The organism is Streptomyces sp. NRRL F-5650 (assembly GCF_000721365.1).
In the GTDB taxonomy this organism is placed as follows: domain Bacteria; phylum Actinomycetota; class Actinomycetes; order Streptomycetales; family Streptomycetaceae; genus Streptomyces; species Streptomyces ardesiacus.
The window spans coordinates 56,888-112,675 of record NZ_JOGV01000015.1; the positions used below are offsets into that span (position 1 = coordinate 56,888).

The following is a 55,788-nucleotide window of genomic DNA, read 5'->3' on the forward strand; positions in this document are numbered from 1 at the left end:
GGTCGTCGAGATCAAGTCCTTCCCCATGCTGGACGGCTCCGCCGACCCGGCGAAGGTCGGTGCCGCCGCGCGGCAGGCCGCGGTGTACGTGCTGGCCCTGGAGCAGGTCGCCGCCCGGCTCGGCCCCGCCCCGCGCGTGCGCCACCGCGTGCTGCTGGTCTGCCCCAAGGACTTCTCCAACCTGCCCACGGCGTCCGCCGTCGACGTGCGCAGGCAGCGCGCCGTCACCGACCGCCAGCTCGCCCGGCTGACCCGTGTCGAAGAGATCGCCGACGCGCTGCCCCAGGGCGTCTGCTTCTCCCCCGAGCGGCCGGCCGAGGAGCTGGCGGCCTCGGTCGAGGCGGTCCCGGCGGCGTACGCGCCGGAGTGCCTGTCCGCGTGCGAGCTGGCCTTCCACTGCCGGGCCCGGTCCCGTGAGGCCGGTGCGGTGACCAGTCTGGGCCGCCCGGTCCGGGCCGAGCTGGGCGGTCTTTCGACGGTCGAGGACGTGCTGGCCGCGGCCCGCGGGGAGGCGGGCGACCCGGACGACCCGGCGGTGGCCGCGCTGCGCAGGGCGGCCCGGCTGCGCGCGGAGGCGCTGGCGACGGCCGGCGCGGACACGGGCGGCGCGGACACGGGCGGCGCGGCGGGTGGGCACGGCGGTGCCGGGACCGGGGACGGGGGCGGGACCGGAAGCGCTGTTCGGGCCGGAAGCGGAGTCCGGGACGGAAGCGCTGTCCGGGACGGGATCGGCTCCGGCGAGGTGGCCGCGTGTCGCTGATCACCACGCTCGCCCGGCTGGAGGCCGTGCACACCGGCCGGGCCCAGCCCGCCGCCACCGTCCGGCACCGGCACCTGTCCGGCCGCCCCCTGGTCTTCGTACCCCTGATCACCGCCGGTGAGGCCGGGGCCCCGCTCGGCGCGCTGGTCGGCACCGACCGGGACGCGCCGCACCTGCTGGTCGTGCCGCAGCCCCGCGACCGCGACCTGCGCTTCGCGTTCCTGGCCGACCTGGCGGACATCGTGCTGCCGCATCTCGAGGCGTACGCGCAGCGGGTGGAGGCCGCCGAGCGCACCGAGACCGACCCGGAGACGGGCAAACGGGTCAAGGTGGAGGTCGACCTGTGCGCGGACGCCGCGCAGTTGGTCGTGCCGAGCCGCGCGGGCATCGACTTCGTGCGGCTGCTCGGCCGGTCCATGCGCTTTCGGCGTACGGCGGAGCAGGATCCGGAGACCCCGCACCCCGCGCCGCCCCGGGTGCCGCTGCTCGGCCGGTGGCTGACGCACTACGGCGAGCGGGCCCGAGTGCCCGGCTCCTCCCTGCTCCTGGCCATGACCGACCTGCTGGGCCGCCACTGGGCGACCGGGCAGTCCACCCTGGAGGACCAGCACCTGGGCGCCCTGCTCGCGTGGATCGCGCAGGACCCGGAGCACCCCGGCCGGACCGGCGCGGAGGCCGCCCGCCGTGCCGAGCTGGCCCGCGACGCCGACGGCCAGTTGCTGTGCCCGCCCGCGGGCCCGGCGACCGATCCGGCCTTCGACAACAAGCTGCTCGCCCCCGCCATCGAGCGCTACGACCGCGCCCGCACCGCCCTGGCCGCCGCCGAGGACGGTCTGGAGGCCGACGACCGGCTCGGCGCGCTCACGGCCGCCGAACGGGAGATCCGCGAGCTGGTCGAGAGCCGTACCCGTCCCACCTGGGACGCGGTGTGGCGGGGCCTGGACCTGCTGCGGGAGCTGCCCGAGGGGGCGCACGTCGAGGAGCGCTGGACCCGCGACCGCTGGTCGTTCACCTCGCACCGCGACCGCATCCTGGCCGGCGAGCCGCCTCAGCCGCGCCGCGACGACGCCGTGACGGCGGCCAACAAGCTGGCGACGCGCGAGCGCGAGCAGGCCCGCCTGGAGGCCCAGGAGGCGCTGGACGACCCGCTGGTGATGGCGGGGCGGCGGCTGGCCGGGGAGGCGTTCGCGGGCGAGGTCGTCGACGTGGTGATGGCGTACAGCGAGAGCAGGCGGCCCAGCCCGCGCCCGCTGGTCACGGTCCGCACGGACGACCGCCCGCACCTGGGCGAGCGGGTGAAGGTGTACCGCTCGCTGGGCGGCAGGCCCCAGACCGCCGAGTACGTCGGTCCGGCACCGTCGGACGGCGGGCCCGATGACGGGGCGCTGGTCCTGCGGATCACGGACAGGATGGGCCGCGGCAAGGAGCCCGAGGCGGGTTCGGTGCCGGAGAAGGGCGACCTGGTCTGCTTCACCCTCTTCGAGCACGAGCAGCGGGGCGGCGCGAAGCTCCCCGACCCGGAGCAGACCCCGTGGACGCACGGCGGCCCGCCCGGCGAGGCGGCCGCGGTGCCGGAGGCCGCCGACGCCCAGACCGAGGAGGACGTCCTGTGACCGCCGAGACCCTCGCCGCCCCCGCCGCGTTCGACCCGGGTGCGGAGGCGGCCCGCGCCACCGCGGCGATCCTCCACGACACCCTGCACGGCACGGAGCGCGGCGTCGTCGTGGACTCCCCGCCCGGCGCCGGGAAGTCCACGCTGGTGGTGCGGGCCGCGCTGGAGCTGGCCGAGGCGGGCCGCCCCCTGATGGTGGTGGCACAGACCAACGCCCAGGTGGACGACCTGGTGCTGCGCCTGGCCGAGAAGAACCCGGACCTCCCGGTGGGCCGCCTGCACAGCAGCGACGCCGACCCGTACGACAAGGCGCTCGACGCACTGGACAACGTCCGCAAGTCGGCGAAGGCCGGTGACCTCGCCGGGCAGGCGGTCGTCCTGTCGACGGCGGCGAAGTGGGCGCACGTCAAGGTGGACGAGCCGTGGCGGCACGCGATCGTCGACGAGGCGTACCAGATGCGCTCGGACTCCCTGCTCGCGGTCGCCGGGCTCTTCGAGCGGGCGTTGTTCGTGGGCGACCCGGGCCAGTTGGACCCGTTCGCGACGGTGGGCAGCGAGCAGTGGGCGGGCCTGGCCTACGACCCGTCGTCCTCGGCGGTCACGACCCTCCTCGCCCACAACCCGCAGCTCCCCCAGCACCGCCTGCCGGTCTCCTGGCGCCTGCCCGCGTCGGCGGCACGTCTGGTCTCCGACGCCTTCTACCCGTACACGCCGTTCCGCAGCGGCACGGACCACGGCGACCGGAGCCTGGCCTTCGCGGTGCCGTCGGACGGTTCGGGCCCCGACCGGGTGATCGACGAGGCGGCCGTCTCCGGCTGGGGCCTGCTGGAGCTGCCGGCCCGGCACACCCCGCGCACCGATCCGGAGGCGGTGCGGGCGGTGGCCGCGGTGGTCCGGCGGCTCCTCGACCGGGAGGGCGGGGCGAGATCGGAGCGCTCCCCCGACCCCACGCCCCTGACCGGGGCCCGCATCGCCGTGGGCACCGCGCACCGCGACCAGGCGGCCGCGGTCCGCGCGGCGCTGGCCGACCTCGGCGTGCACGACGTGACGGTCGACACCGCCAACCGTCTCCAGGGCCGCGAGTACGACGTCACGGTCGTCCTGCACCCCCTCTCCGGCCGCCCCGACGCCACCGCCTTCCACCTGGAGACCGGCCGCCTGTGCGTCCTCGCCTCCCGGCACCGGCACGCGTGCATCGTGGTCTGCCGCGAGGGCGTCGACGGCCTGCTGGACGACTATCCGTCCACGGAACCGGTCCAACTGGGAACCCTGGTGAAGTTCCCGGACGGCTGGGAGGCCAACCACGCGGTACTGGCACACCTCGCGGAGCACCGGGTGACGTGGCGGCCCTGACCACACAGACCCCAGGGCCCCTGACCAGCGTCTAAGCGTCGGTTGGTTCAGTAAGTTCGGTTAGCTCAGACAGGGATGCCGGACAGCTTGGACAGCCTCAGAAGCTCTGGGTTGCTGCGTCGGTGCAGGGACGACAGGACCCGGAAGACCTCCCGCGCCATGGGGTGGATGCGGGCCATCTGAGGGGCGGCCTCCCACGCATCCGACAGGGACTCCAGAGCCCCGTCACGGTCCCCCACGTCCAGCCGAGCCCTGGCCAGGTTCATGCGGGACGGAGCGACACGGGTAGCGGGCAATCCCTCCAGGGCCGCGTCAAGGTCTTCTGCCACCCTCAGAGCCTCACGGGGCCGCCCCAGGTCCAGCCGAGTAGCCAGAACGTGTGTGGTCGTGTTCTGCGGGCCGAAGATCATGCTGTGACGGTTCCAATCCCTCTGGAACCACTCGGAGGCTTCCCAGGCCGACTTGATGTGTCGTTCCGTCTCCTTCTTTCCTTCCTTCTTGTCTTTGAAGCGTCCGGCCAAGGTCATTCCCCGCAGGTTCAGCAGTCCGACCGCAAAGGCCCTCTCCTGCCCTGACAGGCTGGCCTGTGCCTGGCTGATGGCCCGGTCTACGACCATCAGGCCGCCTTCGAAGTCCCCACCGTTCAGGTAGGCCCCTGCCCTGTCCCTGGCAGCGATGGCCATGCCCAGGGGGTTGGTCTTCTGCTCGACGGCCCACCTCTGGCGAGTCACGGCCAGTTCCGCCATGTCCATCCACCTGTGCCGGGCGGCCAGCCAATAGACGCTGCTGTAGACCTCTGACAGGGCCATCCAGCCATCCGCTGTGTTGGCAGCGTGAGCGTACGTCGTGGCGTCCCGCAGAAGGCCGGGCAGCATCGCAAGGAGCCGATCCACCTCCGCCTTGTCCCGGAACTTGCCAGCAGTCTCCACAGAGGCCCTGAGAGCGTCTTCCTGGACCTCTTGGCGTCCTGGTAGGTCGTAGTCACGGACGGCTGAACGGAGAGCCGACAGGTGCTCTTCTCCGTCCTGGGCCACGGACGCTTTACCCAGCACCTCCGCCATGCTCAGCCCCATGGGCTTGCCCAGGTCGGCAGCAACGGCCGGGGTCAGGGTTCGGTCCCCTACTTCGATCTTGGAGAGCAGGGAAACGCTGATGTTGGCCAGCCTCGCGAGCTGGCTCTGAGTGAGTCCACGTTCCTTCCGGAGCGCAGCAAGGTTCGCGCCCGGTGCCAGTTCGGTGGTCTTGCCCATGTGATCAGCCCTACCCAGGAAGACGGTCGCTGGTGCCATCGTCGCAAGCCTTACGGGTAACCGCAGTGGGTTCCTTCACCCGCCACCGCCGGGAGTGTGTGGAGCACTGTGCAACTCGTGTGCAAGTTCCCTCCCTCTTCCCGCCGTTGACTGGATGCAGTCACCAGCGAAAGGCGGAGGGCATGAGCCAGGGAACCGTGTGTGAGCCCGGTACAGCCGTGTTCGACAACGCCAGTCGAATGGTCGGCGTGGTCCAGGAACGCCGGGGCTCCGTGCTGATCCTGATTCGCCCCTCCGGTCTCCGCTGGCAGACCCGCGCCATCTCCGTACGACTCGTCAACGACAGGGAACGCATCCAGCTTGCTGCGTTAGCTCGACACCACCAGCAGGCACGGACGTTGGCGAAGTTGAGACAGCGCGTGACCCACTGAACCCCCGCCCTGATCACCCAGGCATGTACGGGTGGCCGGGGCGGGTTCCATCACCCGAGCACGACCACGTGAAGGGAACCACTGATGGCAACAGCGGTACAGGTCCGAGACCCCCGGTCCTGCGTCCCCACCCAGGTGTGGGACCGGGAAGTCCGACTCGTCATGCGGGACCACGCCATGGGGCGTGATCTGGCAGAGCGCATCCTCGGTCAGGCCGTCGCCTACCTGGTGACCTCCGCCGAGCGCCCCGAGGTCCGCATGGGGCCCTCTCAGGCCGTGGACCTGGGTGTCCACTCGTTCGTGCTCGACTCGATCAACTACACGGCGTTCTGCGACCAGCACGCGGGCCGCTACATCCACCACGTCCCGCACCTGCCGGGAGAGGGAGCTGAGGAGCCCCCCGCCCTGCGGGACACGGTCAAGGCCATCCAGGCTTCCGGCTTCGAGATCGACCCGGAGCTGTGGGTCATGAGGGACTCGGCCGACTGCTCCCAGTGCCACGCTGGGTGCACCGACAGCCCCAACAGCGGGAAGAAGTAGTACAGCGCTGACAGTGGCGACTCCCTCTGGTGACGGGGGGAGTCGTCCCCATGAGGAGAGGTTCCGTATGGAGGTCGTTGATGCCTGGGAGCGATACGCCCAGGGGCGGACACCACGGCGAGAGGTGAACTCCGCTGGTGCTCGTACGTGGTTGAACTGGACCCAGTACCCCGACCACGGCCCCGATGAATCGATCCTCGGAGACCTCCAGGGCCGTACCGTTCTGGAACTGGGCTGCGGTACGGGCTGCAACCTGGCCCACCTGTCCACCCTTGGGGCGACCTGCACCGGGGTCGATATCGCTCCGAGCCAGCACGAGAAGGCCGTAGCCCGATGGGGGCACCTGCCCGGCCTCACCTTCCACACGGCAGAGGTGACCGACTACCTGAGCCGCACAGAGGGCCCCTTCGATGTGGTCCTGTCCATCTTCGGGCCTGTCTGGTTCACAGGCCCTGAACAGCTTCTCCCCCTGGTCCGTAAGAAGCTTTCCCCTGGTGGAGTGCTGGCCTTCTCCCACAAGCCCCCAACGGCCGGCAGTCAGCCCGTGGGTCAGCCAAGAGAGGCCAAGGCAGTGACCAGGTGGGACTACACCCCAGAGGAGTGGGCGGCCCTTCTGGCCTCTTCGGGGTACTCGGATATCAAAGCCGAGGTCATCTCTCCCCCGGAAGGGAAGGACGTAGGAACCCTCTTGGTAAGGGCCTGTGCGTGAGGGCTCTGCCTCGAAAGGATTCCCTCTACTTTCTCGATAGGGGGTTTCTTTATGACCGCTTATGAATTGGGACCTGAAGCGGGCGAGGAAGGACGGCTTCCCAACGAGCTCGTGCACGGTAAGTGGTGAGACGTCGAGGGTGGTGGTGGGGCTCGGTGTTCACTTCTGTCGTGTCGATGTCAGGTCCGCGGTCTGCTGGTGGGACAGCAGGCCGGCGACGGCCTGGACCGTGTCGCTCATGTGCTCGCGGCGGCCGAGGTGGCGGGCCAGGGCTCGCCAGTTCTTCAGGCGGGCGATGCCGTGCTCGACCCGGATCCGGCGTGAGGAGTGTGCCTTGCGCCGTCGTTCGTGCCTCTCCTCATACCAGTCTGGGGCGTTCCTCTTGAACTTGCGGTGTGGTGGTGTCACCACCCTGCCGCCGGTCTGCGCGCCCAGGCCCTGGTAGCCGGCGTCGGCGAGGACCTCGATCGCAGGCCCCTCGGCCAGGAGCTCGACCAGCCCCAACTGGCGGGCGTGGGTGATGTCGGCGCAGTTCGCGGGCCGTGCCGGGCTGCACCACAGCACACGCCCCTCGCCGTCCGTGACCACCATGGACTTGACGGCGTTCTGCTTGTTCTTGCCCGAGATGAACTTGTCGCGGTCCTTGCGTCCTGCGGCTGGCCGACGAACCCGGATCTCGGTGCCGTCAATGACGCCGGTCGACCCGCTCGCGCCGAGGTGGTCGACGACGTCGGCCAGAGACCGCAGCCGCACGTCGGGGCTGACGGTGCAGCCTCGCTCAGCGAGCAGGGGCCGTACCTCGCCGATGGCCCTGGTGATGGTGGAGCGGTCCACACCGAACCAGCAGGCCAGCACGTCGTGGGTGACCCCGTGCCGAAGATGGACGAGCGTGGCCAGGAGCCGGTCGACGAACACCAGCCGGTGCTTCGCGCCTGCGCCCATGGTCCGTTTCCGCGGCCGGGAGGTGAGCCGTGCCTGGTGACGTTGATGCCACAACGGACCGATTTCAGATACGAGTTCAGCAACCACATCAGCCGACAGGCCCGTGATCCTCCGGTCGCTGATGATCGCTGCACGAGACGCGTTCCCCACCACATGACCATGATCGACGATCAGGTGCCCGACGTCTCACCACTTACCGTGCACGAGCTCGTTGGTGATGCGGTCCAGGGACGTGACCATGAGGGCGTCCCAGTCGTGCCAGTGGGGGGCTTTCATCCACCGGCCCTGGCTTGGCCTGTCGTCCAGGTTCACCGCACCTGAGACGGTGCTGTCCTCCACTTCACCGGCCACGATCAGACGGTGTTCCTCGGTGGCTGCGTCCAGCTCCTCACCCTGAGGACCAGGGCTGAGCTGTCTTCGGTGTCTCGGCTGATGCGCCGCACCTTCAGGACTCGCATACCGGGTAGGACTCGTGTGCTCACTCGTTCAAGCCTCTCACTAGAGGCCCCGGGCCCACTCTGTGTGGTGATCCTGTTTTCCCAGGGCTGGGAGGCCAACCACGCGGTACTGGCACACCTCGCGGAGCACCGGGTGACGTGGCGGCCCTGAGCCGGGGGCTCCGGGTCGCACGTGGCGCCGTGGTCGAGCCGCGGGGAGAACATGACGGCACGGATTGCGCACGGGACGGCGCTGCGTGCGCATGACCGGGTCGGCGGTGGGTGGCAGATTCCTCGGCGCCAGCCACCGGCAGCCGGTGCGACCGGCCCGAGCCACGAGGAGAACAGCATGAACGTGTCCAGACGCATCCGTTACGTCGGGTGCACGGTCGCCGCGGTCACCACCGCCGTGGTCATGACCGCCTCGCCCGCGTCGGCCAGCGGCGACTACAGCGGCAGGGCCTACGTCTACGGGGGTGGGGCGTTCTCCGACGACTGGGGCGACGAGGGCGTCCTGTCCACGTCCCGCCACACGTCGTCGAACGCGACCTGCCTGTGGCAGAAGATCCTGTGGGCGGACGGGCGGCTGCCGTGGAACGGCATCGACGGCGTCTTCGGCAGCGACACCCGTAGCGCGACCGTACTCTGGCAGCAGGACTGGGGGGTCGCGGACGACGGTGCGGTGGGCAAGAACACCTTCGGCGCGACGGACAGGTGGCTGAGCGACCTCAACGGCAACGGTGCCGTGGACACGTACATAGGCACGCACGGCTCGTTCAAAATCGGCCGCAACAGCGACGGCAACTACATCTTCTACGACCGCCAGGGGGACCTGAGGGTCGCCGGCTACAACTACCTGACCTGCGGCTGATCCTCGCCGACCGGCCATGGTCCGCAGGGTGCGGGGCGTGCTCCCCGCACCCTGCGCAGCCGGTCCTCGCGGTAGGCCGCCGGGCTGACGCCGTACGCTCGGCGGAACGCGCGGCCGAAGTCCGAGGGCCGGGAGAAACCCCAGCGGCCCGCGATGGCGTGGACGGGGCGGGAGGCCAGTCCGGGGTCGCCGAGGTCCTCGCGGACTCTGCGCAGCCGCTGACCGCGGACGTACGACGCGACGGTCGTGCCGCTGTCCTCGAAGAGACGGTGCAGCGTGCGCGGCGAGATGTGGTTCGCGGCGGCTATGACACTCGGTGAGAGATCGGCGTCCCCGAGCCGACGGCGTATGAAGTCGCTTACCTGCAGCAGGAGTAGGCGGCGCCGGTGCTCAGTGGGGGTACGGTCCCGCAGGTCCAGGTGGTGCGCCAGGCAGCCGGTGAGCAGGTCGGTGAACACACCGCCCAGACGGGCAGTGACCGTGGCCCTGTGCGGGCCGGTATCGGTGGCCAACTGGGCCAGGAGGGCACCGAGAAGGCCTCCTACTCCCTCGCTGCCGGACAGCGGGGTAGCCAGCAGCCGGTCCAGGTGTCGGGTCGGCAGGGGCACGTCGGCGGGATCGAAGCGCGCCACCACCGACGCGGCCGTGCCCCGCCCGTCCCTCGGCTCGACGCGCGTCTCGTAGGGGTGGGACTCGGTGTACAGCACCAGTTCCCGCGCCTCGGCCCACTGCTGCCGGCCCTTCTGATCGATGCCCTGGCGCCCGCCGAGGATCAGACCGACGACCCACTGCCCCGGGTCGGACCGCCGGATCAGCCGCGGGGTGCGGCGCGATCGCAGAGCCGTGTACGTCATGGCCGCCACCTGTACGTCCCCGAGGTCCGCGGCACTCAAAGACGCGCCGAACGCCTCGGGTTCCTCGATGTCGAACTCGTTCGGCGCCAGGAACTGCCCCGTCAGCTCCCGCCAGGCCTCCGCACGCTCCTGCACGGCCAGTTCCCGGCTGTCGAAGACATTTGCGAGCACAGCTTCCCCCCTCGGTCGGCCCACGTCCTCCGCATCAGCTTCCCTTCGGCGTGCTCGTACGGGTGAGAGCCGCGTCGGCCATCATGGTCCCGGTCGGACCAGGCATGCGAGGGAGTCGGCGCGGGCGGGCCGGCGCACGGAGAAATCCATGCGCGTCACGAGAGTCGGTCGCGGGACTGACACGCGGTTCACCGGCAGTCGCCCCGTGCCGTCGCCGGTGGCCGTACTGTCGGACCCCACCGTCGGCTACCGAGGAGGCCTTCCGATGCGCAGGGTGACCTATTCGATGAACGTGTCCCTCGACGGCTACATCGCCGATCCCAACGGCGGCATCGACTGGAGCGACCCGGACGAAGAGGTCTTCGCGCACTTCACCGACGAGTTGCGGCGGACCGGCGTCCACCTGCTGGGGCGGCCGCTGTACGAGACGATGCTGTACTGGGAGACCGCCGAGCAGGACGAGACGCTCGGCGCCGCGGAGCTGGAGTGGGCCGCGCTGTGGAAGGCGCTGCCGAAGGTGGTGTTCTCCAGGACGCTGTCGACGGTCCGGGGCACCAACACCCGCCTGGCGTCCGGCACCCTGGCCGAGGAGATCGCACGCTGGCGGGCCGAGCCGGGCGACGGCGACATCGCCGTCGGCGGCGCGACCCTCGCCGCCGAGGCCGCCGCGTCCGACCTGATCGACGAGTACCGGACCATGGTCCACCCGGTACTGCTCGGCGGCGGCACCCCGTACTTCCCCCGGGCCGAGCGCCGGGTGAGGCTCGAACTCGCCGGGTCCCGCACCTTCGGCTCGAACGTCGTCCACCTCCGCCACCGCGTGACCCGCTGACGCGGCCCGTGCGCACCCCGGCCCGCCGGGAATAACCGGAGACCCCCTCCTGTTACGACGCGAAGCGACCCGCGCAGGAACGCTGCGAAGGCTGCGAACGCCACGGACACGTCGAAGCACAGGAGGCCCCCGCCATGCCCACAGACGCCGCAGAGGAGATCCGGGGCACCGCCCACGGCACCGCTCCCGTCCCCCTCTCCGTACTGGACCTGGTGACCGTCGGGGCCGGCCGGACCGCCTCCGACGCCCTGCGGACCAGCGTGGACATCGCGCGGCTCGCCGAGGCGCGCGGTTTCGAGCGGTACTGGGTCGCCGAGCACCACTCCATGCCCGGCGTCGCCTCCTCCTCGCCCGCGGTGATCCTCGCCCACCTCGCGGCCCACACCGACCGCATCCGGCTCGGGTCCGGCGGCGTCATGCTGCCCAACCACGCGCCGCTCGTGATCGCGGAGCAGTTCGGGACGCTGGAGGCGATGGCGCCGGGGCGGGTCGACCTCGGGCTGGGCCGGGCGCCCGGCACGGACGGGGCCACCGCCGCCGCCCTGCGCCGCACCGACCGGCTCAACGAGGGCGCCGACGACTTCCCGCAGCAGCTCGCCGAGCTGATCCGGTTCCTGGACGACGACTTCCCGGACGGGCACCCCTACGCCCGTATCCACGCCGTGCCCGGCCCCGTGCAGGCGACCTCGCCCGGGGGCGTGCAGTCGGCCCACCGGCCGCCGGTGTGGCTGCTCGGCTCCTCCGGGTTCAGCGCGCGGCTGGCCGGCACCCTCGGGCTGCCCTTCGCCTTCGCGCACCACTTCTCGGCGCAGAACACCGTCCCGGCGCTCGACCTCTACCGCGACTCCTTCCGGCCGTCGGCCGTGCTGGACGCCCCCTACGCCCTCATCGGCGTCGCCGCGCTCGCGGCCGACGACGAGAAGGAGGCCCGCCGGCAGGTGCTGGCGGCCGCGCTGAACATGGTCCGGCTGCGCACCGGGCGCCCGGGTCTGGTGCCGACGCCGGAGGAGGCCGAGGCGTACGACTTCAGCCCGATGGAGGAGGACTTCGTCCGGTCCTGGAACTCCAACGTCATCCACGGCACCGCCGACGAGGTCCGCTCCGGCCTGGACGACCTCCAGAAGCGCACCGGGGCCGACGAGCTGATGCTCACCGCCAACGCGCACGGCGGCGACGTACGGCTGCGCTCCTACGAGCTGATCGCCGACGCCTACGGGTTGCCGACGCCCGCCTGAACCCCGGCGGGGCCGCCGGGACCGGCGGAGCCCAGCAGCGCGGAGATGCGGTCCGGCGCCACCGGCCGGGAGTAGAGCCACCCCTGGCCGGTGTCGCACCCGATGCGGCGCAGGCGGCTCGCCTGGTCGGAGGTCTCCACGCACTCGGCGGTGACGGTGAGGCCGAGGCGGTGGGCGAGCTGGACCATCGCCTCGACGATGACCTCGTCGGCCGGGTTGGCGGGCCCGGCGCCGTCGGACACGGTGGCGTCGGACACGGCGCCGTCGGACACGGTGTCGTACTGGAAGCCGCGCACGAACGCGCCGTCCAGTTTCAGCACCGAGACCGGCAGCCGGCTGAGGTAGGCCAGGTTCGAGTAGCCGGTGCCGAAGTCGTCGATGGCGATGTGGACGCCCATGTCGCTGAGCGCCTTGAGGACCTGGAGCGGGCGCCCGGCCGAGCCCATCACCGCGGACTCGGTCAGTTCCAGTTGCAGCAGGTCCGGGGCGAGGCCCGTCTCCTCCAGGGCGCGGGCCACGTCCGCGACCAGGTCGGAGTCCCAGACCTGGCGCACGGCCACGTTGACGCTGACGAAGATCGGCGGCTCGCCGGGGTGTGCCAGTTGCCAGCGGCGGGCCTGGTGGCAGGCGGTGCGCAGGATCCAGCGGCCGAGGGGAACGATCGAACCATCCTCCTCCGCCAGTGCGATGAACCGATTCGGCGCCAGTACGCCGAACTGGGGATGGTTCCAGCGGATGAGCGCCTCGACGCCCCGCACCCGGCCGTCCGCCATCCCGACCAGCGGCTGGTACTCGAGCGCGAACTCGCCGCGTTCGATGGCGGGACGGAGCGTGGCGGCCAGGGCCTGGCGGGTCATGCGGTTGGCGTTGCGCTCGGGGTCGAAGAGGGTCCAGCGGGCCCGGCCGTCGGCCTTGGCCCAGTACAGGGTGGTGTCGGCGGCCTGCATCAGGGCGGTGGGGGTGGTGCCGGCGGTGTGGCGTTCGACGACACCGACCGAGGCGGTGACCGACAGGCGCCGGTCGCAGAGCTCGAAGGGCGGCTGGAGAGCGGTCAGAACCGATCCGGCCAGGTCCGCGAGCTGGTCGGTGCCGGTGGAGTCCTCGACCAGGAGGGCGAACTCGTCCCCGCCGAGCCGGGCCACCAGGGGCGCGCCGGACCGGGCGTGGGCGGCCTCCTCCGCGCACCTGGTCAGCCGTTCGGCCACGGCGGCGAGCAGCCGGTCGCCGACCCGGTGGCCGTGGGTGTCGTTGACGGCCTTGAAGCCGTCCAGGTCGAGGTAGCACACGCCGATCCGGCCGGTGCCGCCGTTCTCGTACGACTCCGCCTCCAGCGCCGCCGTCAGGCGTTCGAAGAACAGGGCGCGGTTGGGCAGCCGGGTCACCGGGTCGTGCATCTGGAGGTGGCGCAGCCGTTCCTGGAGCTCGCGCCGGGCGCTGACGTCGGTGACGGAGAGCAGCAGCCCCGGGGTGTCCCCGGACCCCCCGGCGCCGGCCAGCGGTTCGACCGTGACCTGCGCCCACAGGGCGTGTCCGTCGCCCTGCTTGAGCCGTCGGGTGCAGCGCAGCCGGGACCGGTGCCCGCGCAGCACCTCGCGGTAGGCGTGCCAGGTGCCGGCGTCGGAGGCGAGGTCGACGAGGTCGGCCGCCGCGCGGCCGGTGAGCGCGGCCGGGTCGGTGCCGAGCAGGGTGCCCAGGGAGTCGTTCGCGCTGACGACCAGGCCCTCGGCGTCGACGACGGCCATGGCGAGCGGGGCCGTGGCGAACACCGAGCGGTAGGCGGAGGGTTCCGCACGCCCGGTACGAGGAGCCAGATCTTCGTCACGTCCCGTGACGACCGGCGGACTGGGGTCTGCCGCGGGCGCCGGCCCTTCGGAGGTTCCGTTCACCGCTCGCTCCCGCAGTGCCTCGATCTCTGTTCGTGCTCTGTTCGTGCAGGAAAGTGTGCCGATCATAGAGGCTGACACCGGGCCCTTCCAGCCGCCGTTCCGCGCCGCGGACCGCGCGCCCCCTCCGGTCGATCGTTTCTGCTCACGCCTGGACGGGTCCGCCACCCCTCCGACCAGTTGTGACGTTCCGTGAGTGACTTCGGAACGACGGCCAGGAGAACTCCGGCGAAACCCCGGCCCGCTCACCCATCCGGTGCAGGCGAACAGGGCGTAGTACGACAATCATGCACAAGGTGGGTGCGGTGTCCCGTCAACCGCGCCCGGAGGTCCATGTGCCGCGCCAGCTTCCCCTGAGGCGACTTCGCCGGGAGGCGGCTCCGGCGCGGACGGCGCGGTCGAGGCTGCGCAGCACCGCCGCGGTGTGCACCACGATGTCGGCGCTCGCCGCGACCTCCCTGATCACCGCGCCCTCGGTCGCCGAGCCCTTCTCCCCGGAGCCCTGCGCGCTCCGGCGCACCGACGCGCACCACTCCGAGGGCCTGGACACCTGGAACGCCGCCTACCCGCGCCCGGCCCGGACCCTGGACGCCGTCATGGTGTTCCTGTCCTTCCCCGACTCCCAGCCGCTGACGTCACCGGCCGAACTCGCCGCCGACCACTTCCCCGCCACCGGCGACTTCTTCCGGCGGGCCTCCTACGGCGCGTTCACGGTCCGCCCGCACCCGCTGCGGGACTGGATCCGGATGCCGGCCCCGTCGACGTCGTACGCCATACGGCGCGACTGGAGCCCCGGGCACCGGGCCGCCTACCTGCGCGACGCGCTGGCCGCGGCCGATCCGCACGTGGACTTCTCCCGGTACGACGTCGTCTACTTCGTCGCCGATCCGGACGCGCCCGGGGTGGACTCCGACGCCACGAAGGTCGTCAACCTGGACACCCCGCTGCGGGCCGACGGCACGGACATCCGGCGGGTCGTCACGGTCTTCGAGAACCATCCGCCGGACCGGCTGGTCCTGGCCCACGAGACGGGGCACGTCTTCGACCTGCCCGACCTGTACCACCGCCCGGCCGACGGCAAGGGCGACTGGGACACGTACGTCGGCGACTGGGACCTGATGGGCAGCCAGTTCGGGCTCGCCCCGGACCTCCTGGGCTGGCACAAGTGGAAGCTGGGCTGGCTGCAGCCCCGGCAGGTGGCGTGCGTACGGGGCAGCGGGCCGACCCGGCTGACGCTGGAGCCGCTGGGTGCCGGGCCGGGCGTGGTGGTGGCCGGTGCCGCCGGCGCGCCGGCCTTCGGCCTCGGGCAGGGCACGAAACTGGCGGTGGTGCGCACGGGCGCGGACAGTGTGCTCGCCTTCGAGGTGCGCACGCCGGTCGGCAACGACGCCTCCGCCTGCCGGGCGGGGGTGCTGGTGTACCGGGTGCGCAGCGGAGCACAGTCGGGGGACGGCCCGATCCAGGTCGTCGACGCCCACCCGCACACCGGGGCCTGCTGGGCCGCCTCCGTCTACCCCCCGCTCGCCGACGCCCCGGTGGGCCTGGGCGAAAGCTTCACGGTGCCGGGCGACGAGGTACGCGTGGAGGTGGAGGACCGCACGGAGTCGGGCACCTGGACCGTACAGATCACACCCGGCTGACCCACGCGAACCCCGCCACCCCGGCCCGCCACCACGTCACCCACGCGAGCCCGCGGGCCCCCGGCCCACCGCGCGGAGGGGGGGTGTGGGTGGCGAAGCCCCCACAACGCGCGGCGAAGCCGCGCAAAAACAACGATGGCGAGGAGGTTCGCGCTTTCCGCGAACACGCCTCGCCATCGCCATCGTGCGCCGCCAGGGACTCGAACCCCGGACCCGCTGATTAAGAGTCAGCTGCTCTAACCAACTGAGCTAGCGGCGCCTGCTGACGTCGTAGACCTTAGCACCCTGGTCGGCGGGAGGAAAAATCGAAATCCGCACCGCCGCCCGGGCCGCCCGCACGGCCGCCCAGAGCAGGATCTCCGGGCCGGGCAGCCAGGGCCGGCGGGTGTCCGGCGCCACCAGCCAGCGGGAGTCGGAGCGCGGCGGCGCGGCGGCGGGACCGGCAGTACCGGCGGGCCCCGGGACGGTCACCGTGTCCCCGGCGCCGTGGCACAGCAGCGACGGGACCCCTCCCGTACGGCCGCCCGGCCGGCCGCGGGCGCCCCACTCCTCCCAGTCGAGGAGCGAGGGCAGGCGCTGTGCGGTGCCCGGCGCGGCGAACAGCAGCATCCGGCCCCGGAACTGGGCCACCGGCCCCGAGCCAGGGCCGTCGTCCCACAAGCGGTCGAGCATGCGGCGGCCGAAGACCGCGGGAGCGCTCACCACGTCGAAGGCGGAGCCGCAGGGCAGGACGACCGGGGCTCCGGGCCGTCCCTCCCACAGGGCGAGGGTGTGGCGCGGGTACGCACCCGCCGACGCCAGCCAGGCGGCGCCGTCCGAGGTGACGTCCGAGACGTGGGGCGCGACGTTGCGTGTGCTGCTCATGCGGACATGTCTACCGACCGTGAGGGTCCCACTCCGCGGAGTTGCGGGAAACCGCGACGCGGGAGCCGGGGAGGGGGTATCTTGCCCACCCTCCTGGCATATGCGCGCCGGTCGCCCGGCCGTCGGCGGCTCGGCCCCGTGGGGCTACTCGGCCGGTTCGCCGCGCATCAGGTCGCGTCCGAACTCCACCATCTTCTTGGCGTAGTCCTCGGTCCACTCGGCCCGTTCGGCGATGTCGGCGGTGGTCAGCCGGTCGAACCGCCGCGGATCGGCGAGCTGCGCCGCCGCGACCGCCTGGAACTCCATCGCCCGGTCCGCCGCCGCGCGGAACGCGTGGGTCAGCTCGGTGGCCCGCTCCAGCAGGGCCCGGGGGTCGTCGATCGACTCGAGGTCGAAGAAGTGCTCGGGGTCGGCGGCCGCCTCCGCCGGCTCGAAGAGCAGGGGCGCGGGGCGTAGCCGCGGTTCGTGCCGACCCGGCGTGGGCTCCGCCATGTCTTCTCCTCCTCGTACGTGACGACGGCCCTCCCCGGAACGCGGGGGCACTCCGGTGGAGTGGGCCACCCCCCATTGTCCCGCGCCCGCGCAAGAGGGCGGGGCGTGTCCGACGGCACGCCGCCGACACACCCCGCCCTCCCCGGCCGGGTCAGCCGGCGTACGTCTCGAACTCGGCGACCTTCGGGGTACCCGAGGCGCCGGTGATCTCGAAGGTGATCTTCTCCAGCGAGACCGGGGAGAAGGCGATCACGCCCGCTCCGCTGCCGGAGGCCAGGACGGCGCCGGTGTCGCGGTTGACGACGCGGTAGGAGCCGATGGTGCCCTCGGAGCCCGCCGCCTCGCGGATGTTGATCTTGCCGACGGTCCGGGCGGAGGACCACTTGACGGAGACGGAGCCGGTGGTGCCGGCCGGGGACCAGTACGTGCTCAGGTCACCGTCGCGCACGTTGCCGTAGCTGGTGCCGCCGGCCTTGGAGGAGCCGTCGGCGCCGGCGTCGAGGCTGAGGTTGGTCCCGCTCGGCGGGTCGGTGGGGTCCGGTTCCGTGGGGTCGGTCGGGTCCGGGTCGGTGGGGTCGGTCGGGTCCGGGGTCTGCGGCGTGCAACTGCCGTCCGACACCTTCAGGCCCTTGTTCGCGCCCGCCGTACCGCTCACCACGGACGGCACGCAGGAGGCGTCGTCGAGGGTGTAGGAGTACGGGATGGACACCGTGGTGTTGGACTGCGGGTCGGGGCCGGCCGGGTTGTTGTCGCCGCTGCGCTCGGACCAGGTCACGTTGTCGAAGATGTTGCCGCCGACCTGCCAGAAGCCGGCCTCGTCGGTGTAGAAGGTGCCGAGGACGTCCTTGGAGTCCTCGAAGTAGTTGTTGTCGACCTTGGCCTTGGCGCCCGCCCGGGAGTTGATCCCGGACTTGTTCAGGCTCACGTAGTGGTTGTTGTACATGTGGGCGGTGCCGCCGCGCAGCAGGGGCGCCCGGGAGTCGATGTTCTCGTACAGGTTGTGGTGGAAGGTGACGTAGCCGTTGGAGCGGTCGCTCTCGCTGGAGCCGATGAGTCCGCCGCGGCCGGAGTTGCGCAGGACGCTGTAGGACAGGGTGACGTACTGGGTGTTGTCCTTCATGTCGAAGAGGCCGTCGTAGCCCTCCGACTCGCCGCCCGAGGCCTCCAGGGTGGAGTGGTCGACCCAGACGTTGCGGACGTCGCTCTCCATGCCGATGGCGTCGCCGCCGTTGGAGGTGGGCGAGCCGGACTTCTTGACGTTCCGGACGGTCACGTTCTGGATGATGATGTTGCTGGACTCCCGGATGTGGATGCCCAGTTGGTCGAAGACCGCGCCGCTTCCGACGCCGACGATGGTGACGTTGCTGACCTGCTTGAGCTCGATCTTGTCGGCCGCGGTGTTGCAACTGTCGCCCGACACCTTGCTGGTGTTGCCGTGGTTGATGGTGCCCTCGACCTCGATGGTGATCGGGGTGCTGCTGTCGGCCCGGCCGCACAGGGCCTCGTGGATCGCGGTGCCGGTGGTGGCGCGGACGGTCGTGCCGCCCGCGCCGCCGGTCGTGCCGCCGTTCTGGGTGGCGTAGCCGGTGGCGCCGCCCGCCGCTGCCGCCGCCTCGGGCACCGTCAGCACCACACCGGCCGCGGCCGCGAGGGCCAGCGTGCCCAGTGCCGCCTGGAGTCGCAGCGCGACTGGTCGTCTCATCCTCGGTCTCCCCTTCGCCTTCACATGCCGGAACGGAGGTCATGTCGTGAGCACGTCAACAAACATGACCGGAAAGCGCTTTCTCGGCGTGAGAATAGGGGGAGGCCCGGTGACTGACAAGGGTTCAGACAGATTCAGAGTGAGGAATGCTGTCCTTGTACATGAACAACTGGTGGCGGCCGACGGCGGCGACGCGAGGTCGCGGAACCCGCCCCCGTGGACCGCCCATCCGCCGATGTGCACCCGGGCCGGGGCTGCGGTACGATCATCCTGCCTGATCACGGAGGTCAACCTCCCGCAGCGGGCAGTGCGTTGGTGGTCCAAGGAAAGACGCCCCACTTCCCGTGGGGAAATGCAGGTGCAAGGCCTGCCCAGCGCTCGACGAGAACCCCGGTTCCGCTCACGCGGGACCGGGGTTCTTCCGTGTCGCACGGCGTCGTGCGGCGTCCTGCGGCGGTCGTACGCCGCTCGCTCAGACCTGCACCAGCGGCTCCCGCGTGAACAGCGTGCCCAGCTCGGGAGCGTTGACGCGGCGGTCGGCCAGGCGCAGGCACTCCCAGATGGTGACCTGGTTGGCGGTGAGGACCGGCTTGCCCAGCTCCTGCTCCAGGGCCGGGATGTGGGCCGCCGTGTGCAGGGCCGTGTCCGGGAGGAGCACCGCCTCGGCGTCCGGTCGGTCGGCCGCGCGGGCCAGGGCCAGCACCTCCTTCTCGGTCCAGGTGCCGACCTCGGCGGCCGTGACGACGCCCGAGCTGACCACGCCGGCCACCTCGATGCCGGCCGCGCCGAGGAACTCCGCGAAGAGCCCGGCCACGTCCTCCGGGTAGGTCGCGCCGATCGAGACCCGCCGCACCCCGATCTCCTTCGCCGCGTGCACGAAGGCGAAGGAGGTGGACGAGGCGGGCATGCCGGCCGTCCGGGCCAGGGCGCGGGCCTGCTCGTGGGCGCCGTCCCAGCCGTGGACGAAGCTGCCGCTGGTGCAGGCCCACACCACGGCGTCGGCGCCGGCCAGCCGCAGCTCGGCCACGCCCGCCTCCAGCCGCTGCGGCGAACCCATCTCCAGCAGCGCGTCCACCCGGTGCGCGTCCTCGCCGATGTCCGTGTGCACCAGGTCCACCCGGATGCCGCCGCTCAGGAGCTGCTCGATGCGTGGGTAGTCGTCCTCGCCGGAGTGGCCGGGGTAAAGGATTCCCAGTGCTGTCATGTCCACCCTTCCTGCTGCTGTTCCGTGTCCGGGACGTCAGCGACGCCCGGCAGCTCCGCCGCGGCGGGTTCGACCGGGCCCGCCGCCGCGGGGTCGACGGGTCCGGCGGGCCCCACCGCCGCGGGACCGGCCGCACCCGGCACCGCGGGGCCGACGCGGGCGGCCGGATCGGTCAGTGCCTGGTACGGCCCCACCGCACGGGTACCCAGTCGGCGCAGCGCCGCCCACATCGTCACTTGGTTGGCCGAGATCACCGGAATCCGCAGCTCGGCCTCCATCTGGGGGATCACGTCGTAGGTGGGGAGGTTGGTGCAGGAGATGAACAGGGCCTCCGCCGCTCCCGGCGCGGGCACGGCCCGGCGGGCCATGCCGGCCACGTCGCGGTACGGGACCCGCCAGATGTGCCGGGTCAGCCCCATGAAGGCGCAGCCGGTGACGGTGACCCCGGCCTCGGCGACGTACGCCTCCAGCGCCCGGGTCACCGAGACGGTGTACGGCGTCACCAGGGCGACGCGGCGGACGCCCAGCTCGGTCAGCGCGTCCAGCAGTGCGCCGGAGGTGGTGACGGACGGGACCGCGCCGGCCCAGGTCATCGCCTCGCACAGGGCCCGCTCCCCGGTGATGCCGCCGACGAAGCTGCCCGAGGTGCAGGCGTAGGCGACGACCTGCGGCGTGATGGCGTTGAGGGTGCGGACCGCCTCGCCCAGGGTCTCGTGCTCGCTGACCATCCGGGCGAGGTCCAGACCGACCTCGACGGGGACGAACGGCGTCCGCGTCATGTGCAGCGACACGTCGTCGGGCACCCATCGCCACAGCTCCCGGTCGAGTGCGAAGTCGAAGGGGGCGACCACACCGACCCCGCGTTGCGGAGCCGGTCCGCCGAGAATGGAGATGTCCATGGCGCGCACCGGCCTCACACTGGGAAAGGGGAGGACAACGCACCGTTGTGAACGGCCGTGTTGACGAAGGCGGGTTCCGGTGCGAGCGTGGTCGATCCGCCCGCATCACCTCCAGGTCAACAGCCGGCCGAGTCCCCCGTCAACACCTGAGACGCCCCCGCTTCCCCGACCGGAGACAGGCCCGCCGATGACCAGGTCCGCGCCCCCGCCCACGCCCGCCTCCGCCTCCGCCTCCGTGCCGACCCTCCTCGTCCTGGACGCCGAGCCGCCGCCCCGGCTGGGCCGGCTGACCGGCCGGGCCCGGATCGAGCACGCCGACGCGGCGACGCTGGCCGAGCGGCTGCCCTCGGCCGACGTCCTGCTGGTGTGGGACTTCACCTCGCACGCCGTGCGCGAGGCGTGGCCCGGCGCCGGTCCGCGTCCGCGCTGGGTGCACACGGCGAGCGCCGGGGTGGACCACCTGATGTGCCCGGAGCTGGCCGATTCGGACACGGTGGTGACCAACGCGCGCGGCGTCTTCGACCGGCCGGTCGCCGAGTACGTCGCCGCGCTCGTGCTGGCGATGGCCAAGGACCTGCCGGCCACGCTGCGCCTGCAGGGCGAGCGGACCTGGCGCCACCGCGAGTCGATGCGGGTGGCCGGAACCCGCGCCTGCGTGGTGGGCTCCGGGCCGATCGGGCGGGCGGTCACGAGCACCCTGGAGGCGCTCGGCGTCACCACCGCGCTGGTCGGCCGCACCGCGCGCCCCGGTGTGCACGGGACCGGGGAACTGGACCGGTTGCTGGCCGGGGCCGACTGGGTGGTGGCGGCGGCGCCGCTCACCGACGCCACGCGCGGCATGTTCGACGCCCGGCGGTTCGCTCTGATGCGCCCCTCGGCCCGGTTCGTGAACGTGGGGCGGGGCCCGCTGGTCGTCGAGGAGGACCTGGTCGAGGCGCTGACCGCGCACCGGATCGCGGGCGCCGCCCTGGACGTGCTGAACCACGAGCCGCTCGCGCCCGACAGCGCGCTGTGGGAGGTGCCGGGACTGATCGTCTCGCCGCACATGAGCGGGGACACGGTCGGCTGGCGGGACGAACTGGGCGCCCAGTTCGTGGAGTTGTACGAGAGCTGGGCGGCGGGCCGGCCGCTGGCCAACGTGGTCGACAAGAAGCGCGGATACGTACCCGGACACTGACGTCGCCGACGTCCCGGACCTGCGGGAGGGTGCTGCATGACGGACCTCACCGAGCTGACCGCCGTACAGCTCGTCGACGGCTACCGCAAGGGCGCTTTCAGCCCGGAGGAGGCGACCCGGGCGGTCCTGGAACGGGCCGAGCGGATCCAGCCGGAGGTGAACGCCTTCGTCCGGCTGACCGGCGAGGAGGCCCTGGAGCGGGCCCGGCGGTCCGGGGAGCGGTGGCGTCGCGGGGAGCCGTGCGGGCGGCTCGACGGGGTGCCGGTCACGGTGAAGGACATCCTGCTGACGCGCGGCCGGCCGACCCTGCGCGGCTCCCGGACCGTCTCGCCGGACGGCCCCTGGGACGAGGACGCGCCGTCCGTGGCCCGGCTGCGCGAGCACGGCGCGGTGTTCGTCGGCAAGACGACGACGCCCGAGTTCGGCTGGAAGGGCGTGACGGACTCGCCCCTGTCCGGCGTGACCCGCAACCCGCACGACCCGTCCCGTACGGCGGGCGGTTCCAGCGGGGGCGCGGCGGCTGCCGTGGCGCTCGGGGCGGGGCCGCTGGCGCTGGGCACGGACGGCGGCGGCAGTGTGCGCATCCCGGCGTCCTTCTGCGGCGTCTTCGGCCTGAAGCCCACCTACGGGCGGGTGCCGCTCTACCCGGCGAGCGCGTTCGGCACCCTCTCGCACGTCGGTCCGCTGGCCCGGGACGCGGCGGACGCGGCGCTGATGCTGGACGTCGTCGCCGCCCCGGACCCCCGGGACTGGTCGGCGCTGGGCCCGGCGCCCGGGTCGTACACCGAGGCGCTGACCGGCGGGGTGCGGGGGCTGCGGGTGGCGTACTCGCCCTCGCTGGGCGGGCAGGTGGCGGTGCGTCCGAAGGTGGCCGGGGCGGTCCGGCGGGCGGTGGAGCGGCTGGCGGAGCTGGGCGCGTACGTGACGGAGGCCGACCCCGACTTCGCGGACCCGGTCGACGCCTTCCACACCCTGTGGTTCAGCGGGGCGGCGCGGGTGGCGCAGCATCTGCGGGCCGGGCAGCGGGAGCTGCTGGACCCGGGGCTGCGGGAGGTCGTCGGGGCGGGGATGCGGTACTCGGCGCTGGACTATCTGGCGGCGGTGGACGTGCGGATGGAGCTGGGGCGGCGGATGGGGGTCTTCCACGAGTCGTACGACCTGCTGGTGACGCCCACCTTGCCGATCACGGCGTTCGAGGCGGGGGTGGAGGTGCCGAAGGGGTCCGGGTACCGGCGGTGGACGGGGTGGACGCCGTTCACCTATCCGTTCAACCTCACGCAGCAGCCGGCGTGCAGCGTCCCGGTCGGGACTGACGGGGACGGGCTGCCTGTCGGGGTGCAGGTCGTTGCCGCGCGGCATCGGGACGATCTGGTGTTGCGGGCGGCGCACACGCTGTACGAGGCGGGAGCGGGTACGTCGGGCCGGTGGTGACCGGCGTGGGGGCGGGCAGGCACGGCTGCCCGCGGTCATCCCGCCCGGCGGAAGCTCAGGGTTTCGCCCGCCGCTCCCGTGCGCCACAGGTCGTTGCAGGCCTCCGCCATCGCGTCCAGGCCCTCGGTGACGCGGCCCCAGACCGTGCCCGGGACCCAGCCGACGTCGCCGTTGAGGAGGAGGTTGTTGCGCTCGTAGAAGAGGGCGAGGTCGACGAGGGTGGTGCCGGGGCGGACCTCCCGGTCGTAGCCGTACGCCTTCGTGCCCAACTCGGCCCCCGCGAAGGCGAAATAGCACAGGTCGCCCGGAATGGGGGTGACCGTCGGATTCTCCAGCGGGGGTTCGGTTGTCGCGAAGGGCGGGAAAAGGGCGTAGATCTCGTTCCGGGCGTATTTGGCGTGGTACACGTCGCCGCCGAGGGGGAGCGCGTCCCAGACGGCCGCGCAGGTGACCGGGGCCCGGTCGTCGAGCAGTTGGGCCGTGCAGGTGATTCCGCGCCTGACCAGCGAGACTTCGATGCAGCGATCAGCCATGCCCTCCATGGCAGTGCCCATCGGCCCCGCGGTCAAGGGCGCCGGGCCGAGGTATCGGACTGAAAAAGATCGGCATAACCTGCCCGCCTTCGGGTAGCTGCGCGCCCATGGCTCCACCACACAGAACCCCTCCATGGGGTATATCCGACCAAACGACCAGGACTTCCGGCCCCACCCGCCGAACGCTGCTCGCGGGGGTCGCGGCGCTCGGCGCACTGGGGGCGGCCGGCTGCTCGCGGGTGGCCAGCGCCTCCGACGTGGAGGGGGGTGACCTGCTCAGCCGGCTCAGGGCACAGGGAGTCGCCCGGCTCGGCATCGCGGGCGAGATCCCCTTCGGGTACATCGACAAGAACGGCGAGCTGACCGGCGAGGCGCCGGAGCTGGCGAAGGTCGTCTTCAAGCGGCTCGGAGTGGACCGGGTGCAGCCGGTGCCGACGGAGTTCGGCTCCCTCATCCCGGGGCTGGCCTCGCAGCAGTTCGACGTTGTGGCGGCCGGCATGTACATCAACGCCGACCGTTGCCGGCAGGTCATCTTCTCCGACCCCGACTACCAGATGCTCGACGCGTACATCGTGCGCAAGGGCAATCCGCTCGGGCTGCACGACTACGAGGACGTCGTCAAGAAGAAGGCCCGGTTCGCGACCGGCACCGGCTACGCCGAGATCGCCTACGCGGTGGAGCACGGGTACAAGGAGGACGACATCCTGATCGTCCCCGACCAGGTGGCCGGACTCAACGCCGTCGAGTCCGGGCGCGTGGACGTCTTCGCCGGTACGGCACTGACCGTCCGCGAGGTGGTGAAGAAGTCCACGAAGGCGGAGGCCACCGAGGCGTTCGCGCCGATCGTCGACGGCAAGCCGCACGTCGACGGCGGCGGCTTCGCCTTCCGTCCGGACGAGACCAACCTGCGGGACGCCTTCAACGTCGAGCTGCAGAAGCTCAAGAAGAGCGGCGAACTGCTGCGCATCCTCAAGCCCTTCGGTTTCACGCAGAACGAGATGACCGATCTGACCGCGAAGGAGCTGTGCGGCGGATGACCTCGGGACTGTGGGAACTCGTACTCCAGGGCGTCTGGGTCACCGTCCAGTTGCTCTTCTTCAGCGCCCTGCTCGCGGCGGGCGTCTCCTTCGTGGTCGGCATCGCGCGCAGCCACCGGCTGTGGATCGTCCGCTTCCTCGCGGGCTTCTACACCGAGGTGTTCCGCGGCACCTCCGCGCTGGTGATGATCTTCTGGGTCTTCTTCGTGCTGCCCCCGGCCTTCGGCTGGCAGTTGGTGCCGATGTGGGCGGGCACGCTGGCACTCGGCCTGACCTACGGGGCGTACGGCTCCGAGATCGTGCGCGGCGCGCTCGGCGCGGTCGACCCGGCGCAGAAGGAGGGCGGCATCGCCCTCAGCTTCACGCCCTGGCAGCGGATGCGGCTGATCCTGCTGCCGCAGGCGGTGCCGGAGATGATCCCGCCCTTCTCCAACCTGCTGATCGAACTGCTCAAGGGCACCGCCCTGGTGTCGATCATGGGCATGGGCGACCTCGCCTTCAGCGCGAACCTGGTCCGCCTGGCGCTCCAGGAGAGCGCGGAGATCTACACGTACGTCCTGCTGATCTACTTCGTGATCGCCTTCCTGCTCACGCGGGTGATGCGCGGTCTGGAGAAGAAGCTGAAGGCAGGCGTCGGCAAGGCGCCGCAGAAGAAGACGGCGGCCGTGCCGGTGCCTGAGGGAAGTGGTGTGTCGTGAAATGGGACTGGAGCGCGGTCTCCGACTTCATGCCGCACTTCTGGGACGGCCTGCTGGTCACCCTGCAGATCCTGGTGCTCGGTTCGCTGGTCTCCTTCGGCGTCGGCCTGGTGTGGGCGCTGCTGATGCGGGTGCCGAGCCGCTGGGTGACCTGGCCGGTCGGTGTGATCACCGAGTTCATCCGGAACACCCCGCTGCTGGTGCAGCTCTTCTTCCTCTTCTACGTGCTGCCCGAGTGGAACATCACCTTCTCGGCGCTCACCACCGGTGTGGTCGCCATCGGGCTGCACTACTCGACGTACACGATGCAGGTCTACCGGGCCGGTATCGAGGGGGTGCCGGTCGGCCAGTGGGAGGCCGCGACGGCGCTGAACCTGCCGCTGCGGCGGACGTGGACGGCGGTCATCCTGCCGCAGGCGATCCGCCGGGTGGCTCCCGCCCTCGGCAACTACGTGATCTCCATGCTGAAGGACACGCCGCTGCTGATGGCGATCACGGTGCTGGAGATGCTCGGCGAGGCGCGGCTGTTCTCGCAGCAGAACTTCCAGTTCACCGAGCCCCTGACGGTGATCGGCGTGGCCTTCATCGTCATCTCCTACCTGGCCTCCCTTGCCCTGCGAGCCCTGGAGCGACGCCTTGCCCACTGACACTCTTCCCAACCCCGAGAAAAGCCCCGAGCGCAGCTCCGGCGAGCTGATACGCCTGGAGCAGGTCACCAAGCGGTTCGGGGACAACACCGTCCTCGACCACCTGGACTTCTCCGTCGACGCCGGCAAGCACGTCACCCTGATCGGCCCGTCCGGGTCGGGCAAGACGACGATCCTGCGGTTGCTGATGACGCTCCTCAAGCCCGACGAGGGCACGATCACCGTGGACGGGCAGAAGCTCTTCCCGGCGACCGAGAAGGAACGGCGCGAGGCCCGCAAGCAGATCGGGATGGTGTTCCAGCAGTTCAACCTGTTCCCGAACATGAGCGTGCTGCGCAACATCACCGAGGCGCCGGTCACGGTGCTCGGGCTGTCCAAGGACGAGGCCGTGGAGCGCGCCGAGGGGCTGCTCGACATGGTGGGCCTGGCCGACAAGTGCGACGCCCGCCCGGCCCAGCTCTCCGGGGGCCAGCAGCAGCGGGTGGCGATCGCCCGGGCGCTGGCGATGCGCCCGAAGGTGCTGCTGCTGGACGAGGTGACCTCGGCGCTCGACCCGGAGCTGGTGGCGGGCGTGCTGGACCTGCTGCGGGACATCGCGCGGACCACGGACATCACCATGCTCTGCGTGACCCACGAGATGAACTTCGCCCGGGACATCTCGGACCAGGTCCTGATGTTCGACTCGGGCCGGGTCATCGAGGCCGGGGCGCCGGAGAAGATCTTCAGCGAGCCGGAGCACGACCGCACGCGGGAGTTTCTCAGCGCGGTCCTGTAATTGCAGGGCGTCACCGCCCCAACGTCCGAGGTCGGGACGTTGGGGCTGGCCGCAGGCATATGCCAGCGGGCCAGCGTCGCAGATGGGAGCCCTGGAATCCGCTCAACACCCCCTCACGGGCGGCATCTTGGCGGCTATCGTGAACGCAGGGATGCACCAGCGAGCGCAGGGGGAGACCACCGTGGCGCTGCAGCACAAGCCGACCGCGCCGCACCACTCGGCCCAGGACGCCCTGCGTGCCCTGGAGACGGTGGCGCGGCACACCTCCGGTGTCACCGACACCGAGATCGCCCGCCGCAGCGGCCTCGACCGGGAGCGGCTGTCCCCGCTCCTGCGCATGCTGCGCCGCGAGGGCTACGTCGAGCAGACCGCCGACGGCACCTACGTCACCGGGGAGGCCCTGGCCCGCCTCGGCTCGGCCCACGGCCGGGAGCAGGCCCTGCGCGACAAGCTCCAGCGCACCCTGGACCGGCTGCGCGACTCGGTGGGCGCCGCCGTCTACATCAGCCGGTACGTCGACGGCGAGGTCAGCGTCACCCAGTACGCCGACAGCCCGGCCACGCCCAAGGTGAACGAGTGGGTGGACTTCCGCGACTCCGCCCACGCGACCGCGGTGGGCAAGAGCCTGCTGACCCAACTGGACCATGCGGCACGCCGTGACCACCTCGCCCGGCACAAGATGGCCCGCCTGACCTCCCGCACGATCACCAGCGACAGGCTGCTGCTGTCCCGCCTGGAGTCCCAGCCCGCCACCGTCCCGGTCCTCGACCTCCAGGAGTACGCGGTGGGCACGGTCTGCGCGGCCGTGCCGATCACCGCCGGGGCCGCCGTGGGCTGCCTGGCCCTGTCGCTGCCGGTCGCGCACGCGCACCGGCTGCGCCGGGCGGCGGACGAACTGAACCGCGGCGCGGCCCCGGTCCTGCTGTCCCTGGCCATCTAGGGCCAGGCGGGGCAGGGACGGGCGGGGCAGGGACGGGCGGGACGGGGCTGGTCGAGAGCACTGCCCGGGACCGGGTAGTATTTTCTCCGTCGCCGACCGCGGGAAGCGGACGGCGGGAGTCATGCGCCGCTAGCTCAGTTGGTTAGAGCAGCTGACTCTTAATCAGCGGGTCCGGGGTTCGAGTCCCTGGCGGCGCACCGAAGGAAGGGCCCCCTCGCCTCGCGCGAGGGGGCCCTTCCCCTGTCCGGCCGGCTCAGAAGGTGACGTCCGAGCACGCGTAGAACGCGTTGGCCGTGTCGGCGACCGTCCACACCGCGACGATCACGTGGTGCCCGCTCAGCCCGGACGGCAGCGTGCCGCTGTGGGAGAGCGTGGCCGGGGGCTGCTTGCCGCCGTAGGGCACCGTGAAGAACGGCGTGAGGTTGAGGTCGGACCGGGCCAGGTTGTGGTCCTGGTTCCAGCCCGGCTTGGTGACGTAGTACTTGAAGTCGGTCGTGGCGTGCCGGGCGGTGAACTGCCAGCGGAAGGTGTAGCTCTGCCCGCCGTTCACCTTGGTGGTCGGCCACGCCTGGCCGTTGGGCTGCTTGGGGCTGTCGAGCGGGGCGAACCCGGTGTTGCCCGCGGAACAGATCCTTCCGTCGGCCGGACCGGAGGCCGGGAAGCCCTTGGGGCCCTCGACGCTCTGCGGCTCCCACTGGATGGCGCCGCACCCGCTGACCGTGCCGTTCTGGCAGACCTTCTGCCGGCTGACGGGCAGGTCGGTGTAGCCGTGACCGCTGGCGCCGCCGGACGAGAGGACGAGCGCCCCGGTGGTCGCCATGCCCAGTGCGGCCGCGTACAACTTGGTCCTTGTGCGCATACTGCTGCTCCCTGTGACGTGGGGAAGTTCAGTGAGCCGTGCAGGTCTAGACCAAGTTCAGATTATTGTCGGTAGTTGAACATGTCCATACCAAAGGCGGAACGCGCCTGTCCGCGCCCGCCCGGGTTCAGGCCCCCGTGTCCCCGCGGCCCGCGCAGAACGCCACCGTCAGGTCCTTCACCAGCACCTTGCGCTCGTAGTCGTCCAGTTCGACCAGGCCGCGCATGGTGAGCCGGGTCACCGTGTCCTCCACCGAGTCCACCACCGAGGTGAGCACACTCGCCCGCTGGGCCGCGTCCAGCGCGGCGATCCGGCGCCGGTGCATCGCGGCGGCGACCTCGGGGGCGTACTCCACCCGGACCGGGCGCACCGAGAAGACCTCCAGGCCGACCGGCGCCGCGTCCGCCGCCACCAGCCGGGTCAGCGTGTCCCCGGCCACGTCCGCCGCACTGCGCACCGTGCCGAGCGGCTCCACCGGCACCCGGGCCAGCGCCGCCTCGACGCACTCGCGCAGATACGTCTCGTGGTCCTCCACGCCCAGCGTCGCCTTCGCGGTGTCCCGCACCCGCCACACCACCAGCGTCACCGCCCGCAGCGCGACCCCGTTGCCGTCGGCCGCGGGCATCGGCTCGCTGCGCCAGTGCCGCAGCCGCACGTCCACCCGGCGGCGCAGCAGCAGCGGGTTGACCCACATCAGGCCGGTGCGGCGCACCGTCCCCCGGTAGCGGCCGAACAGCCCGAGCACCCAGGCCCGCCCGGTCCGGCCCCGGGCCAGCCCGCCGAACCCGAACATCCCGAGCGCCCCGGCGGCCGCGTACGCCGCCCACTGGGCGGGCCCGAGACCGGCGCCCGCGTGCACGGGCAGCCCGAGCGCCTGGGCCGTGAGCGGCGGCACCAGACCGGCCCACCAGGTGGTGGCCACGCACCCCGCCGCCCCGGACAGCCCCGCGGCCACCCCCGCCGCGCCGGGCAGCACCCGCGCCGGACGTTCCGTCAGTTCCGGGTCGACGGACGGCACCGGGCGCGGGCGGGCGGCCACCCGGCGCCGGGCCGGGGGCCGCTCGCCGGGCCGCTCCCCCGGGCCCTGCCGCCGGGCGACGACCGCGGGCCGCAGCGGCACCGGCGCCGGGGCGGGGTCGTCGCGGAACAGCAGGTGGACGGGGATCTCGGTGGTGGCCTCGTTGTGAATGAGCCGGGCCGGCCGGGAGCCCGTCGTGGACTCGGCCGGGGGCTCGGGCACGGAGCCGCACGAGGACGGGGCCGGGGCCGCGGTTCCGGCCGGCGGCGGGGTCGGGGGTGGGGTCGATGACGTCGTGTTCGTACTCATGCCTGCTCCAGCCTCCGCGCCAGACGCGTCATGAACGGGTGATCACCTGCAGGCCGCCGGTCACGAGAAGAGCCGGCGCCAGGTCTCCGGGCCCGGGTGGCCGTCCGCCGCCCCGCCGCGCCAGCCCTGGGCGCGCTGGAAGGCCTGGACGCCCCGCCGGTCCGCCTCGCCCCAGCGCGGCCCCGGGCCCCTCGTGTAGGACGCGCCGAATCCCTTCTTCACCAACTGCCTGCCGAGCCGGGTGACGTACGCGTTGTCGGCGCCCGGCCGGAACATGCCCCGCCCGGGGTACCCCGCCACCCCGTGCGAGGCGGGACCCGCGGCCGCCGGCGGCGCCTGGGCCCCGCCCGCCTCGCCCGCCCGGCCCTCCGTGACCCCCTTGTAGCGGTACGGCAGGTACTGGGCGGAGTTGGTCCAGTAGGCGTACGGGGTGTCGAGCTTCCGGGTGTGCGGCGGGGTCTGCTCGTACGCCGTGTAGGCGGTGCGCGTGCCGTCCGTCCAGCCGCCGAAGATCACCACGTGGGAGCCCTTCTCCGGGTCGGACGCGTTGTGGAAGAGCAGGATGTCGCCGGGCTGCAGCTCGTCCTTGGTGATGCGGTCGGCGACGGTGGCGAGGCTTCCGGTCCACTCGTTGGCGGGCAGCTTCCACGCCATCGACACGAAGCCCGAGCAGTCCTGGCGGTAACCGTCGGACCAGTACGCGGTCATGCTGTACGGGACCTTCGCGGCCACCCAGATCTTGGCCCGGTCGACGATCTCCGTGCGGGTGACGCCGGCCAGTTCCGCGCCGGCCGGCGGTGCCGCGGGACGGCCGGCCGCACCGTGCAGCGGGGCCCGGGGCCCCTGGGGGGTGCCCGGCTCGTCCGCGGCGGGAGCATCCGGCCGGTGGGGGGCGTGCAGGGCCGCCGGGAGAGCCGCCGCCGGTCCCGCGCCGAGGGCGGACACGGCGGTCGCGGAGGCGGCGGCGGTGGCCACGACCAGGGCGCGGTAGGCCGTCGGATGGGCGGGCGCGCGGCCCGCCGGCGAGTGCGGCAGGACGCGCCGCCAGTGTCGGCAGCCGGGGCACTCGCAGTCGCCCGCGGGGTCGATTTCCTCGAATACGGGAGTCTCCATGCGATTCCCCTCACACTCCCGTCGGGCAGGTCCGCGGCGGCGCACTTCGGTACATGTCGGTCAGTTTCCCAACTGTCCGCATCTCTCGCATGCTGACGGTCCGAATGATGTACCCGGCCGGTCCGGGCCGGTCCGGCCGGTTGCCGGGGGGCGACGGGCGGTGGTCCGGAGCACCGGCCGGCATCGGGTAGAGTTGTGCAGGTCAGCAGGCGCCGCTAGCTCAGTTGGTTAGAGCAGCTGACTCTTAATCAGCGGGTCCGGGGTTCGAGTCCCTGGCGGCGCACCGACACACTCGAAGGCCCCTCGTAGCACACGGGGGGCCTTCGGTGCATTCCGTACCAGGACGTCTTGCGATCATGCCGAACGCCGTAGAACCCTGGTCCGGCCGGGGCCGGGTGCCGAGGGGGATGCCGAGGGGGGCATCATGCAACCGGGGGTCGCCATTCCATGTCTATATGGTGTGCATGCCGTGGTGACCATGACCCACCACTGACACGTCCGTGAAGGTCGAGGGGGACCGGAGCAGGCGAAGCAAGCGACGAAACACGCACGACCCGCGTGTGGGGGGATGACTCATGACGTCGACGCCGTCGGGCGCCGGGGCGGACCACGACCCGTCCCAGACCACCCAGCTCCGGGTGCCCGGGCACCGGAACTGGAACACCGGATCGTTCCGCCGGATAAAGAAGACGCTGCCGAAGTACGACTACGAGCACTACAGCCGCCTCGCGGGCCCCCTCACCCAGCCCGACCCGAACAAGCCGTACCGGGTGCAGTACCGCTCGCTGATCTCGCAGGAGCCGCACCGCATCCGGGTCGCCCTGATGCTGGCCGCGGCGCCGCTGCTGTCGGTGGTGCTGCTGGTCTGGCTGCTCCAGCCGCAGCACTGGACGGAGCGCGACTACCCCGCCTTCTCCTGGCTGCCCGCGCTCGACGTCGTGATGCTCGTCGCGATCGGCCTGATCGAGCTGTTCCGCTGCCTGAACGTGCTGTCGAACGCGCACGCCACCCTGGTCGCCCGCGACCCGGTGCCGGTGGTGCCCGAGACCGGCACCAAGGTCGCCTTCCTCACCTCCTTCGTGCCCGGCAAGGAGCCGCTGGAGATGGTGACGAAGACCCTGGAGGCGGCCGTGAAGATCCGCCACCGCGGTCTGATGCACGTCTGGCTCCTCGACGAGGGCGACGACCCCGAGGTGAAGGAGGTGTGCGCACGCCTGGGCGTGCACCACTTCTCCCGCAAGGGCGTCGCCAAGTGGAACCGCAAGAAGGGCCCGCACCGCGCCAAGACCAAGCACGGCAACTACAACGCCTGGCTGGAGGCGCACGGCGACGACTACGACTTCTTCGCCTCCGTCGACACCGACCACGTGCCGCTGCCCAACTACCTGGAGCGGATGCTCGGCTTCTTCCGCGACCCGGACGTCGGCTTCGTCATCGGCCCGCAGGTCTACGGCAACTACGACAACCCGATCACCAAGGCCGCCGAGTCGCAGCAGTTCCTCTTCCACGCGCTGATCCAGCGCGCCGGAAACCGCTACGGCGGGCCGATGTTCGTGGGCACCTCCAACGCGGTGCGCATCAAGGCGCTCAAGCAGATCGGCGGGCTGTACGACTCGATCACCGAGGACATGGCGACCGGCTTCGAGATGCACCGCCACAAGAACCCGGCCACGGGCCGCAAGTGGCGCTCGGTGTACACCCCGGACGTGCTCGCGGTGGGCGAGGGCCCCAACGCCTGGACCGACTTCTTCACCCAGCAGATGCGCTGGTCGCGGGGAACGTACGAGACGATCCTCAAGCAGTACTGGAAGGGCTGGTTCTCGCTGCCGCCGAGCAAGCTCTTCAACTACACGATGATGATCATCTTCTATCCGATGTCGGCCCTGAACTGGATCCTGGCGGCGCTGAGCTGCTGTCTGTTCCTGGGCCTGGGCGCGTCCGGCGTCAACATCGACCCGGTGGTCTGGCTGATGCTCTACGGCAACGCCTCCGCGCTCCAGATCGGCCTGTACGTCTGGAACCGCCGCCACAACGTCTCCCCGCACGAGCCCGAGGGCTCCGGCGGCGTGGCCGGCATGATCATGTCGGCGCTGTCGGCGCCGCTGTACGCCAAGGCGCTCATCGACTCCGTGCTGCGCCGCAAGAGCAAGTTCGTGGTGACCCCGAAGGGCGACTCGGCCAGCCCCGACACCCTGTTCGGGACCTTCCGGTACCACTGGTACTTCATCGTGGTCTTCGCCGGTTCGATCGCCGCCGGCCTCGCGCTCGGCCACTCGCACCCCGCGATGATCGTCTGGGCGACGTTCGCGCTGCTGATCACCGCGTCGCCGATGTTCGCCTGGCGCCACGAGCTGAGGAAGGCGAAGAAGCAACCGCCGGCCGTGGCGGCGGAGCCCGCGCCGCGGGCTGCGCCGCAGCAGCCCGCGCCCGGACCGGCCCACGCGCCGTACGGGCAGCAGCAGGCGCCGTACGGACAGCAGCCGCGTGGACGGCACGCGGCGCACGCGCCGCAGCACCAGCCCGACTGGGCCGCCTCCGCCGACGGGGGCGACGACCAGACCATGCAGATCGCCCTTGGTGGACTTGGGGGACGTAAGGAATGAAAGACCGTGCCGGCCGCCGCCGCGCCCGTCGCTTCGCGATAGGTACGGCGGTGGTAGTAGCGCTGGCCGGAATGAACGGGCCGTGGCTCTACCGCTTCGGAACCGAGAAATACCACCAGTACAAGATCAACAAGCCGGAGTACAAGGCCGCCAACGGCAAGTGGGAGATCGTCGAGTTTCCCGAGAAGTACCGGCAGAACACCATCCACGCGGCGCTGCTGCGCACCGGCAAAGTGCTGCTCGTCGCGGGGTCGGGCAACAACCAGGACAACTTCGACGCCAAGAAGTACGACACCCGGATCTGGGACCCGGTCAACGGCACCATCAAGAAGGTGCCGACGCCGAGCGACCTGTTCTGCACCGGCCACACCCAGCTCGCCAACGGCAACCTGCTGATCGCGGGCGGCACCAAGCGGTACGAGAAGCTCAAGGGCGACGTCACCAAGGCCGGCGGCCTGATGATCGTCCACAACGAGAACCCGGACAAGCCGATCACCCTGCCGGCGGGCACCCGGTTCACCGGCAAGGAGAACGGCAAGACCTTCGTCTCCAAGGACCCGGTGCTGGTGCCCCGCGCCGAGAAGGTCTTCGACAAGGAGACCGGCGCGTTCCTGCGCAACGACCCGGGCCTCGGCCGGATCTACGTCGAGGCGCAGAAGAGCGGCAGCGAGTACGAGACCGGCACCGAGGACAACTACCGCGTCCAGGGCCTGTCCGGCGCCGACGCCCGCAACACGTACGGCATCGCGCAGAAGCTCGCCCTCGACAAGAAGGACTTCCAGGGGATCCGGGACGCCTTCGAGTTCGACCCGGTCGCCGAGAAGTACATCAAGGTCGACCCGATGCACGAGGCCCGCTGGTACCCGACGCTCACCACCCTGGGCGACGGCAGGATCCTCAGCGTCTCCGGCCTCGACGACATCGGCCAGCTCGTCCCGGGCAAGAACGAGGTCTACGACCCCGAGACGAAGGAGTGGACCTACACCGACAAGGTCCGCCAGTTCCCGACGTACCCGGCGCTGTTCCTGATGCAGGACGGCGAGATCTTCTACTCGGGCGCGAACGCCGGCTACGGCCCCGACGACGTGGGCCGCGACCCGGGCATCTGGGACGTGGAGACCAACAAGTTCACCAAGATCCCCGGCATGAGCGACGCGAACATGCTGGAGACGGCGAACACGGTGCTGCTGCCGCCCGCGCAGGACGAGAAGTACATGGTGATCGGCGGCGGCGGGGTCGGCGAGTCCAAGCTGTCCAGCGAGAAGACCCGGATCGTCGACCTCAAGGCGGACGACCCGAAGTTCGTGGACGGGCCGTCGCTGGAGAAGGGCACACGCTATCCGCAGGCCTCGATCCTGCCCGACGACAGCGTGCTGGTCTCCGGCGGCTCGGAGGACTACCGGGGCCGCGGCGACTCCAACATCCTCCAGGCGCGGCTGTACCACCCGGACACCAACTCCTTCGAGCGGGTCGCCGATCCGCTGGTGGGCCGCAACTACCACTCCGGTTCGATCCTGCTGCCCGACGGACGCCTGATGTTCTTCGGCTCGGACTCGCTCTACGGCGACAAGGCCAACACCAAACCGGGCAAGTTCGAGCAGCGGATCGAGATCTACACGCCGCCCTACCTGTACCGGGACTCGCGGCCGGACCTGTCCGGCGGCCCGCAGACCATCGCGCGCGGCGAGTCGGGCACGTTCACCTCGCGGGCGGCGTCCACCGTCAAGAAGGTGCGGCTGATCCGGCCGAGCGCCTCGACCCACGTCACGGACGTGGACCAGCGGTCCGTCGCGCTGGACTTCAAGGCGGAGGGGGACAAGCTGACGGTGACGGTGCCGGAGAGCAAGAACCTGGTGCAGTCGGGCTGGTACATGATGTTCGTGACGGACGGGGAGGGCACGCCGAGCAAGGCGGAGTGGGTGCGGGTGCCGTAGCGCTCCCGCGGGTGGTGTCCTCGGGTGCGGGGAACACGGTGGTCGTTCCGGGCCCCCGCACCCCCGGGGCGTCTACCCCTGCGCCAGCTCCAAGGCGTACTCCGGCCACCACTCCCCCGCCTTCGGGCCGCCCTTGCACTCCCCGTCGGACTCCCCGGGGCGCTTGACCCACAGGTAGGCGTCCACGAGGGGGTCCGCCGTCTTCGTGGTCGGGGTCTCGCCGAGGGCACGGCCCGGCGGGTTGCACCAGCGCTCGTCGGGGGCGCCCTCGGTGTAGGGGCCGTTGCCGTTGCGGCTGGTGTCGATGACGAAGTGCTTGCCGCCCACCTTGGCGGAGAGCTGCTTGCCGTAGGCGATGGAGTCCTCGGTGCTGTAGAAGTTCGAGACGTTGACCGCGAAGCCGTCGGCCCGGTCGACGCCGGCCCACTTCAGGGGCTCGAAGATCTGGTCGGGGTGGCCCCAGCCGGCGTTGCCCGCGTCCAGGTACACCTTGGTGTTCTTCAGGGCGGAGAGCTTGGCGATCGCGCCCTTGAGGAGGTCGTAGCGCTCCTCGTGGAACTCCTCCGGGGTGCAGCCGTCCACGAGGTGGAGCACCGCGTCCGGTTCCAGGACGACGGTGGCGGCCCGGTCGCCGATGCCCCGGGCGACCGCGTCGACGAAGGAGCGGTAGGCGTCCCCGTCCGCGGCGCCGCCCCCGGAGTACTGGCCGCAGTCGCGGTGCGGGATGTTGTAGAGGACGAGCAGCGCCGTGCGGCCGGCCTTGTCGGCGGCCTCGGTGAAGCCGCGGGCCTGCTCCTCGGGGTTCTCCGGACTGATCCACTCGGCGGCCGGCTGCTGGGCGATCCTGCGGAGCTTCTCGGCCTGGTCCTTCTTGCCGTCCTCGGTGAGGGAGGCCACCTGCCGGGCCGCGGTGCCGTCGGGGTTGACCCAGAACGGGTCGGTCTCCTTGGGCTGTTGCGTGATCCCGGCGCCCGCCCCCTTGGCGTCGTCGTCGCCGGACGAGGAGCAGCCCGCCAGCAGCAGGGCCGCCGCCGCGAGTGCCGCCGCCGGCGCGGCCCGCCTCCTGGACATGGTTCCGGCCGGCCTGCTGCCGTACATCCAACCCCCCTGGGTGCACTGTTCCGAGGCTCAATCCTGACATACGCCACCCGTGCCCAGGCGGTTCCCCGGAGGGCGGGCGGGGAGTGTGCCAGGGGGCGTCGTCCGGGCCGGGCCGGCTCCGGGCGACGGTGCCCTGTGGACCGGCCCGAGCGGGTCCGGCGCGTGCGGCCGCAGGGCGGAGGAGGGCGACGGGGCGGAGCCCCGGCAACCGACGACGACGCCGCAGACGTGCGTGCCGGGGCCCCGCGACCCCGGCATGATCCAGACGACACCCCCTAGGGGCCGGTTCCGGTCAGGTACGCCGAGACGACGACGTTGGCCGTGTAGCTGTCGGTGGTGCGGTCGAAGGTGCCGCCGCAGGTGATGAGGCGCAGTTCGGCGCGGCCCGTGTCGCGGGGGCCGTAGGCCTGCTGGGCGTCGAAGCCGTCGCGGGTGAGGACCTGGATGTCGTCGACGGTGAACTCGGCGGTCCGGGCGTCGTCGCGGAGCACGCGGATCGTCTGGCCGGGTTCCAGGCTGCTGAGCCGGTAGAAGACGGCGGGCTGGGTCTCGGTGTCGACGTGGCCGACCAGCAGGGCGGTCCCGGCGGCTCCGGGGGTGACACCGGCCTCGTACCAGCCGACGGCGCCGGGCTGGTCGAAGGGCGGCGGTTCGATCGCGCCCTTGGTGTCGAGGCCGCGGGCGAGGACGGGGGCGGCGGTGCCGAGTGCGGGGATCTCCAGCCGCTGCGGCCGGGCCGCGCCGAGGGGGGCGTGGGCCGCCGGCAGGGGGACGTCCGGGGGCCGGCCGGCCGCTGCCATGTCGCCGGTGGCCGGGCGGGAGACGCCCTCGCGCACGTCGGTGGCCTCGCGGCCCCACAGCCACAGCCCGAGGAGCAGCACGGTCCAGGCGATGCCGGTCACCAGGCGGCCGCCGGGAGCGGGAGTGCGGGGCGCGGTGTCCCGCGTGTCCGGTTCGGACATGGTCAGTCCGTCCCGCGGCTCCGGCTGCGGACGCTGCGCAGCGCGACGGCGACGGCGGCGATGCCGGCCAGCACCAGGCCGGTCAGGGTGTGCGCCGTGCCGGGGGCGGCGACGCGCGCCGCGGCTCCGGTGTCCGAGGCGGCCAGCCCGGAGGTGCCGCCGCCGCCCGCGTCGACGGGGGCGACGGGTGAGGCGTGGGCGGCCGGGCGGCCCTCGTCGCGGACGGTGATGGTGCCCTTGCGCGCCTGGTCGCCGCACTTGACCTGCACGGTGTACGCGCCCGCCCGCACGCTGGTGCGGACCCGGCCGGCGCCGACGAGGACGCCGTCCCGCTCGGCCAGGGCGAGGCGCACGTCCGACTCGAAGGCGGCGGAGACGGCGACGGCCGTCTTCTCGGTGCAGTCGGGCACGCGGAGCGTGACGTCGGTGCCGGGGGCCGGTGCGGACGGGGACGCGGAGACGTCTCCGCCGTCCGCCGCGTAGGCGCAGGCCGCCGGTGCGCACAGCGCGGTGGCCAGCGCGGCCCCGGCACAGAGGGTGACTTTCAGTGAGCCCATCGTGTACCTCCAGTTACCTGGAGGCTGCCCCGCGGGCCCCCGCACCGCATCCGGTGCGGGGGTCTGGCTGCTCCGATCGGGTCATACGGGCACCGCCCGGGTTTCAGACCCGTTCGACGAGGTCCGCGATGGAGTCGACCACCTGGGACGGGCGGTAGGGGAAGTCCTCGACCTGCTCGGGCCGGGTGAGGCCGGTGAGGACGAGGAAGGTCTGCATCCCGGCCTCCATGCCCGCCAGCACGTCGGTGTCCATGCGGTCACCGATCATCGCACTGGTCTCGGAGTGCGCGCCGATCGCGTTGAGCCCGGTGCGCATCATCAGCGGGTTGGGCTTGCCGGCGAAGTACGGCTGCTTGCCGGTCGCCTTGGTGATCAGCGCGGCCACGGCGCCGGTCGCCGGGAGCGGCCCCTCGGTGGAGGGGCCGGTCTCGTCGGGGTTGGTGCAGATGAAGCGGGCGCCGGCGTTGATGAGCCGGACCGCCTTCGTCATGGCTTCGAAGGAGTAGGTGCGGGTCTCGCCGAGGACCACGTAGTCGGGGTCGTGGTCGGTGAGGATGTAGCCGATGTCGTGCAGGGCCGTGGTCAGGCCGGCCTCGCCGATGACGTACGCCGAGCCGCCGGGCCGCTGGTCGTCCAGGAACTTGGCGGTGGCCAGGGCCGAGGTCCAGATGGAGTCGATCGGCACGTCGAGGCCCATGCGGCGCAGCCGGGCGTGCAGGTCCCGCGGCGTGTAGATCGAGTTGTTGGTGAGGACCAGGAAGGGCTTGCCGGATTCACGGAGCCTCTTGAGGAAGGCGTCGGCGCCGGGGATCGGCACGCCCTCGTGGATGAGGACCCCGTCCATGTCGGTGAGCCACGACTCGATGGGCTTGCGGTCTGCCATGTGCTCGGTCTCCTGCCTGGGCGGTCCTGCGTCGCCCCAGCCTAAACAGTGCCGGATCTCCGGGGAACGGGCGTCCCGGCCCCCGGACCCGCCGGTGCGCGGCCGGGTCAGCTTCCCGTGGCCTTCTTCCAGGCGTCGATGTAGGAGGTGAGGTTCTCCTCGATGTCGTCCCAGTCGGGCTCGAAGACCTCCACCCCGTCCATCAGCCCGGCGAGGGCGACGGCGTTCGCGTCGGTGGCCTTGACGTCCTGGCGGGCCGCGAAGCCGCCGCCGATCTCGCTGACCTGCTGCTGCGCCGTCCGGCTCAGCAGGTGGTCGAGGAGCTTCCTGCCGTTGTCGGAGTGCGGGGCGCCGGTGACCAGGCCGGCCGCGTAGGGCAGGGCGAAGGTGGTGGGCCGGCCGCCCTCGCGGGCCGGGAACCAGATGCCGAGGTTGGGCATGGTCCTGGACTGGGCGTGGTTCATCTGGACGTCGCCGTTGGCGACGAGCAGTTCGCCCTTGTCGACCTTGGGGGCGAGCTTGCCGGTGGAGGCGGACGGGCCGACGTTGTTCTTCTGGAGCCGGCCGAGGTACTCCATGGCCTGCTGCTGCCCGCCGAAGTCGTGCATCGCCTTGATGAGGACGGCGGTGCCGTCGCCCGCGACGCCGGGGGTGGAGTACTGGAGCTTGTTCTCGTACTTCCCGTCGAGCAGCTCCTCCCAGGTGGCGGGGGCATGCTTCAGCTCCTTGGTGTTGTGGACGAAGCCGAAGTAGTTGTTGACCACGGCGGTCCAGGTGCCGTTCGCGGCCTTGTCGGCGCCGCTGACCCGGTCGGCGCCCCGCGGCGCGTACTTCTGGAGCAGGCCCTTGGTGTCGGCCTGCTGGATGAAGGGCGGGAGGGTGACGAGGACGTCGGCCTGCGGGTTGCGCTTCTCGCGGACGGCGCGCTGCACCATCTCGCCCGAGCCGCCCTCGACGTACTCGACCCTGATGCCGGTCTCCTTCTCGAAGTCGGCGAAGACCCGGTCGTACCAGCCGTCGCCGTTCTCGCCCTTGAGGCCGTCGGCGCTGTACACGGTGACGACGTTCTCGTCGGAGGCGGCGGAGGTGCCGGAGCAGGCGGTCAGGGGGACGGCGACGACGGTGAGGGCGGCGAGGGAGGCGAGCGGCTTGCGGGTGGTCCTGGGCATGGCGGGGCGAACTCCTTGCGGGGTCGGGGCGGTTCAGCGGTAGGAGGCCCTGGTGCGGATCCGGGAGACGGCGAGCAGCACCAGCAGGGTGGCGGTCATGAGGACCACGGCGACGGCGGAGCCGGTGAACAGGGCGCCGCGGTCGGTGGCCGCGTAGATCAGGACGGGCAGCGGGGTCCAGTCGGGCGGGTAGAGCATCATCGTGGCGCTCAGCTCGCCCATGGACAGGGCGAAGCAGAGCCCGGCGGCGGCGGTCAGGGACGGCAGCAGCAGCGGGAGCTTCACCCGCCACAGCACGTACGCCGGTGAGGCGCCCAGCGACGCGGCGGCCTGTTCGTAGGCGGGGTCGAGGCGGGTGAGGGCGGCGGACACCGACTGGTGGGCGAAGGCGGTGACCAGCACGGTGTGGGCGACGATCACGATCCAGCGGGTGCCGTTGAGCAGCATCGGCGGCTGGGAGAAGGCGACCAGGGTCGCCAGGCCGACGACGACGGAGGGCACGGCGAGGGGCAGCACGAACAGGGCGTCGAGTGCCTTGCGGAGCCGCTGGCCCAGCTCCGCCGCCGCGAGCGCGGCCCAGGTGCCGGCGGTCAGGGCGAGCAGGCTCGCGGTGAGGGCGGTGACCAGGCTGGTGGTGAGGGCCTGGAGGGCCTCGCCGCGGGTGGCGGCCGCGTAGTGGGCGGTGGTCGGTCCGGAGGGCAGGACGCCGGACCAGTTCGTGGCGAAGGAGGCGCCCAGGACGACCAGGAGGGGCAGGGCGAACAGGGGCACGAAGAGCAGGAGGAAGAGGGCCCACACGGCCCACCTCGCCCCGCGGCTATGCACGAGCACGGCGGCTCACCACCCGGTAGAGGCCGTACAGGCCCACGGAGATCAGGACGTTGACGACGGCGACCACGCAGGCGCCCGGGTAGTCGGACTCCAGGATCGCCTTGCCGTAGACGAGGGTCGGCAGGGTGGTGACGCCCTTGGCGCCCGTGAACAGGACGATGCCGAACTCGTTCAGGCACAGGACCAGGACCAGGCTGCCGCCGGCCGCGAGGGCGGGCAGCGCCTCCGGCAGGACGATCCGCCGGACGATGCGCGGAGCGCGGGCGCCCAGCGAACCGGCGGCCTCGAGCTGGGCGGTGTCGAGCTGGGAGAAGGCGGCGAGCAGCGGGCGCATCACGAACGGCGTGAAGTACGTGATCTCGGCGAGCAGGACGCCCCACGGCGTGGTCAGGAACCGGAACGGCCCCTCGGCCGCGCCCGTGACGCCGGTCCACGCGCCGTTGGCCATGCCGACGCTGCCGTAGACGAAGAGCAGGGCGAGGGTGACGAGGAAGGACGGGAAGGAGAGGAAGACGTCGACGAACCGTGCCACCGCCCGTGCCCCGGGGAACGGCACGAAGGCGATGACCAGCGCGAGCAGGAACCCGAGCACCAGGCACCCGGCGGTGGCGGCGACGGCCAGCCACACGGTGGTCCACAGCGCTTCCCGGAAGGCGGTCGAGGCGAGCACGTCGGCGTACGGCCGGAGCGAGGTGCCGCCGGTGTCGGGGCGGAAGGACTGCTGGACGACGAGGGCGAGGGGGTGGAGGAAGAAGAGGGCGAGGAGGGCCACGGGCGGCAGCGCCCACAGGCGGGGGCGCCACGCCCCTCGCCCGCGGTCACCGGACCGTCGGTCCTCGCGCCCGCGCGGGGCGACGGCCCCCGGCGCCGGTTCACCGGTCATCGGCGCTCACCTCCGCGGGCAGCAGCACCGCGTCGTCGGGCGCGAAGTGCAGGCTCACCGGCTCCCCGTGCGCCGGGGGCGCCTTCAGTTCCCGTACGTCGGCCATCACGCGGTGCCCGGCGACGTCGACGTACAGCCGGTGCGTGGTGCCGCGCCACTGGATCTCCGTGAGCGTGCCGGTGATCCGGTTGGGCCCGTCGCCGAGGCCGACGAGGTGGGGCCGTACGCACAGGGTCGCCGAGGCGCCGGGCACGGCGTTGCCGGTGTCCACCTTCAGCTCCGTCTCCCCCAGCAGCGCGCCGTCCCGCCCCACCGTCACCGGCAGGAGGTTGGCGTTGCCGACGAAGGACGCCGTGAATGCGTTGGCGGGCGCCCGGTACAGCTCGCGCGGGGTGCCGCAGGCCCGCAGGCGGGCCCTGTCCATCACGGCGATCCGGTCGGCGAGGGTGAGTGCCTCCACCTGGTCGTGGGTGACGTAGAGGATCGTCACGTCGGGCAGCTCGCGGTGCAGGCGGGCCAGTTCGGCGAGCATCCCGGAGCGCAGCCGGGCGTCGAGCGCGGACAGCGGTTCGTCCAGGAGCAGGACGCCGGGCCGGACGGCCAGCGCGCGGGCGATGGCGACGCGCTGCTGCTGGCCGCCGGAGAGTTCCCGGGGGTGGCGGCGGGCGTAGGCGCCCATGCCGGTCATCTCCAGTGCCTCGGCGACCCGGGTGCGGATCTCGGCCCTGGGGACCTTGCGGGCGCGCAGCCCGAAGGCGACGTTCTCCTCGACCCGCATGTGCGGGAAGAGGGCGTACTGCTGGACGACCATGCCGATGCCGCGCCGGTGCGGGGGCAGGCCGGTGACGTCGCGGTCGCCGAGGAACACCCGTCCCGCGGCGGGCCGTACGAACCCGGCGACCGCCCGCAGCGCGGTGGTCTTGCCGGACCCGGACGGGCCGAGCAGGGCCATGACCTCGCCGGGTTCGACGGTGAGGTCCAGGGCGTCGAGGACGGTGTTGCCGTCGTAGGCGACGGTGACGTGGTCGAAGCGGATGCCGCCGGTGGTGGTGGGGTGCGCCATCAGCCGGCTCCGCGCAGCAGGGCGGGCAGGGCGGCGACGGAGTCGAGGACTTGGTGCGCGCCCGCCTCGCGCAGGGCGGCCTCGCCGTGGGCGCCGGTGCGCACCCCGGCGACCAGGCCCGCGCCGGCCCGTACGCCGCTGAGCACGTCGTACGAGGTGTCGCCGACGACGGCGACCTGGCGTACGGCGTCGGCGGCGCCGGTGCGCAGGAAGGCCGTCAGCACCATGTCGGGGAAGGGGCGTCCGCGTCCGCCGGCGTCGGCGGGGCACAGGGTGAGCGGCACCAGGCCGCGCCAGCCCAGCGCGTCGAGCAGGGCGTCCTGGGTGACGCGGGCGAAGCCGGTGGTGAGGACGACGGTGCGGCCGTCGGCGGTCAGTTCCTCGACGGCCTCGCGGGCGCCGGGGACGGGGGCGACCAGGCCGTCGTCGACGAGTGCGCCGTACGCCCGCTCGAAGGCGGTGTTGGCCCGCCGGGCGCGCTCCTCGTCGCCGAACAGGTGCCGGAAGACGGAGATCTTGGACTCGCCCATGGTGGCGCGGACGTACGCGAGTTTCTCGGCGTGCTCCGGGGTGCCGGGCTCGACGCCGAGTTCGCGGGCGGCGGTGTCGAAGGCGCGCTCGACGAGGCCGCCGTCGGCGACGGTGGTGCCGGCCATGTCGAGCACGACGAGGCGGATGCCGGCCGGGGGGTGCGGGTTCACGGTGGTCATGCGGGTGTCACCAGCCCAGTTCGTTCGCGGTGGTCTCGGCTATCGCGGGTGAGCAGGTCATGCCGCGCCCGCCGGGCCCGGTGACCAGCCACACGCCCTCGCGCACCCGCTGGCGGTGCACGACGCGGCCCGGGTCGGTGCACTGCGCGTACACCCCGGCCCAGCGGCGGCGGACGCGCGGCAGCGGGCGGCCGAGGAGGGACTCGACGACGCCGGTGAGGTGCTCGTAGGGGTCCTCGAGGGTGTCGAAGGCGAAGGGGTGCTCGTCCTCGTGCGTGTCGCCGATGGTCAGCCCGCCGTCGGCGCGCTGGACCATGAGCAGTTGCATCCGGTGCTCGGCGGCCGTGACGGGCTGCGGCTGCCGGGCGTTCAGCTCGTCCAGGGCGGGCGAGCCGTACGCCGGGTAGTAGCGGAAGCTGTCGGCGTCGGCGACCGAGGTGGTGAGCGGTTCGCCGAGGGGGTCGGTCTGCATCATCTGCAGGCGGACCCGGCGTACCGGCAGTCCGGGTCCGGCCAGTTCGCGGACGAGGCCGCCGAGCCAGGCGCCGGTGCACAGCAGGACGGCGTCGCCGCCGTGGGTGTCGCCGTGGTCGTCGCGGACGGCGTGTTCGCCGACGACGTCGCGGACCTCGCGGCCGGGCAGGAAGGTGTACCGGGGGGACTTGAGCAGCTCGGCGCGCAGGGCGAGCTGGGCGGTGCGCGGTTCGACGGCCGCGTCGCGCTCGCAGTACAGCGCGGCGTCGAACGCGCCGCGCAGGGCCGGGTTCAGGGCGCGGGCCTCGGCGGGGGTGAGCAGCTTGTGGCCGCGGGCGGCGGCGTCCGGGCGGGCGACGGCCGCCTCGGCGACGGCACGCTCCAGGTCGCCGCGGAGCGGGGTCAGGGAGCCGTTCGCGCGGAAGCCCAGCGCCGGGACCCGGGCGCCGATCTCCTCCCACAGCTCCCGGGCCCGCAGCGCGGTCTCCAGCTCCTCCCCGCCCGCTCGGCCACTGACCCAGATCTGGCCGAAATTGCGCAGCGAGGCGCCGCGGGCCTCTCGCTCGCGCTCGATCTGTACGACCTCGTGGCCGCGGTTGACTGCGTGCCAGGCGTGCATGGTGCCCACCACGCCGGCTCCGACGACTATGACTCTCACGACCGCCACGCTCCTCGGCATCGGGGAACCGGAGGCATCCGGCTGACGACGGAAGCGTGAACTGGCCATCACTTTTGGGCTAGACCCGTTATCTTCCCGTTACCTCTCCGCGTGCTCGACCTCGGTCGCCGACGGCGCTTTCCGGCCGGTACCGGCAGGTGCCGGCAGGTGTCAGCCGTGCAGACGGGTGGTGAAGGAGAAGCGGTCGCCGCGGTAGAGCGTGCGCACCCGCTCCAGCGGGCGGCCCTCCGTGTCCCGGGAGACCCGGTGGATGAGCAGCATCGGGAGGGCCGGCGGGGTGCCGACCAGCAGGGCCTCGCGCGGGGTGGCGAGCACGGTCTCGATGCGTTCGTCGGCGTACCCGAAGGCGATGCCCTGTCCGGCGAGGTGGGCGTAGAAGGACGAGTCGGGGTCGAAGGCGGTGTCCAGGTCGGGGACGCGGGCCACGGCGACGTACGTGCTCTCCAGCCCGACGCGCTCGTCGTCCGCGAGCAGCACGCGCTCCAGGTGCCAGACGGGCTCCCCCCGGGTGAGGCCGGTCTCGGCGGCGAGCGCGGCGGGGCAGGGGAAGCGGTCGAGGGTGACGAGAGCGCGGCCGGGGGTGCGTCCCTGGCGCCGGACGCCCTCGGTGTAGCTGGCCAGGGACAGGGGCTGCGCCAGCTTGGGACCGGCGACCACGGTGCCGCGGCCCTGCCGGCGCAGCTTGCCCTCCAGCACGAGTTCGCGCAGGGCCTGTCGCACGGTCTCGCGGGCGACCTCGTAGCGCTCGGCGAGGTCCCGCTCGGTGGGGATGACGCCGCCTTCCCCCAGTTCGCCGACGAGGCGGTCGATCCGTGCCTTGACGGCGTAGTACTTCGGCACGCGCCCGTGCTCGGGGATCCCGGAGCGCACGGGGGCGCCGGGGGCCTGGTCGTTGGGATAGTCCACGCAGGGATGGTCGCAGACGCGACTCCGGGCCGACGCCCGGCACCGGGGGCGGTGTCCGGCACGGGGGGCGGTGTCCGGCACTGGGGGCGGTGTCCGGCACTGGGGCGGCGACCCGCACGGGGTGCGGCAACCGACACCGGACCGGCGACCGCCCGGGGGCAGCAACCGACACCGGGACGACGGCCCACACGAGGACCGCAACCGACACCGGGACGGCAACCGACACCGGGACGACAACCGACACCAGACCGGCGACCGCACGAGGGCAGCAACCGACACCGGACCGGCGACCCACACCAGGACCGCAACCGACACCGGGACGACGACCGACACCAGACCGGCGACCCACACCAGGGCAGAGACCGGCACCGGACCGGCGACCGGCGCCCGGTGGGGTTCGCGGTGCCCGTGCGAGAGTGGTCCCATGACTGGTACTCCACCCGGCACTCCCCCTCTGCGCGTCGGCCTCGTCGGTTACGGCCTCGCGGGTTCCGTCTTCCACGCCCCGCTGATCGCCGCCACCGAGGGCCTGGCCCTGGACACGGTCGTCACCTCGAACCCGGAGCGGCAGCAGCAGGCCCGCGCCGAGTTCCCGGACGTGCGCGCGGTCGCCACCCCCGACGAGCTCTTCGACCGGGCCGCCGGCCTGGACCTGGTCGTCGTCGCCTCCCCCAACAAGACGCACGTGCCGCTCGCGACCCGGGCCCTGGAGGCCGGTCTGCCGGTCGTGGTGGACAAGCCGGTCGCGGGCACCGCCGCCGAGGCGCGGACCCTGGCGGCGCTGGCCGAGGAGCGGGGCCTGCTCCTGTCCGTCTTCCAGAACCGCCGCTGGGACAACGACTTCCTCACCCTGCGGCGCCTGCTCGCCGAGGACGCGCTGGGCGAGGTGTGGCGCTTCGAGTCCCGTTTCGAACGCTGGCGTCCGAAGCCGAAGGGCGGCTGGCGCGAGTCCGGCGACCCGGCGGAGATCGGCGGCCTCCTGTACGACCTCGGCAGCCACGTCGTCGACCAGGCCCTCGTCCTCTTCGGCCCGGTCACGCAGGTCTACGCCGAGTCCGTGGTCCGGCGGGCGGGCGCGGAGGCGGACGACGACACGTTCGTCGCGCTCACGCACGCGAACGGCGTCCGCTCCCACCTCCACGTCTCCTCCACCGCCGCCCAGCTCGGTCCCCGCTTCCGGGTGCTCGGCTCGAAGGCCGGTTACGTCAAGCACGGCCTCGACCCCCAGGAGGCGGCGCTGCGCGAGGGTAAGCGGCCGGGCCCCGGCTGGGGCGAGGAGGACGAGTCGCTGTGGGGCCGCGTCGGCGCCGGGGAGTCCCCGACGACCGGCGGCGGACAGGTGACGGCGACCGTCCCGGGCGACTACCCCGCGTACTACGCGGCGGTGGCCGCGGCCCTGCGCGAGGGCGGCCCGAACCCGGTGGACGCGCGGGAGGCGGCCGCCGCCCTGGACGTCCTGGAGGCGGCCCGCCGCTCCGCCCGCGACGGCGTGGTGGTGTCCCTGTGAGCCCCGGGGCACCCGCACCGACGCCGTCCGGCGCGTCCGTCCCCACCGTGGCTGAGCTGGAGGAGCAGGAACGCCGCCTGGTCTTCCGCCGGTTCACCCACGACGACGCCTGGGCGCTGGGCTCCCTCCTCGTCGAGCTGGCCCGGGAGCGCGAGGCCCCCGTCGCCGTCGACATCCACCGCGCCGGGCAGCAGCTCTTCCACGCCGCCCTGCCGGGTTCCACCCCGGACAACGACGCCTGGATCGCCCGCAAGCGGCGCGTGGTGGAGCGGTACGGCTCGGCGTCGTACCTGGTCGGCTCGCGGTTCAGGGCCAAGGGCACGACCTTCGAGGAGTCCTCGCGCCTCGACCCCGGCACGTACGCGGCGCACGGCGGCTCCTTCCCGATCACCGTGGCCGGTGTCGGTGTCGTCGGCGCGGTGACGGTGTCCGGGCTGCCGCAGGTGGCGGACCACCGGCTGGTGGTGGAGGCGCTGGAGCGCTTCCTCGGCGAGTGACCCGAACGGCCCACGGGCCGCGCGGTCCGGTGTGGTCGGGGAATCACCGGTGGGTACCCGTGGTTGTCGGCAGAGAAGCAGCATGATCACGGTGCCCACCGGAGGGATCACACGCGATGAACGAGGCGACGGCTTCCCCGAAGAACCCCGAGGACCCGAGGGACCCGAAGGACCCCGGAAGTCTGAAGAAATCGGTCGGACGGTACGGCGTCTGGACCGGGCTGCTGCGCGCCGGGGGCCCTGACGGCGCGGCCGAACACGCCGAGGCCGCCGCCGAGTTGGAGCAGCTCGGCTACGGCGCCCTGTGGCTCGGCGGCAACACCTCCGCCCGTGACGCCGCCCCGCTGATCGCGGCGACCTCGCGGATCGTGGTCGGCACCAGCATCCAGAGCATCTGGGAGCACAAGCCGTCCGAGGCGGCGGCGGGCTTCGCCGAGCTGGAGGTGTCCCACCCGGGCCGCTTCGTGCTCGGCCTCGGGGTGAGCCACGGCCCGATCGCGCAGGGGTACCGCCGCCCGTACTCGACGATGGTCGGCTACCTGGACGAGCTGGACCGCGCCGGGATGCGCTCCGGCCACCGGGTGCTGGCGGCACTCGGTCCGAAGATGCTGGACCTGTCCCGGGACCGGGCGGCGGGCGCCATCCCGTACCTGGTCACGCCCGAGCACACCGCGCAGGCCCGCGAGCGGCTCGGCGCGGGCCCGCTGCTGGCACCGGAGCTCAAGGTCGTCCTCGACCCCGACCCGTCCCGGGCCCGCGCGACGGCCCGCGCCTACCTCGCCATGTACCTGAAGCTGCCGAACTACACGAAGAACTTCCTGAACCTCGGCTTCACCGACGACGACGTCACCGGCGGCGGCAGCGACCGCCTGATCGACGCGGTCTTCGCCTGGGGCGACGAGTCCACGGTCCGCGCCCGCATCGACGCCTTCCACACCGCGGGCGCCGACCACGTCGCCCTCCAGCTCGTGGAGGACGACATGACCCGCCTGCCGAGGGAGGGCTGGCGCAGGCTGGCTTCCCTGCTGGCGTAAGGGCGTAAGGGCACCGCACCCCGCGAGCGAGGGGCGCGGGGCCGCGGCACGCGCGGCTCCGCCGCGTGGGCGGGACGAACCGCACACGACCCGCGCCCGGCAACGCACCGCGGTCCCCCGCCCCCCCGGCGGAGCGCTACGCCCCCTTCAGCTCCTGCCGCTGCCGCCCCAGCCCCTCCACCTCCAGCTCGACGACGTCCCCCGCCCGCAGGTACGGCTTCGGCTCGGGCTGCCCCATGGCCACCCCCGCCGGCGTCCCGGTGTTGATCACGTCACCGGGACGCAGCACCATGAACTGGCTGACGTACCGCACGACCTCCCCCACCGGGAAGATCTGCTCCGCCGTCGTCCCGTCCTGCTTCAGCTCGCCGTTGACCCACAGCCGCAGCGACAGCCGCTGCGGGTCGGGCACCTCGTCGGCGGTCACCAGCCAGGGGCCCAGCGGGTTGAACGTCTCGCAGTTCTTGCCCTTGTCCCAGGTCCCGCCGCGCTCGATCTGGAACTCCCGCTCGGACACGTCGTGCGCGACCGCGTACCCGGCGACGCACGCGAGCCCCTCCTCGGCGGACTCCAGGTAGCGGGCCGTGCGCCCGACGACGACCGCCAGCTCCACCTCCCAGTCGGTCTTGGCGGACCCGCGAGGCACGAGCACCGTGTCGTACGGCCCGACCACCGTGTCCGGCGCCTTGAAGAACACCACCGGCTCGGCGGGCGGTTCGGCCCCGGTCTCGCGGGCGTGGTCGTGGTAGTTCAGCCCGATGCACACGATCTTGCCGATGCGTCCCACCGGCGGTCCGACGCGCAGCCCCGTGGCGTCCAGGGCGGGCAGCGCACCGGCCTCGGCGGCGGCCCGGATCCGGCCCAGCGCGCCCTCGTCGGCGAGCAGTTCGCCGTCGATGTCCCGCACGACGCCCGACAGGTCTCGCAGGGTCCCGTCGGCGTCGAGCAGCGCGGGCCGCTCCGACCCCGCCGTACCGACTCGCAACAGCTTCATGATCCCCAACTCCTCGATCGCGGGCAGCCCGCCCGACGAGGCGCGACCTGGGTGCGGCAGCGACGCGACAGCATCGGAGGAATGGTCGATCCTCCAAGGGTGCGGTCCACTCCGCAATACCCCGTTCACGTACTGGACCGTAGCCGCGCGCCGCCGTGCTTCCGTCCGCCGAGCGCTCAGCGCAGGAGCACCGCCCGCTCGGCGGCGCTCCACGCCGTGCTGGTGACGACGTACAGCGCGGCGGCCAGCGGCACCACGGCCACGGTGACGAGCGTGAAGAAGGACATGAACGGCATGACCTTGGTGATCGCGCCGACGCCCGGAACCGGTCCTCCCGCGTCGCCGGCGGGCTGCACCGGATGCGCGGCCATCGACCGCCGGGTGAGCCGGTAGCTGAAGGTGGCGACCCCCGCCACGACCGCGAACAGCGCCACGTACACGAGCCCCGCCCCGCCGAGGGGTCCGCCGTCGCCGAGCGCGTCGGCCCAGCGGCCGCCGAGCGGCGCGGCCAGGAGCTGGTGGGAGAGGAGCCCGTTGGCCCGGCCGCCGATCTCCGGGCTGGAGAAGACGTGGTAGAGCAGGAAGAACGCGGGCAACTGCAACAGGCTGGGCAGGCATCCGGACAGCGGGGACACCTTCTCCTCGGCGTGCAGTTCGAGCACGGCCCGCTGGAGCCGCTCGGGGTCCCTGGCGTGCTTGCGGCGCAGCTCGGCGACGCGCGGCTGCAGTTCGGCACGCGCCTTCTGGCCGCGCGCGGCGGCCCGGGACAGCGGGTGGACGAGAAGTCGTACGAGCGCGGTGAACAGGACGATGGCGGCGGCCGCGGCCGAGGCGCCGAACAGGGGCTGGAGCAGGTCGGCGAGGTGCTCGACCAGGTGGGCGAAAACGGACATGGGGGTGAGCCCTCCGGGGGTCTCGTCGTGCCGGGTGGAGAGGTGGCGGCAGGACGACACGACCGGCGTGGGACCGGGTGCTCGGACTTACGGGATCGGACGTACGAGATCGGACGTACGAGATCGGTCGTACAGGATCGGACGTACGGGATCGGATGTGACGGGAGGAGCCGGGCCCTACGCGGTGGTCGCCGGGAGGGCGTGTCCCGGCGCTCGGGGCCTGCGGCGGCCGGGGGCGTCGGGATCGCGCTGCGGCAGGAAGGCCGTACGCAGGTCACGGTCCCTGATGGCGGTGCGCACCCGGGTGGGCGGCACGGCGGGCACGCAGCGGGCGGCGATGACGGCGCACACGGCGAGCGCGGAACCGACCGCGGTGGTCGCGGCGAGGGCGACGGTGGCGGAGAGGGTGCCGGCGTCGACGAGCGCGACGGGCAGGAGGACCAGCAGCAGGACGAGAAGGGGACGCAGGAGGCGCGGGGCTGCCGGTCGGTTCCCGGTCGGCGTCGGCCGCATCGACGACTCCCCCCTCTCGCACGCACGTTTGTCCGAAGTTCGGATCTCCCAGTTATACAGGACGCCCTGGGCGCCCAGGAGGTCCAGGACGCCCAAGAGGTCCAGGGCGCCCAGGAGGTCCATGACGTCCAGGCCGTCCCGCGGTTCCTCCGCCCGGGAACGGCCCCCTCGCGTCCAACCCTCGTCACCCCACGGCAGTACGGTGTCCCCCATGCGCCCCGACACGCCCGCCGAGAACGTCGACCACGCCGCCGAGGCGGCCCGCCTGGAACGGACCGCCGGCCTCTACCCCGAGGACGCCGAGGCCCTGCTGCTGCGCGCCGCCGCCCACCTGGAACTGTCCGGCGACCGCCCGGCCGCGACCGGGCTCTACGACCGCCTGCTGTCGCCCGACGCCCCTTCCGCGCCGCTGGACAACCCCTCCCTGGTCCGCGCCCTGAAGGCGTCGAACCTCTGGGAGTACGACCACGAGGCGGAGGCCAGGGCGATCATCGACGGCGTGCGTGCGGCGGCGCCGCGCGACCCGGCCCCCTGGGTGATCGTGGCCGAGGCCCTGGCGGCCCACGACGAGCTGGAGGCGGCGCACGAGACGTTCACGGAGGGCGTCCGCCTGCTCCTCACCGACGTACCGGAGCCCCCGTACGCCACCCATCCCCTCCTCTACGGCCGCCACCGCGTCCGCCGCATGCTGGGCCTGGCCCACGACGAGTGGGACACGCTGGCCGACACCCTGCACTCGATGCCGGTCTCCCTGGACGAGCTGCACGACCCCAAGCGCGTCTGGTCCCTCGGCTCGGACGACCCGGCGGACCTGGAGGCCGAGATCTCCCGCCTCCGCGCCGAGCTGGGCGCCTACCGCGAGGCCCTGTCCCGCCCCTTCCCGGTGGCCATGCTCCACTGGCCGGCCGGCGAGCTGGCGGAACTGGTCGAGGCGTACCCGCCCCTCGCCGCCGAGTACCCGTCGTACGAGGAGCACCTGGCGACGACGGAGGCGGCCCTGCGCGAACTGGCCTCGTCGGGCACCCCGAACCTGGGCGTGGTCCCGGGCACGGTCCCGTCCTACGAGGCGTTCGCGGCATCGGAGGGCGCGTCCCCGGCCGACCCGGCCCTGCTCCCGCAGTACGCGACGACACTGGCGGCCCGCGGTCTCGCGGTGGCGTGGCCCCCGCAGCGCGGGTCGGCGTGCTGGTGCGGCTCGGAGCGGGCGTACGGGGAGTGCCACGGGGGCTGAGCACGGTGGGCGCGGACCGAGCCGGCGCGTGGTCGCCCTCGACGTCCGTCACCGGGCGGTCGAGCACGAGCAGGACGGCGCGGCGGGCGAACCCGTGTACCGCGCCGCCGGCCCGGACTCACGAGAACAGCCACTCGTGCTCCTCGCCCCGCAACACCTTCTGCACCACCTGCGCGAACTCCTCCGCCACCGGGCACTGGCCCATCCCGCGCGTGGGCATCTTCGCGAGCACCGTCGCGTACGCACCGCCGTCCTTGGTGGGCTTGCGCCAGGCGATCTCGCAGCTCGACGTGTCGGCGTCGGCGGCGATGATCGCTTCGGGCAGGCCCTCCAGAGGCAGGTCCTCGTCGGGTTTGGTGGCGGTGACGAACATGTCGACCGGCTTGGGTGCGTAGGCGAGCGTGAAGGAGAAATCCACGTCGACGCCCCACTTGGCCGATGCCCAGGTGCAGGTGCGCACCTCGGCCGAACCCCTCGTGTACCCGCCTGCCGTGCCGGTGTCGGTGAGGTCGAACTGACGGATGACCGAGTTGTCGATGATGTCGCACGGCCGTCCGCTCGTGGCGGCGGCGTTCGCCGTGCCGGTCGCGGAGGAGGAAGAGGGCTTGTCCGAGCCGGAACCACTGCCGGGCGCGTCGGGCCACGCCGTCACGCCCCAGACCACGCCCGCGGCGGCGAGAACCCCGGCCGCGGCGGCCGCCGTGTACCGCTGGGGCCTCGTCAGGGTTCTGCGAGCGCTCCGGAGCCCTTCGCTGCGGCCGGCTGTCCGCTCGGCCTCGGGCGGCAGCAGCAGCGTCGCCGCCCGCCGCTCCTCGATCATCGCGTTGACGCTCTCCGGCAGCCACCGGGTGTCGTCGGCCGAGGTGGCAAGACGGTCGAGCACGGCGGCGAGCGTGGGGCGCTCGGCCGGATCGGCGGCCAGGCACCGCTCGATGAACGGGGCGAGGTCGGAGGGCACGCCTGCCAGGTCGGGGTCCTCGTGGATCGTGCGGTAGAGAACGACTTCGGGACGCCCCTTCCCGTACGGTGCGTGCCCGGTCGCGGCGAAGGCCAGGACGCAGCCGAGCGCGAAGACGTCCGACTCGGGACCGGTGGCCAGGCCGCGGGCCTGTTCGGGCGACATGTAGCCGGGGGTGCCGATGGCCGACTGCGTCAACTGGGTGGTGCCGGACGTGCCTTCCAGGGCGCGCGCGATACCGAAGTCGATGACGCGCGGGCCGTCGTCGGCGACGATCACGTTCGCCGGCTTGAGGTCCCGGTGGACGAGCCCGGCCGCGTGCACCGCCGCCAGCCCCTCGGCCAGGCCGGAGCCGAGAACCCGCAACGCCGTTCCCTTCAGGGCGCCCTGCTCCACGACCACTTGGTGCAGCGAAGGGCCGGGGATGTAGGCGGTGACGAGCCACGGCGGGTCGCCCTCCGGATCGGCGTCGACGACCTGCGCGGTGTAGAACCCGCCGACCTTCCGCGCCGCGGCCACCTCCTGTGCGAAGCGGCGCCGGAACTCCGTGTTGCTCGCGAGCTCCGGATGGACCAGCTTGACGGCGACGAGCCGGCCGCCGGGGGAACGGCCGAGGAAGACCTGACCCATCCCGCCCCGGCCCAGGCGGTGCAGCAACTGGTACGGGCCGATCTCACGCGGGTCGTGGGCGCCGAGGGGTTGCGTCACTGAACGTCCCAGAGCTGGACGACGGTCTGCTTCTTGGCGTCCTCGAAGGTCGCCGCCAGCGTCTTCCCGTCCGGGCTGAAGGCGATGTTCCCCGTCCCTTCGTCGCCCCCTTTCGCCGAGACGGCCTCCTTGTGCGAGTCCGCGTCCCAGAGGGTGACCCGGCCGTGGGCCACCGCGGCGATCAGCTTCCCGTCCGGACTGAAGGCCACCGCGCTGTAGCCGTCGCTGGTCTCACCGGGCGAGGCGAGCCACTTGCGCGAGGCGACGTCCCACACCTCCACGCCGCCGTACGCGCACGCGAGGGTCCTGCCGTCCGGGCTGAAGGCGAGGCCGCTCACGCCGAAGGTCTCCTTGCTCCGCACCCGTTCGGTCGCGAGCTCCCGGTACTGGCCCGAGGAGACGTCCCAGAACACCAGCCCGCCCTCCAGGTCCCTGCGGTAGCCCGCGACGAGGGTCTTGCCGTCCGGGCTGTAGGCCACGCTCGTCACCCAGCTCGTGGAGGTGCCGCGGCCCGCCCCGACCACCAGCTCCTCGACCGGCTTCCCGGACCGCACGTCCCACACCGGTACCTTCCCGATGGCGCCCTCGCCGTTGCAGGCCGCCGCGACGGACCGGCCGTCCGGGCTCAGCGCGATCCCCCACAGCGGCATCAGGCCGCCCCCGCCGGTGGGCTCCGTCTTCAACTCGGCCACCGTCTTCCCCGACGCGGGGTCCCATACCGTCACTCCGCCGACGTCCGGGGTGTAACTCCCGCCGTCGGCGATGCCGAGGTACGTGTTCCAGTGGTAACCGGCGGCGAGAACCCCGCCGCGCGGGCTGTAGGCGACGCCGTGCAGCTCCCCCGTGGCCTTCTCGACCTTGAGCTCGTCGGTCTCCCGGCCGGAGGCGACGTCGAAGAGCCTCAGTCGCTCGACTCCGCCGACGGCCAGGGACTTCCCGTCCGGGCTGAAGCCGAAGGGAGCCCTGTCGTCGACCTTGCCCAGCGACACCTTCTTCTTCGGCAGGAGCTTGACGGCAGCCGGCAGTGCGGCATCGCCCGCCCCCTTCGACCCGAGGTCCCCACCGGCCCCCTTGCCGTCTCCCTCGTCCTCGTCCTCGCCGCCGAGGCTCATCACCACGGGCACCGCCACCGCCGCGACGGCGACCGCGCCGACGGCGGCGAGCAGCCCGCGGCGCCCCATCGGCTTCGCACCGCGAGGGAGCTTCTGCGTCTGCTCCCGCAGTTCCCCGGCCATCGCGGCGACGGCCGGTGGCAGCCACGGCCGCCCGTCGGCCCCACCGGCCCCGGCCCCACCGGCCCCGGCGGACGCCCCCGCCCCGGCGGACCCGGCAGGCCGGTCCGACGGGGTGGCGAGGCGTCGCAGCACCTCCGGGAGTCCCGGCCGCGCGCCGGGGTCCTTGGCCAGGCAGTCCCGGACCACACCGCGCAGGCCCGCCGGGACACCGGTGAGGTCCGCCTCCTCGTGCACGATCCGGTGCA

Annotated in this window: 52 protein-coding genes and 3 tRNA genes (2 of these 55 only partly in view); 25 read left to right on the forward strand and 30 right to left on the reverse strand. The window is 72.4% G+C overall.

Features of this window, described 5'->3' with window-relative positions:
* The 3 genes in view from IG88_RS0116075 to IG88_RS0116085 are tightly spaced (each overlapping or abutting the next) and all read left to right on the forward strand, a layout consistent with a single transcriptional unit that may run on beyond the window.
* Positions 1–760 carry the 3' portion of a hypothetical protein gene (locus IG88_RS0116075; protein ID WP_078861506.1) on the forward strand. Its footprint begins 584 nt before the window's first position, so 760 of the gene's 1,344 nt are visible here — the last part of the coding sequence; its start codon lies beyond the left edge, outside the window; the stop codon is at positions 758–760.
* Positions 751–2,373 (forward strand): hypothetical protein, encoded by a 1,623-nt coding sequence (locus IG88_RS0116080; RefSeq protein WP_031040822.1) that lies wholly within the window; start codon positions 751–753, stop codon positions 2,371–2,373. Before IG88_RS0116075 ends, IG88_RS0116080 begins: the two co-directional genes overlap by 10 nt.
* Positions 2,370–3,725: an AAA domain-containing protein gene (locus tag IG88_RS0116085; RefSeq protein WP_031040824.1), complete on the forward strand. Its 1,356-nt coding sequence runs from the start codon at positions 2,370–2,372 to the stop codon at positions 3,723–3,725. Before IG88_RS0116080 ends, IG88_RS0116085 begins: the two co-directional genes overlap by 4 nt.
* A 65-nt stretch (positions 3,726–3,790) precedes the next feature.
* Here the strand turns inward: IG88_RS0116085 and IG88_RS0116090 are convergent, their stop codons facing one another.
* Entirely contained in the window at positions 3,791–5,014 is a 1,224-nt protein-coding gene (locus IG88_RS0116090; protein WP_234332159.1) for a helix-turn-helix domain-containing protein, read from the reverse strand.
* Positions 5,015–5,157: 143 nt separating this feature from the next.
* On the opposite strand from IG88_RS0116090, the gene IG88_RS0116095 reads away from it, so the two are divergent.
* From IG88_RS0116095 to IG88_RS0116105, 3 genes are all read left to right on the forward strand, one after another.
* Entirely contained in the window at positions 5,158–5,406 is a 249-nt protein-coding gene (locus IG88_RS0116095) for a hypothetical protein (protein ID WP_158853965.1), read from the forward strand.
* 84 nt (positions 5,407–5,490) lie between these two features.
* Positions 5,491–5,946 (forward strand): glycine-rich domain-containing protein, encoded by a 456-nt coding sequence (locus IG88_RS0116100; protein WP_031040835.1) that lies wholly within the window; start codon positions 5,491–5,493, stop codon positions 5,944–5,946.
* A gap of 67 nt (positions 5,947–6,013) precedes the next feature.
* Positions 6,014–6,655, forward strand: coding sequence for a class I SAM-dependent methyltransferase (locus IG88_RS0116105; protein ID WP_031040838.1), 642 nt, complete (start codon positions 6,014–6,016; stop codon positions 6,653–6,655).
* 159 nt (positions 6,656–6,814) lie between these two features.
* Here the strand turns inward: IG88_RS0116105 and IG88_RS0116110 are convergent, their stop codons facing one another.
* Complete coding sequence (locus IG88_RS0116110; protein ID WP_037836003.1) at positions 6,815–7,597, reverse strand: transposase family protein; 783 nt, start codon at positions 7,595–7,597, stop codon at positions 6,815–6,817.
* 786 nt (positions 7,598–8,383) lie between these two features.
* Here IG88_RS0116110 and IG88_RS0116120 point away from each other — a divergent pair.
* A complete protein-coding gene (locus IG88_RS0116120; RefSeq protein WP_031040843.1) occupies positions 8,384–8,905 on the forward strand; it encodes a peptidoglycan-binding domain-containing protein in 522 nt (173 codons plus the stop codon).
* Here IG88_RS0116120 and IG88_RS38720 read toward each other — a convergent pair.
* Positions 8,887–9,930 carry a helix-turn-helix domain-containing protein gene (locus IG88_RS38720; protein ID WP_051851926.1) on the reverse strand — a complete coding sequence of 348 codons (1,044 nt, stop codon included), beginning with the start codon at positions 9,928–9,930 and terminating at the stop codon, positions 8,887–8,889. The genes IG88_RS0116120 and IG88_RS38720 overlap by 19 nt on opposite strands.
* Before the next feature lie 265 nt (positions 9,931–10,195).
* On the opposite strand from IG88_RS38720, the gene IG88_RS0116130 reads away from it, so the two are divergent.
* Entirely contained in the window at positions 10,196–10,762 is a 567-nt protein-coding gene (locus IG88_RS0116130) for a dihydrofolate reductase family protein (protein ID WP_031040849.1), read from the forward strand.
* 134 nt (positions 10,763–10,896) lie between these two features.
* Positions 10,897–11,997, forward strand: coding sequence for an LLM class flavin-dependent oxidoreductase (locus IG88_RS0116135; protein WP_031040852.1), 1,101 nt, complete (start codon positions 10,897–10,899; stop codon positions 11,995–11,997).
* On the opposite strand, the gene IG88_RS0116140 is transcribed toward IG88_RS0116135, so the two are convergent.
* Positions 11,973–13,883, reverse strand: coding sequence for a putative bifunctional diguanylate cyclase/phosphodiesterase (locus IG88_RS0116140; protein WP_031040854.1), 1,911 nt, complete (start codon positions 13,881–13,883; stop codon positions 11,973–11,975). The two genes, IG88_RS0116135 and IG88_RS0116140, sit on opposite strands and share 25 nt — an antisense overlap.
* A gap of 284 nt (positions 13,884–14,167) precedes the next feature.
* On the opposite strand from IG88_RS0116140, the gene IG88_RS0116145 reads away from it, so the two are divergent.
* The gene (locus tag IG88_RS0116145) at positions 14,168–15,520 is read left to right on the forward strand and encodes a M6 family metalloprotease domain-containing protein (RefSeq protein ID WP_107452181.1); all 1,353 of its coding nucleotides are present in this window, start codon (positions 14,168–14,170) and stop codon (positions 15,518–15,520) included.
* A 185-nt stretch (positions 15,521–15,705) separates the two neighbouring features.
* On the opposite strand, the gene IG88_RS0116150 is transcribed toward IG88_RS0116145, so the two are convergent.
* The 6 genes from IG88_RS0116150 to IG88_RS0116175 all read right to left on the reverse strand — a co-directional run bounded on the left by IG88_RS0116150 (position 15,706) and on the right by IG88_RS0116175 (position 20,681).
* A tRNA-Lys gene (locus IG88_RS0116150) sits at positions 15,706–15,779 on the reverse strand.
* The gene (locus IG88_RS40630; RefSeq protein ID WP_031040858.1) at positions 15,770–16,384 is read right to left on the reverse strand and encodes a bifunctional DNA primase/polymerase; all 615 of its coding nucleotides are present in this window, start codon (positions 16,382–16,384) and stop codon (positions 15,770–15,772) included. Before IG88_RS40630 ends, IG88_RS0116150 begins: the two co-directional genes overlap by 10 nt.
* A 144-nt stretch (positions 16,385–16,528) precedes the next feature.
* Positions 16,529–16,876: a hypothetical protein gene (locus IG88_RS0116160; protein WP_030400105.1), complete on the reverse strand. Its 348-nt coding sequence runs from the start codon at positions 16,874–16,876 to the stop codon at positions 16,529–16,531.
* Between the two features lie 151 nt (positions 16,877–17,027).
* On the reverse strand, positions 17,028–18,578 hold the full coding sequence (locus tag IG88_RS0116165; RefSeq protein ID WP_031040860.1) for a pectate lyase family protein: 1,551 nt from the start codon (positions 18,576–18,578) through the stop codon (positions 17,028–17,030).
* A 472-nt stretch (positions 18,579–19,050) separates the two neighbouring features.
* Positions 19,051–19,782 (reverse strand): aspartate/glutamate racemase family protein, encoded by a 732-nt coding sequence (locus IG88_RS0116170; protein ID WP_031040862.1) that lies wholly within the window; start codon positions 19,780–19,782, stop codon positions 19,051–19,053.
* Positions 19,779–20,681 (reverse strand): decarboxylase, encoded by a 903-nt coding sequence (locus tag IG88_RS0116175; protein WP_031040865.1) that lies wholly within the window; start codon positions 20,679–20,681, stop codon positions 19,779–19,781. Before IG88_RS0116175 ends, IG88_RS0116170 begins: the two co-directional genes overlap by 4 nt.
* 187 nt (positions 20,682–20,868) lie before the next feature.
* Here IG88_RS0116175 and IG88_RS0116180 point away from each other — a divergent pair, with 187 nt between their 5' ends.
* On the forward strand, positions 20,869–21,858 hold the full coding sequence (locus IG88_RS0116180; protein WP_031040868.1) for a D-2-hydroxyacid dehydrogenase: 990 nt from the start codon (positions 20,869–20,871) through the stop codon (positions 21,856–21,858).
* Between the two features lie 36 nt (positions 21,859–21,894).
* Entirely contained in the window at positions 21,895–23,289 is a 1,395-nt protein-coding gene (locus tag IG88_RS0116185; RefSeq protein WP_031040871.1) for an amidase, read from the forward strand.
* Between the two features lie 35 nt (positions 23,290–23,324).
* On the opposite strand, the gene IG88_RS0116190 is transcribed toward IG88_RS0116185, so the two are convergent.
* Positions 23,325–23,822, reverse strand: a complete 498-nt coding sequence (locus IG88_RS0116190; RefSeq protein WP_031040873.1) for a DUF3830 family protein — start codon at positions 23,820–23,822, stop codon at positions 23,325–23,327.
* Positions 23,823–23,929: 107 nt separating this feature from the next.
* Here IG88_RS0116190 and ehuB point away from each other — a divergent pair, with 107 nt between their 5' ends.
* The 6 genes from ehuB to IG88_RS0116220 all read left to right on the forward strand — a co-directional run bounded on the left by ehuB (position 23,930) and on the right by IG88_RS0116220 (position 28,116).
* Complete coding sequence (gene ehuB, locus IG88_RS0116195; RefSeq protein WP_107452182.1) at positions 23,930–24,859, forward strand: ectoine/hydroxyectoine ABC transporter substrate-binding protein EhuB; 930 nt, start codon at positions 23,930–23,932, stop codon at positions 24,857–24,859.
* Positions 24,856–25,557 carry an ectoine/hydroxyectoine ABC transporter permease subunit EhuC gene (gene ehuC / locus IG88_RS0116200; protein WP_031040880.1) on the forward strand — a complete coding sequence of 234 codons (702 nt, stop codon included), beginning with the start codon at positions 24,856–24,858 and terminating at the stop codon, positions 25,555–25,557. Before ehuB ends, ehuC begins: the two co-directional genes overlap by 4 nt.
* Positions 25,554–26,204, forward strand: coding sequence for an ectoine/hydroxyectoine ABC transporter permease subunit EhuD (gene ehuD, locus IG88_RS0116205; protein ID WP_031040884.1), 651 nt, complete (start codon positions 25,554–25,556; stop codon positions 26,202–26,204). The genes ehuC and ehuD overlap by 4 nt, the downstream gene beginning before the upstream one ends.
* Positions 26,194–26,979 carry an ectoine/hydroxyectoine ABC transporter ATP-binding protein EhuA gene (gene ehuA, locus IG88_RS0116210; protein ID WP_030400115.1) on the forward strand — a complete coding sequence of 262 codons (786 nt, stop codon included), beginning with the start codon at positions 26,194–26,196 and terminating at the stop codon, positions 26,977–26,979. The genes ehuD and ehuA overlap by 11 nt, the downstream gene beginning before the upstream one ends.
* A gap of 181 nt (positions 26,980–27,160) precedes the next feature.
* Positions 27,161–27,919 (forward strand): IclR family transcriptional regulator, encoded by a 759-nt coding sequence (locus tag IG88_RS0116215; protein WP_031040889.1) that lies wholly within the window; start codon positions 27,161–27,163, stop codon positions 27,917–27,919.
* 123 nt (positions 27,920–28,042) lie between these two features.
* A tRNA-Lys gene (locus IG88_RS0116220) sits at positions 28,043–28,116 on the forward strand.
* A 56-nt stretch (positions 28,117–28,172) separates the two neighbouring features.
* Here IG88_RS0116220 and IG88_RS0116225 read toward each other — a convergent pair.
* The 3 genes from IG88_RS0116225 to IG88_RS0116235 form a co-directional block, all read right to left on the reverse strand.
* Positions 28,173–28,778 carry a lytic polysaccharide monooxygenase auxiliary activity family 9 protein gene (locus tag IG88_RS0116225; RefSeq protein ID WP_030400117.1) on the reverse strand — a complete coding sequence of 202 codons (606 nt, stop codon included), beginning with the start codon at positions 28,776–28,778 and terminating at the stop codon, positions 28,173–28,175.
* A 127-nt stretch (positions 28,779–28,905) separates the two neighbouring features.
* Positions 28,906–30,105: an SPFH domain-containing protein gene (locus IG88_RS0116230; protein ID WP_234332166.1), complete on the reverse strand. Its 1,200-nt coding sequence runs from the start codon at positions 30,103–30,105 to the stop codon at positions 28,906–28,908.
* A gap of 60 nt (positions 30,106–30,165) precedes the next feature.
* Complete coding sequence (locus IG88_RS0116235; RefSeq protein ID WP_031040895.1) at positions 30,166–31,218, reverse strand: peptidoglycan-binding protein; 1,053 nt, start codon at positions 31,216–31,218, stop codon at positions 30,166–30,168.
* Positions 31,219–31,427: 209 nt separating this feature from the next.
* On the opposite strand from IG88_RS0116235, the gene IG88_RS0116240 reads away from it, so the two are divergent.
* The 3 genes from IG88_RS0116240 (at position 31,428) to IG88_RS0116250 (ending at position 35,755) form a co-directional block, all read left to right on the forward strand.
* Positions 31,428–31,501: transfer RNA gene (locus tag IG88_RS0116240), tRNA-Lys, on the forward strand.
* Between the two features lie 292 nt (positions 31,502–31,793).
* Entirely contained in the window at positions 31,794–33,821 is a 2,028-nt protein-coding gene (locus IG88_RS0116245; RefSeq protein ID WP_031040897.1) for a glycosyltransferase family 2 protein, read from the forward strand.
* A complete protein-coding gene (locus IG88_RS0116250; protein ID WP_031040899.1) occupies positions 33,818–35,755 on the forward strand; it encodes a kelch motif-containing protein in 1,938 nt (645 codons plus the stop codon). The genes IG88_RS0116245 and IG88_RS0116250 overlap by 4 nt, the downstream gene beginning before the upstream one ends.
* Positions 35,756–35,827: 72 nt before the next feature.
* Here IG88_RS0116250 and IG88_RS0116255 read toward each other — a convergent pair whose 3' ends face one another.
* The 11 genes from IG88_RS0116255 to IG88_RS0116305 form a co-directional block, all read right to left on the reverse strand.
* Entirely contained in the window at positions 35,828–36,853 is a 1,026-nt protein-coding gene (locus IG88_RS0116255; protein ID WP_031040901.1) for a glycoside hydrolase family 6 protein, read from the reverse strand.
* A 278-nt stretch (positions 36,854–37,131) separates the two neighbouring features.
* The gene (locus IG88_RS0116260) at positions 37,132–37,818 is read right to left on the reverse strand and encodes a class F sortase (RefSeq protein ID WP_031040904.1); all 687 of its coding nucleotides are present in this window, start codon (positions 37,816–37,818) and stop codon (positions 37,132–37,134) included.
* Positions 37,819–37,820: 2 nt separating this feature from the next.
* Positions 37,821–38,375 (reverse strand): hypothetical protein, encoded by a 555-nt coding sequence (locus tag IG88_RS0116265; protein WP_031040908.1) that lies wholly within the window; start codon positions 38,373–38,375, stop codon positions 37,821–37,823.
* A 103-nt stretch (positions 38,376–38,478) separates the two neighbouring features.
* A complete protein-coding gene (locus IG88_RS0116270) occupies positions 38,479–39,258 on the reverse strand; it encodes an HAD-IIA family hydrolase (RefSeq protein WP_031040911.1) in 780 nt (259 codons plus the stop codon).
* A gap of 107 nt (positions 39,259–39,365) precedes the next feature.
* Complete coding sequence (locus IG88_RS0116275; RefSeq protein WP_031040914.1) at positions 39,366–40,427, reverse strand: 2-aminoethylphosphonate ABC transporter substrate-binding protein; 1,062 nt, start codon at positions 40,425–40,427, stop codon at positions 39,366–39,368.
* A 33-nt stretch (positions 40,428–40,460) separates the two neighbouring features.
* Complete coding sequence (locus tag IG88_RS0116280; RefSeq protein WP_031040917.1) at positions 40,461–41,258, reverse strand: ABC transporter permease; 798 nt, start codon at positions 41,256–41,258, stop codon at positions 40,461–40,463.
* Positions 41,245–42,141, reverse strand: a complete 897-nt coding sequence (locus tag IG88_RS0116285; protein WP_078861510.1) for a 2-aminoethylphosphonate ABC transporter permease subunit — start codon at positions 42,139–42,141, stop codon at positions 41,245–41,247. The genes IG88_RS0116280 and IG88_RS0116285 overlap by 14 nt, the downstream gene beginning before the upstream one ends.
* Complete coding sequence (locus IG88_RS0116290; RefSeq protein ID WP_031040923.1) at positions 42,131–43,204, reverse strand: ABC transporter ATP-binding protein; 1,074 nt, start codon at positions 43,202–43,204, stop codon at positions 42,131–42,133. Before IG88_RS0116290 ends, IG88_RS0116285 begins: the two co-directional genes overlap by 11 nt.
* A complete protein-coding gene (locus IG88_RS0116295) occupies positions 43,204–43,914 on the reverse strand; it encodes a phosphonatase-like hydrolase (protein WP_031040926.1) in 711 nt (236 codons plus the stop codon). Before IG88_RS0116295 ends, IG88_RS0116290 begins: the two co-directional genes overlap by 1 nt.
* A gap of 7 nt (positions 43,915–43,921) precedes the next feature.
* Positions 43,922–45,046, reverse strand: a complete 1,125-nt coding sequence (locus IG88_RS0116300; protein ID WP_031040929.1) for a TIGR03364 family FAD-dependent oxidoreductase — start codon at positions 45,044–45,046, stop codon at positions 43,922–43,924.
* 171 nt (positions 45,047–45,217) lie between these two features.
* The gene (locus IG88_RS0116305) at positions 45,218–45,973 is read right to left on the reverse strand and encodes a GntR family transcriptional regulator (protein ID WP_031040932.1); all 756 of its coding nucleotides are present in this window, start codon (positions 45,971–45,973) and stop codon (positions 45,218–45,220) included.
* 424 nt (positions 45,974–46,397) lie between these two features.
* On the opposite strand from IG88_RS0116305, the gene IG88_RS0116310 reads away from it, so the two are divergent.
* The 3 genes from IG88_RS0116310 to IG88_RS0116320 all read left to right on the forward strand — a co-directional run bounded on the left by IG88_RS0116310 (position 46,398) and on the right by IG88_RS0116320 (position 49,011).
* Positions 46,398–47,480 (forward strand): Gfo/Idh/MocA family oxidoreductase, encoded by a 1,083-nt coding sequence (locus IG88_RS0116310; protein ID WP_031040935.1) that lies wholly within the window; start codon positions 46,398–46,400, stop codon positions 47,478–47,480.
* On the forward strand, positions 47,477–47,977 hold the full coding sequence (locus IG88_RS0116315; RefSeq protein ID WP_051851927.1) for a heme-degrading domain-containing protein: 501 nt from the start codon (positions 47,477–47,479) through the stop codon (positions 47,975–47,977). Before IG88_RS0116310 ends, IG88_RS0116315 begins: the two co-directional genes overlap by 4 nt.
* Before the next feature lie 116 nt (positions 47,978–48,093).
* Positions 48,094–49,011 (forward strand): LLM class F420-dependent oxidoreductase, encoded by a 918-nt coding sequence (locus IG88_RS0116320; protein WP_234332167.1) that lies wholly within the window; start codon positions 48,094–48,096, stop codon positions 49,009–49,011.
* A gap of 136 nt (positions 49,012–49,147) precedes the next feature.
* Here IG88_RS0116320 and IG88_RS0116325 read toward each other — a convergent pair whose 3' ends face one another.
* From IG88_RS0116325 to IG88_RS0116335, 3 genes are all read right to left on the reverse strand, one after another.
* Entirely contained in the window at positions 49,148–50,005 is an 858-nt protein-coding gene (locus tag IG88_RS0116325) for a fumarylacetoacetate hydrolase family protein (protein ID WP_031040943.1), read from the reverse strand.
* A gap of 176 nt (positions 50,006–50,181) precedes the next feature.
* On the reverse strand, positions 50,182–50,898 hold the full coding sequence (locus IG88_RS0116330) for a YidC/Oxa1 family membrane protein insertase (protein ID WP_031040946.1): 717 nt from the start codon (positions 50,896–50,898) through the stop codon (positions 50,182–50,184).
* Positions 50,899–51,075: 177 nt separating this feature from the next.
* Positions 51,076–51,411: a DUF6412 domain-containing protein gene (locus tag IG88_RS0116335; protein ID WP_051851933.1), complete on the reverse strand. Its 336-nt coding sequence runs from the start codon at positions 51,409–51,411 to the stop codon at positions 51,076–51,078.
* A gap of 211 nt (positions 51,412–51,622) precedes the next feature.
* On the opposite strand from IG88_RS0116335, the gene IG88_RS0116340 reads away from it, so the two are divergent.
* Entirely contained in the window at positions 51,623–52,642 is a 1,020-nt protein-coding gene (locus IG88_RS0116340; RefSeq protein WP_031040953.1) for an SEC-C domain-containing protein, read from the forward strand.
* A 118-nt stretch (positions 52,643–52,760) separates the two neighbouring features.
* On the opposite strand, the gene IG88_RS40245 is transcribed toward IG88_RS0116340, so the two are convergent.
* Together IG88_RS40245 and IG88_RS0116350 are read right to left on the reverse strand one after the other, a co-directional pair.
* Positions 52,761–54,308 (reverse strand): serine/threonine-protein kinase, encoded by a 1,548-nt coding sequence (locus IG88_RS40245; RefSeq protein WP_051851928.1) that lies wholly within the window; start codon positions 54,306–54,308, stop codon positions 52,761–52,763.
* Positions 54,305–55,788, reverse strand: partial view of a WD40 repeat domain-containing serine/threonine protein kinase gene (locus tag IG88_RS0116350; protein WP_031040960.1) — the 3' portion only. Its footprint extends 568 nt past the window's final position; only the last 1,484 of its 2,052 coding nucleotides appear in the window; its start codon lies beyond the right edge, outside the window; the stop codon is at positions 54,305–54,307. The genes IG88_RS40245 and IG88_RS0116350 overlap by 4 nt, the downstream gene beginning before the upstream one ends.

Bases quoted from the DNA above. Each gene is read 5' to 3' on its own strand.
- IG88_RS0116235 (WP_031040895.1), bottom strand. From the start codon at position 31,218: ATGGAGACTCCCGTATTCGAGGAAATCGACCCCGCGGGCGACTGCGAG.
- IG88_RS0116330 (WP_031040946.1), bottom strand. From the start codon at position 50,898: ATGTCCGTTTTCGCCCACCTGGTCGAGCACCTCGCCGACCTGCTCCAG.
- IG88_RS0116120 (WP_031040843.1), top strand. From the start codon at position 8,384: ATGAACGTGTCCAGACGCATCCGTTACGTCGGGTGCACGGTCGCCGCG.
- IG88_RS0116265 (WP_031040908.1), bottom strand. From the start codon at position 38,375: ATGGGCTCACTGAAAGTCACCCTCTGTGCCGGGGCCGCGCTGGCCACC.
- IG88_RS0116275 (WP_031040914.1), bottom strand. From the start codon at position 40,427: ATGCCCAGGACCACCCGCAAGCCGCTCGCCTCCCTCGCCGCCCTCACC.
- IG88_RS0116185 (WP_031040871.1), top strand. From the start codon at position 21,895: ATGACGGACCTCACCGAGCTGACCGCCGTACAGCTCGTCGACGGCTAC.
- ehuC (WP_031040880.1), top strand. From the start codon at position 24,856: ATGACCTCGGGACTGTGGGAACTCGTACTCCAGGGCGTCTGGGTCACC.
- IG88_RS0116225 (WP_030400117.1), bottom strand. From the start codon at position 28,778: ATGCGCACAAGGACCAAGTTGTACGCGGCCGCACTGGGCATGGCGACC.
- IG88_RS0116110 (WP_037836003.1), bottom strand. From the start codon at position 7,597: ATGGGCGCAGGCGCGAAGCACCGGCTGGTGTTCGTCGACCGGCTCCTG.
- IG88_RS0116095 (WP_158853965.1), top strand. From the start codon at position 5,158: ATGAGCCAGGGAACCGTGTGTGAGCCCGGTACAGCCGTGTTCGACAAC.
- IG88_RS0116100 (WP_031040835.1), top strand. From the start codon at position 5,491: ATGGCAACAGCGGTACAGGTCCGAGACCCCCGGTCCTGCGTCCCCACC.
- IG88_RS0116310 (WP_031040935.1), top strand. From the start codon at position 46,398: ATGACTGGTACTCCACCCGGCACTCCCCCTCTGCGCGTCGGCCTCGTC.
- IG88_RS0116245 (WP_031040897.1), top strand. From the start codon at position 31,794: ATGACGTCGACGCCGTCGGGCGCCGGGGCGGACCACGACCCGTCCCAG.
- IG88_RS0116230 (WP_234332166.1), bottom strand. From the start codon at position 30,105: ATGAGTACGAACACGACGTCATCGACCCCACCCCCGACCCCGCCGCCG.
- IG88_RS0116325 (WP_031040943.1), bottom strand. From the start codon at position 50,005: ATGAAGCTGTTGCGAGTCGGTACGGCGGGGTCGGAGCGGCCCGCGCTG.
- IG88_RS0116105 (WP_031040838.1), top strand. From the start codon at position 6,014: ATGGAGGTCGTTGATGCCTGGGAGCGATACGCCCAGGGGCGGACACCA.
- IG88_RS0116190 (WP_031040873.1), bottom strand. From the start codon at position 23,822: ATGGCTGATCGCTGCATCGAAGTCTCGCTGGTCAGGCGCGGAATCACC.
- IG88_RS0116160 (WP_030400105.1), bottom strand. From the start codon at position 16,876: ATGGCGGAGCCCACGCCGGGTCGGCACGAACCGCGGCTACGCCCCGCG.
- IG88_RS0116165 (WP_031040860.1), bottom strand. From the start codon at position 18,578: ATGAGACGACCAGTCGCGCTGCGACTCCAGGCGGCACTGGGCACGCTG.
- IG88_RS0116255 (WP_031040901.1), bottom strand. From the start codon at position 36,853: ATGTACGGCAGCAGGCCGGCCGGAACCATGTCCAGGAGGCGGGCCGCG.
- IG88_RS0116180 (WP_031040868.1), top strand. From the start codon at position 20,869: ATGACCAGGTCCGCGCCCCCGCCCACGCCCGCCTCCGCCTCCGCCTCC.
- IG88_RS40630 (WP_031040858.1), bottom strand. From the start codon at position 16,384: ATGAGCAGCACACGCAACGTCGCGCCCCACGTCTCGGACGTCACCTCG.
- IG88_RS0116260 (WP_031040904.1), bottom strand. From the start codon at position 37,818: ATGTCCGAACCGGACACGCGGGACACCGCGCCCCGCACTCCCGCTCCC.
- IG88_RS0116340 (WP_031040953.1), top strand. From the start codon at position 51,623: ATGCGCCCCGACACGCCCGCCGAGAACGTCGACCACGCCGCCGAGGCG.
- IG88_RS0116135 (WP_031040852.1), top strand. From the start codon at position 10,897: ATGCCCACAGACGCCGCAGAGGAGATCCGGGGCACCGCCCACGGCACC.
- IG88_RS0116145 (WP_107452181.1), top strand. From the start codon at position 14,168: ATGCACAAGGTGGGTGCGGTGTCCCGTCAACCGCGCCCGGAGGTCCAT.
- IG88_RS0116270 (WP_031040911.1), bottom strand. From the start codon at position 39,258: ATGGCAGACCGCAAGCCCATCGAGTCGTGGCTCACCGACATGGACGGG.
- IG88_RS0116175 (WP_031040865.1), bottom strand. From the start codon at position 20,681: ATGGACATCTCCATTCTCGGCGGACCGGCTCCGCAACGCGGGGTCGGT.
- IG88_RS0116285 (WP_078861510.1), bottom strand. From the start codon at position 42,141: ATGACCGGTGAACCGGCGCCGGGGGCCGTCGCCCCGCGCGGGCGCGAG.
- IG88_RS0116170 (WP_031040862.1), bottom strand. From the start codon at position 19,782: ATGACAGCACTGGGAATCCTTTACCCCGGCCACTCCGGCGAGGACGAC.
- IG88_RS0116090 (WP_234332159.1), bottom strand. From the start codon at position 5,014: ATGGCACCAGCGACCGTCTTCCTGGGTAGGGCTGATCACATGGGCAAG.
- IG88_RS0116250 (WP_031040899.1), top strand. From the start codon at position 33,818: ATGAAAGACCGTGCCGGCCGCCGCCGCGCCCGTCGCTTCGCGATAGGT.
- IG88_RS0116335 (WP_051851933.1), bottom strand. From the start codon at position 51,411: ATGCGGCCGACGCCGACCGGGAACCGACCGGCAGCCCCGCGCCTCCTG.
- IG88_RS0116320 (WP_234332167.1), top strand. From the start codon at position 48,094: ATGAACGAGGCGACGGCTTCCCCGAAGAACCCCGAGGACCCGAGGGAC.
- IG88_RS0116130 (WP_031040849.1), top strand. From the start codon at position 10,196: ATGCGCAGGGTGACCTATTCGATGAACGTGTCCCTCGACGGCTACATC.
- IG88_RS0116295 (WP_031040926.1), bottom strand. From the start codon at position 43,914: ATGACCACCGTGAACCCGCACCCCCCGGCCGGCATCCGCCTCGTCGTG.
- ehuB (WP_107452182.1), top strand. From the start codon at position 23,930: ATGGCTCCACCACACAGAACCCCTCCATGGGGTATATCCGACCAAACG.
- IG88_RS0116290 (WP_031040923.1), bottom strand. From the start codon at position 43,204: ATGGCGCACCCCACCACCACCGGCGGCATCCGCTTCGACCACGTCACC.